The 57,671-nt window shown below is 35.8% G+C and carries 60 protein-coding genes, 2 tRNA genes and 1 pseudogene (1 of these 63 running past the window's edge); 50 read left to right on the forward strand and 13 right to left on the reverse strand.

Annotated features, from left to right (window positions below; all coding sequences use genetic code 11):
• From brnQ6 to srtB, 8 genes are all read left to right on the forward strand, one after another.
• Positions 1-354, forward strand: the 3' portion of a protein-coding gene (brnQ6, locus tag ABH959_RS14795) for a branched-chain amino acid transport system II carrier protein BrnQ6 (RefSeq protein ID WP_002192417.1). Its footprint begins 972 nt before the window's first position; 354 of the gene's 1,326 nt are visible here — the last part of the coding sequence; the start codon falls outside the window, past its left edge; the stop codon is at positions 352-354.
• 461 nt (positions 355-815) lie between these two features.
• Entirely contained in the window at positions 816-1,526 is a 711-nt protein-coding gene (gene isdC / locus ABH959_RS14800; RefSeq protein ID WP_016092398.1) for a heme uptake protein IsdC, read from the forward strand.
• 23 nt (positions 1,527-1,549) lie between these two features.
• A complete protein-coding gene (locus ABH959_RS14805; RefSeq protein ID WP_002138554.1) occupies positions 1,550-2,008 on the forward strand; it encodes an NEAT domain-containing protein in 459 nt (152 codons plus the stop codon).
• A 32-nt stretch (positions 2,009-2,040) separates the two neighbouring features.
• Entirely contained in the window at positions 2,041-5,358 is a 3,318-nt protein-coding gene (locus ABH959_RS14810; RefSeq protein ID WP_404492776.1) for an NEAT domain-containing protein, read from the forward strand.
• Positions 5,359-5,427: 69 nt separating this feature from the next.
• Entirely contained in the window at positions 5,428-6,309 is an 882-nt protein-coding gene (isdE, locus tag ABH959_RS14815; RefSeq protein ID WP_113935699.1) for a heme ABC transporter substrate-binding protein IsdE, read from the forward strand.
• Positions 6,310-6,336: 27 nt separating this feature from the next.
• Complete coding sequence (locus ABH959_RS14820; protein ID WP_113935698.1) at positions 6,337-7,320, forward strand: FecCD family ABC transporter permease; 984 nt, start codon at positions 6,337-6,339, stop codon at positions 7,318-7,320.
• Complete coding sequence (locus ABH959_RS14825; protein WP_002088890.1) at positions 7,310-8,080, forward strand: ABC transporter ATP-binding protein; 771 nt, start codon at positions 7,310-7,312, stop codon at positions 8,078-8,080. The genes ABH959_RS14820 and ABH959_RS14825 overlap by 11 nt, the downstream gene beginning before the upstream one ends.
• Before the next feature lie 31 nt (positions 8,081-8,111).
• Positions 8,112-8,876, forward strand: a complete 765-nt coding sequence (gene srtB, locus ABH959_RS14830; protein ID WP_002129321.1) for a class B sortase — start codon at positions 8,112-8,114, stop codon at positions 8,874-8,876.
• A 69-nt stretch (positions 8,877-8,945) separates the two neighbouring features.
• Here srtB and isdG read toward each other — a convergent pair whose 3' ends face one another.
• Positions 8,946-9,269, reverse strand: a complete 324-nt coding sequence (gene isdG / locus ABH959_RS14835) for a heme oxygenase (protein ID WP_002015426.1) — start codon at positions 9,267-9,269, stop codon at positions 8,946-8,948.
• Positions 9,270-9,523: 254 nt separating this feature from the next.
• Between isdG and ABH959_RS14840 the strand changes: the two genes are divergently transcribed.
• Positions 9,524-11,314, forward strand: coding sequence for a cation:proton antiporter (locus ABH959_RS14840; RefSeq protein WP_016096041.1), 1,791 nt, complete (start codon positions 9,524-9,526; stop codon positions 11,312-11,314).
• 92 nt (positions 11,315-11,406) lie between these two features.
• A complete protein-coding gene (locus tag ABH959_RS14845; RefSeq protein ID WP_113935697.1) occupies positions 11,407-12,606 on the forward strand; it encodes a class I SAM-dependent rRNA methyltransferase in 1,200 nt (399 codons plus the stop codon).
• Positions 12,607-12,649: 43 nt separating this feature from the next.
• Here ABH959_RS14845 and ABH959_RS14850 read toward each other — a convergent pair whose 3' ends face one another.
• Together ABH959_RS14850 and ABH959_RS14855 are read right to left on the reverse strand one after the other, a co-directional pair.
• On the reverse strand, positions 12,650-12,844 hold the full coding sequence (locus ABH959_RS14850) for a YwbE family protein (RefSeq protein WP_001014315.1): 195 nt from the start codon (positions 12,842-12,844) through the stop codon (positions 12,650-12,652).
• Positions 12,845-13,018, reverse strand: a complete 174-nt coding sequence (locus tag ABH959_RS14855; protein WP_002015431.1) for a hypothetical protein — start codon at positions 13,016-13,018, stop codon at positions 12,845-12,847.
• 170 nt (positions 13,019-13,188) lie between these two features.
• Here ABH959_RS14855 and ABH959_RS14860 point away from each other — a divergent pair, with 170 nt between their 5' ends.
• The 7 genes from ABH959_RS14860 to ABH959_RS14890 all read left to right on the forward strand — a co-directional run bounded on the left by ABH959_RS14860 (position 13,189) and on the right by ABH959_RS14890 (position 18,379).
• The gene (locus ABH959_RS14860) at positions 13,189-13,881 is read left to right on the forward strand and encodes a response regulator transcription factor (protein ID WP_002088884.1); all 693 of its coding nucleotides are present in this window, start codon (positions 13,189-13,191) and stop codon (positions 13,879-13,881) included.
• 1 nt (position 13,882) lies between these two features.
• The gene (locus ABH959_RS14865) at positions 13,883-14,818 is read left to right on the forward strand and encodes a HAMP domain-containing histidine kinase (RefSeq protein WP_063218398.1); all 936 of its coding nucleotides are present in this window, start codon (positions 13,883-13,885) and stop codon (positions 14,816-14,818) included.
• 126 nt (positions 14,819-14,944) lie between these two features.
• On the forward strand, positions 14,945-15,868 hold the full coding sequence (locus ABH959_RS14870; protein WP_012261778.1) for an ABC transporter ATP-binding protein: 924 nt from the start codon (positions 14,945-14,947) through the stop codon (positions 15,866-15,868).
• Positions 15,861-16,022: a hypothetical protein gene (locus tag ABH959_RS14875; protein ID WP_012261777.1), complete on the forward strand. Its 162-nt coding sequence runs from the start codon at positions 15,861-15,863 to the stop codon at positions 16,020-16,022. The genes ABH959_RS14870 and ABH959_RS14875 overlap by 8 nt, the downstream gene beginning before the upstream one ends.
• Before the next feature lie 34 nt (positions 16,023-16,056).
• Entirely contained in the window at positions 16,057-16,752 is a 696-nt protein-coding gene (locus tag ABH959_RS14880; RefSeq protein WP_113935696.1) for an ABC transporter permease, read from the forward strand.
• 34 nt (positions 16,753-16,786) lie between these two features.
• Positions 16,787-17,659, forward strand: coding sequence for a DUF4097 family beta strand repeat-containing protein (locus tag ABH959_RS14885; RefSeq protein ID WP_113935695.1), 873 nt, complete (start codon positions 16,787-16,789; stop codon positions 17,657-17,659).
• A gap of 24 nt (positions 17,660-17,683) precedes the next feature.
• Entirely contained in the window at positions 17,684-18,379 is a 696-nt protein-coding gene (locus ABH959_RS14890; protein ID WP_113935694.1) for an ABC transporter permease, read from the forward strand.
• A gap of 64 nt (positions 18,380-18,443) precedes the next feature.
• On the opposite strand, the gene ABH959_RS14895 is transcribed toward ABH959_RS14890, so the two are convergent.
• Together ABH959_RS14895 and ABH959_RS14900 are read right to left on the reverse strand one after the other, a co-directional pair.
• Positions 18,444-18,776 carry a YfjL-like protein gene (locus ABH959_RS14895; RefSeq protein ID WP_088293456.1) on the reverse strand — a complete coding sequence of 111 codons (333 nt, stop codon included), beginning with the start codon at positions 18,774-18,776 and terminating at the stop codon, positions 18,444-18,446.
• A 134-nt stretch (positions 18,777-18,910) separates the two neighbouring features.
• Complete coding sequence (locus tag ABH959_RS14900; RefSeq protein WP_113935693.1) at positions 18,911-19,414, reverse strand: DinB family protein; 504 nt, start codon at positions 19,412-19,414, stop codon at positions 18,911-18,913.
• 962 nt (positions 19,415-20,376) lie between these two features.
• Here ABH959_RS14900 and ABH959_RS14905 point away from each other — a divergent pair.
• The 8 genes and pseudogenes from ABH959_RS14905 to uvrC form a co-directional block, all read left to right on the forward strand.
• Positions 20,377-21,522, forward strand: a pseudogene (locus ABH959_RS14905) (BclA C-terminal domain-containing protein); the annotation flags it as partial.
• Positions 21,523-21,714: 192 nt separating this feature from the next.
• Entirely contained in the window at positions 21,715-23,400 is a 1,686-nt protein-coding gene (locus ABH959_RS14910; RefSeq protein ID WP_113935691.1) for a long-chain-fatty-acid--CoA ligase, read from the forward strand.
• Positions 23,401-23,506: 106 nt separating this feature from the next.
• A complete protein-coding gene (locus ABH959_RS14915; RefSeq protein WP_087945806.1) occupies positions 23,507-24,094 on the forward strand; it encodes a fatty acid metabolism transcriptional regulator FadR in 588 nt (195 codons plus the stop codon).
• Positions 24,095-24,105: 11 nt separating this feature from the next.
• On the forward strand, positions 24,106-24,882 hold the full coding sequence (locus tag ABH959_RS14920) for an enoyl-CoA hydratase (protein ID WP_002088868.1): 777 nt from the start codon (positions 24,106-24,108) through the stop codon (positions 24,880-24,882).
• A gap of 78 nt (positions 24,883-24,960) precedes the next feature.
• Positions 24,961-25,734 (forward strand): electron transfer flavoprotein subunit beta, encoded by a 774-nt coding sequence (etfB, locus tag ABH959_RS14925; RefSeq protein ID WP_002088867.1) that lies wholly within the window; start codon positions 24,961-24,963, stop codon positions 25,732-25,734.
• Positions 25,735-25,770: 36 nt separating this feature from the next.
• A complete protein-coding gene (etfA, locus tag ABH959_RS14930) occupies positions 25,771-26,748 on the forward strand; it encodes an electron transfer flavoprotein subunit alpha (protein WP_113935690.1) in 978 nt (325 codons plus the stop codon).
• A 211-nt stretch (positions 26,749-26,959) separates the two neighbouring features.
• Complete coding sequence (trxA, locus tag ABH959_RS14935; RefSeq protein WP_000974757.1) at positions 26,960-27,274, forward strand: thioredoxin; 315 nt, start codon at positions 26,960-26,962, stop codon at positions 27,272-27,274.
• 148 nt (positions 27,275-27,422) lie between these two features.
• Positions 27,423-29,207 carry an excinuclease ABC subunit C gene (gene uvrC, locus ABH959_RS14940; protein ID WP_113935689.1) on the forward strand — a complete coding sequence of 595 codons (1,785 nt, stop codon included), beginning with the start codon at positions 27,423-27,425 and terminating at the stop codon, positions 29,205-29,207.
• A gap of 115 nt (positions 29,208-29,322) precedes the next feature.
• Here the strand turns inward: uvrC and ABH959_RS14945 are convergent, their stop codons facing one another.
• A complete protein-coding gene (locus tag ABH959_RS14945) occupies positions 29,323-29,772 on the reverse strand; it encodes a YslB family protein (protein ID WP_113935688.1) in 450 nt (149 codons plus the stop codon).
• A 298-nt stretch (positions 29,773-30,070) separates the two neighbouring features.
• Between ABH959_RS14945 and sdhC the strand changes: the two genes are divergently transcribed.
• From sdhC to ABH959_RS14965, 4 genes are all read left to right on the forward strand, one after another.
• The gene (gene sdhC, locus ABH959_RS14950) at positions 30,071-30,697 is read left to right on the forward strand and encodes a succinate dehydrogenase cytochrome B558 (protein WP_002015407.1); all 627 of its coding nucleotides are present in this window, start codon (positions 30,071-30,073) and stop codon (positions 30,695-30,697) included.
• A gap of 13 nt (positions 30,698-30,710) precedes the next feature.
• Positions 30,711-32,504 carry a succinate dehydrogenase flavoprotein subunit gene (gene sdhA, locus ABH959_RS14955; RefSeq protein WP_002034228.1) on the forward strand — a complete coding sequence of 598 codons (1,794 nt, stop codon included), beginning with the start codon at positions 30,711-30,713 and terminating at the stop codon, positions 32,502-32,504.
• The gene (gene sdhB / locus ABH959_RS14960) at positions 32,497-33,258 is read left to right on the forward strand and encodes a succinate dehydrogenase iron-sulfur subunit (RefSeq protein WP_002088861.1); all 762 of its coding nucleotides are present in this window, start codon (positions 32,497-32,499) and stop codon (positions 33,256-33,258) included. The genes sdhA and sdhB overlap by 8 nt, the downstream gene beginning before the upstream one ends.
• Before the next feature lie 246 nt (positions 33,259-33,504).
• Positions 33,505-33,948, forward strand: a complete 444-nt coding sequence (locus ABH959_RS14965; RefSeq protein WP_113935687.1) for an acyl-CoA thioesterase — start codon at positions 33,505-33,507, stop codon at positions 33,946-33,948.
• Between the two features lie 36 nt (positions 33,949-33,984).
• Here the strand turns inward: ABH959_RS14965 and ABH959_RS14970 are convergent, their stop codons facing one another.
• On the reverse strand, positions 33,985-34,764 hold the full coding sequence (locus tag ABH959_RS14970) for a M15 family metallopeptidase (protein ID WP_113935686.1): 780 nt from the start codon (positions 34,762-34,764) through the stop codon (positions 33,985-33,987).
• A gap of 254 nt (positions 34,765-35,018) precedes the next feature.
• On the opposite strand from ABH959_RS14970, the gene motA reads away from it, so the two are divergent.
• Entirely contained in the window at positions 35,019-35,813 is a 795-nt protein-coding gene (gene motA / locus ABH959_RS14975) for a flagellar motor stator protein MotA (RefSeq protein ID WP_002129301.1), read from the forward strand.
• Positions 35,803-36,591 (forward strand): flagellar motor protein MotB, encoded by a 789-nt coding sequence (motB, locus tag ABH959_RS14980; protein WP_002184884.1) that lies wholly within the window; start codon positions 35,803-35,805, stop codon positions 36,589-36,591. Before motA ends, motB begins: the two co-directional genes overlap by 11 nt.
• Before the next feature lie 28 nt (positions 36,592-36,619).
• Here the strand turns inward: motB and ABH959_RS14985 are convergent, their stop codons facing one another.
• Positions 36,620-37,447: a 5'-nucleotidase, lipoprotein e(P4) family gene (locus tag ABH959_RS14985; protein WP_404492777.1), complete on the reverse strand. Its 828-nt coding sequence runs from the start codon at positions 37,445-37,447 to the stop codon at positions 36,620-36,622.
• 353 nt (positions 37,448-37,800) lie between these two features.
• On the opposite strand from ABH959_RS14985, the gene ABH959_RS14990 reads away from it, so the two are divergent.
• The 3 genes from ABH959_RS14990 (at position 37,801) to ABH959_RS15000 (ending at position 40,464) form a co-directional block, all read left to right on the forward strand.
• Positions 37,801-38,685 (forward strand): ABC transporter ATP-binding protein, encoded by an 885-nt coding sequence (locus tag ABH959_RS14990; protein WP_113935684.1) that lies wholly within the window; start codon positions 37,801-37,803, stop codon positions 38,683-38,685.
• A 2-nt stretch (positions 38,686-38,687) separates the two neighbouring features.
• Entirely contained in the window at positions 38,688-39,914 is a 1,227-nt protein-coding gene (locus ABH959_RS14995) for an ABC transporter permease (protein ID WP_002015418.1), read from the forward strand.
• Positions 39,915-40,032: 118 nt separating this feature from the next.
• A complete protein-coding gene (locus tag ABH959_RS15000; protein ID WP_002112095.1) occupies positions 40,033-40,464 on the forward strand; it encodes an Rrf2 family transcriptional regulator in 432 nt (143 codons plus the stop codon).
• Between the two features lie 60 nt (positions 40,465-40,524).
• Here ABH959_RS15000 and ABH959_RS15005 read toward each other — a convergent pair whose 3' ends face one another.
• Both ABH959_RS15005 and ABH959_RS15010 read right to left on the reverse strand, forming a co-directional pair.
• Complete coding sequence (locus ABH959_RS15005; protein ID WP_002067333.1) at positions 40,525-41,190, reverse strand: aquaporin; 666 nt, start codon at positions 41,188-41,190, stop codon at positions 40,525-40,527.
• Between the two features lie 142 nt (positions 41,191-41,332).
• Positions 41,333-42,298 carry a DMT family transporter gene (locus ABH959_RS15010; RefSeq protein WP_113935683.1) on the reverse strand — a complete coding sequence of 322 codons (966 nt, stop codon included), beginning with the start codon at positions 42,296-42,298 and terminating at the stop codon, positions 41,333-41,335.
• 100 nt (positions 42,299-42,398) lie between these two features.
• On the opposite strand from ABH959_RS15010, the gene ABH959_RS15015 reads away from it, so the two are divergent.
• Positions 42,399-42,971 (forward strand): helix-turn-helix domain-containing protein, encoded by a 573-nt coding sequence (locus ABH959_RS15015; RefSeq protein WP_002138507.1) that lies wholly within the window; start codon positions 42,399-42,401, stop codon positions 42,969-42,971.
• Positions 42,972-43,041: 70 nt separating this feature from the next.
• Here ABH959_RS15015 and ABH959_RS15020 read toward each other — a convergent pair whose 3' ends face one another.
• Positions 43,042-43,227 carry a PspC domain-containing protein gene (locus tag ABH959_RS15020; RefSeq protein ID WP_002129290.1) on the reverse strand — a complete coding sequence of 62 codons (186 nt, stop codon included), beginning with the start codon at positions 43,225-43,227 and terminating at the stop codon, positions 43,042-43,044.
• Positions 43,228-43,440: 213 nt separating this feature from the next.
• Here ABH959_RS15020 and ABH959_RS15025 point away from each other — a divergent pair, with 213 nt between their 5' ends.
• From ABH959_RS15025 to ABH959_RS15045, 5 genes are all read left to right on the forward strand, one after another.
• Complete coding sequence (locus tag ABH959_RS15025) at positions 43,441-44,682, forward strand: amidohydrolase family protein (RefSeq protein ID WP_404492778.1); 1,242 nt, start codon at positions 43,441-43,443, stop codon at positions 44,680-44,682.
• Positions 44,683-44,794: 112 nt separating this feature from the next.
• Positions 44,795-46,090, forward strand: coding sequence for a purine/pyrimidine permease (locus tag ABH959_RS15030; RefSeq protein WP_404492779.1), 1,296 nt, complete (start codon positions 44,795-44,797; stop codon positions 46,088-46,090).
• 166 nt (positions 46,091-46,256) lie between these two features.
• Positions 46,257-46,481, forward strand: coding sequence for a spore germination transcription factor GerE (gene gerE, locus ABH959_RS15035; protein WP_000659484.1), 225 nt, complete (start codon positions 46,257-46,259; stop codon positions 46,479-46,481).
• A 107-nt stretch (positions 46,482-46,588) separates the two neighbouring features.
• Positions 46,589-47,251, forward strand: coding sequence for a type 1 glutamine amidotransferase domain-containing protein (locus tag ABH959_RS15040; protein ID WP_404492780.1), 663 nt, complete (start codon positions 46,589-46,591; stop codon positions 47,249-47,251).
• A gap of 163 nt (positions 47,252-47,414) precedes the next feature.
• Entirely contained in the window at positions 47,415-48,053 is a 639-nt protein-coding gene (locus ABH959_RS15045; protein ID WP_404492781.1) for a TetR/AcrR family transcriptional regulator, read from the forward strand.
• A gap of 49 nt (positions 48,054-48,102) precedes the next feature.
• Here ABH959_RS15045 and ABH959_RS15050 read toward each other — a convergent pair whose 3' ends face one another.
• Positions 48,103-48,786: a type 1 glutamine amidotransferase domain-containing protein gene (locus ABH959_RS15050; protein ID WP_219303605.1), complete on the reverse strand. Its 684-nt coding sequence runs from the start codon at positions 48,784-48,786 to the stop codon at positions 48,103-48,105.
• Positions 48,787-49,155: 369 nt separating this feature from the next.
• Here ABH959_RS15050 and ABH959_RS15055 point away from each other — a divergent pair, with 369 nt between their 5' ends.
• The 8 genes from ABH959_RS15055 to ABH959_RS15090 all read left to right on the forward strand — a co-directional run bounded on the left by ABH959_RS15055 (position 49,156) and on the right by ABH959_RS15090 (position 54,969).
• Positions 49,156-50,481: an MFS transporter gene (locus ABH959_RS15055; protein ID WP_404492807.1), complete on the forward strand. Its 1,326-nt coding sequence runs from the start codon at positions 49,156-49,158 to the stop codon at positions 50,479-50,481.
• A gap of 235 nt (positions 50,482-50,716) precedes the next feature.
• Complete coding sequence (gene racE / locus ABH959_RS15060; RefSeq protein WP_404492782.1) at positions 50,717-51,529, forward strand: glutamate racemase; 813 nt, start codon at positions 50,717-50,719, stop codon at positions 51,527-51,529.
• Positions 51,530-51,659: 130 nt separating this feature from the next.
• A complete protein-coding gene (locus ABH959_RS15065) occupies positions 51,660-52,706 on the forward strand; it encodes a GerMN domain-containing protein (protein WP_113935655.1) in 1,047 nt (348 codons plus the stop codon).
• 131 nt (positions 52,707-52,837) lie between these two features.
• Complete coding sequence (gene rph / locus ABH959_RS15070; RefSeq protein WP_404492783.1) at positions 52,838-53,575, forward strand: ribonuclease PH; 738 nt, start codon at positions 52,838-52,840, stop codon at positions 53,573-53,575.
• Positions 53,576-53,586: 11 nt separating this feature from the next.
• On the forward strand, positions 53,587-54,195 hold the full coding sequence (locus ABH959_RS15075) for an XTP/dITP diphosphatase (RefSeq protein WP_113935654.1): 609 nt from the start codon (positions 53,587-53,589) through the stop codon (positions 54,193-54,195).
• A 13-nt stretch (positions 54,196-54,208) separates the two neighbouring features.
• Positions 54,209-54,712: a metallophosphoesterase gene (locus tag ABH959_RS15080; protein WP_404492784.1), complete on the forward strand. Its 504-nt coding sequence runs from the start codon at positions 54,209-54,211 to the stop codon at positions 54,710-54,712.
• A 108-nt stretch (positions 54,713-54,820) separates the two neighbouring features.
• Positions 54,821-54,894: transfer RNA gene (locus ABH959_RS15085), tRNA-Gly, on the forward strand.
• 1 nt (position 54,895) lies between these two features.
• A tRNA-Arg gene (locus ABH959_RS15090) sits at positions 54,896-54,969 on the forward strand.
• 51 nt (positions 54,970-55,020) lie between these two features.
• On the opposite strand, the gene ABH959_RS15095 is transcribed toward ABH959_RS15090, so the two are convergent.
• The gene (locus ABH959_RS15095) at positions 55,021-55,635 is read right to left on the reverse strand and encodes a PH domain-containing protein (protein WP_000473870.1); all 615 of its coding nucleotides are present in this window, start codon (positions 55,633-55,635) and stop codon (positions 55,021-55,023) included.
• A gap of 315 nt (positions 55,636-55,950) precedes the next feature.
• Between ABH959_RS15095 and ABH959_RS15100 the strand changes: the two genes are divergently transcribed.
• Together ABH959_RS15100 and ABH959_RS15105 are read left to right on the forward strand one after the other, a co-directional pair.
• Entirely contained in the window at positions 55,951-56,199 is a 249-nt protein-coding gene (locus tag ABH959_RS15100; protein ID WP_001983650.1) for a hypothetical protein, read from the forward strand.
• Between the two features lie 198 nt (positions 56,200-56,397).
• Entirely contained in the window at positions 56,398-57,396 is a 999-nt protein-coding gene (locus tag ABH959_RS15105) for a hypothetical protein (RefSeq protein ID WP_002067360.1), read from the forward strand.
• Positions 57,397-57,671 lie beyond the last annotated feature (275 nt).

Genomic DNA, 57,671 nt, shown 5'->3' on the forward strand with positions numbered 1-57,671 from the left:
GTATTAGCATTTATGGTAGCAAATCTTGGTTTAACTCAGTTAAACGCATTAGCATTACCAATCTTAATTGCAATTTACCCAATTGGTATCGTACTGATCGTATTATCACTTGTTGAAAACTATATTCGTCTTCCATTAGCTATGTATGTAGGCGGTATTGTAGGCGCATTTGCAATTAGCTTCTTTGATGGATTGCATAATGCCAATCTTCAAGTAGCGGCCCTTGCTCCTATTTTAGATAAAATTCCATTATATAGTGTAGGGATTGGTTGGCTAGTTCCGGGTATCATTGGAATTGCAATTGGATATGTAGTTTCTTTATTTCAAAAGCAAGAAATTGCTGTAGAAAAATAAGGGAAAGAGGCTTTCTTTAAAAGAAAGCCTCTTTTTTTGTAGAAAAATTATATATAGAAGAATTCAGATATTGAAAATTTTATACGTAATATAGTTGACAAAAAAATTACCAGTAGGCTAAGATTGACTTAGTTGTGGAAATATTGGAAGGGAAGAGGTTTTCTATGACTATATCATTTTTGTAAGAAGAGGTGATAAAACGATAGAATTAGGCGATTTATTTTTTTTGAAATTCGTTGAGAATGATAATCAATAAAATGTTGAAAGAGTTTTATGTTTATTCTTATAGGAAAAATTGGTGGGATTATTTTTTTGTCTATCAATGAGAATGATAATCAATATATTTCTAACTACATAGTGTTACTCGTTATAAAATAGAGATAGAAAGATTATTTTTTTTCTTATATATTGAGAATAATTATCATTTTCAAAAAAAGAAAAACAAGGAGGCAGTAAGGTAAATGAGAAAGTTTTCAGTATTACCCGCTTTTATTATGACATTCGTATGTATGCTAGCTTTTCTCGTAGTGCCATTCGGACAAGCTTCGGCAAATGTAGCTGACGGTACTTACGATATTAACTATGTCATACAAAAAGCAGAAAATGATTCAGCTTCAATGGCAAATGATTATTTTGAAAAACCAGCTAAGTTAATTGTAAAAAATGGTGAGATGAGAGTACAAATTCCTATGAATCATAGTGCTTGGATTACAGAATTTAAAGCACCAGAGAATGGAAACTTTGTTGATGCAAAAGTTGTTAGTAAAGATGAATCTGCAGATAAAAGAACTGTAGAGTTTAAAATAGACGACTTATCTAAACCAGCAGCTGCAAAAATTCATGTTGTTGTACCGAATGTGAATTATGACCATAATTACACAATTCGCTTTGCGTTTGATGCAAATGTAAAAGCAGTAGGTGGAGAGAATAAGGCAACTGCTGCAACAAAAAATGAAGATCAAACTCAAAAAAATACACAAGTAAAAGAAGAAGTGAAGAAAGAAGAGAGCAAAGAAACAAACAAAGATGTAAATAAAGGAACAAATGAAAGTGGGAAAGCTGAAAAAACAGATAACCCAAAAACAAGTGATGAAGCACGTATCGGATTATTTGCAGCATTACTTCTTATTTCAGGTGTTTTCTTAATTCGTAAAGTGAAGTTAGGTAAATAAATCTTTGGAAGGGCGATGAATATATGTTTAAACAATTTAAAATGATTATTGCCGTATTTGCTGTCTTATTTACGTTTATAGCAACACTAGGGTTACAAGATGCAAAAGCTGCTACACAACTAGCTGATGGAAAATATAATATTGCTTTTACTGTATGGAAAGGCGATAAAGATGAATCATCTAGAATGAATAGTTATTTTGAAAGTCCAGCAACATTAACAGTTAAAAATGGAAAACAATACGTTTCATTTAAAGTGAAAGATAGTGTTTCTATTAAAAGTTTCCAAGTAGAAAAAGATGATCAATTCTTAGAAACAACAGTCTTAAGTGAAAACAAAAAAGAGAATACTAGAGTAGTAGAATTTGAAGTTGCTGACTTGTCAGAAAAACTAAAAGGAAAGGTGAAAATTAACATCCCAATTATTAATTATAACGCTTCATATGATATTCGTTTTGTATTTGATGGGAACAGCATTAAATAATTAGAAATTTTTAAAAAAGGAGAGTCATTCTATTGAACAGGTATTTTAAAATTGTTGTTGCAATGTTTCTAACGATTTTCACATTCGTATCAACGCTACAACCACTTGCAGTTCAAGCAGCTACAACTTTAGCGGACGGTGAATATTCAATCGGTTTCAAAGTTCTTAAAGACACATCAGATGAAGAATCCATGATGAATCAATACTCTGTAAGTCCAGGAACTTTAAAAGTGAAGAATGGGAAAAAGAAAGTATCCTTTACGTTAGAACATAGTTCATGGATTACAAAGTTTGAAACGGAAAAAAGTGGTCAGTTTGTTGCGACAAATGTAATTAGTGAAGATCAAGAAAAAGATACAAGAGTCGTAGAATTTGATGTGGACGATGTAGAGAAGGTATTAAATGCGAAAGTAAAAGTAGACATTGATTTTTTAAATTATCATCATGACTATGATGTGCGTATTGCATTTGATCAAAATAGTATTACACCGATTCATGTAGAACAACCAAATGAAAAAGAGGACCCAGCTAATAAGCCAGATCCAAATGAAAATCCGGATCCGAGTCAGAAGCCCGACCAAAAGCCTGACCCAGATCAACAACCAAATTCTAACACAATTAAAGATGGAGAGTACAGCATTCCATTTAAAGTGTTAAAAGATCAAACAGATGAAGAATCTAAGATGAATACTTACATGGTAAATCCAGGGGTATTAAAAGTAGAAAACGGTAAGAAAAAAGCAATTGTAACGTTAAAAAATAGCTCATTAATTAAAAATTTCCAAACGGAAAAAGATGGCGCATTTGCTGATGCAAAAGTAGTGAGTGAAGATAAAGAAAAAGATACAAGAGTAGTAGAATTTGAAGTAGACGATTTATCTAAAAAACTAAATACAAAAGTATTTATTGAAGTGGCATCACAAGGTTACAAGCAAACACATAATGTACAACTTTTATTTGAACAAGATAAACTTGAACAAATTAAAAATGAAGAGAAACAACCGGATGGAGATAAAAAGCCGGAAGTAGAAAAACCAGATACTGAATTAATTAAAGATGGAGAGTACAGCATTCCATTTAAAGTGTTAAAAGATCAAACAGATGAAGAATCTAAGATGAATACTTACATGGTAAATCCAGGGGTATTAAAAGTAGAAAATGGTAAGAAAAAAGCAATTGTAACATTAAAAAGTAGCTCATTAATTAAAAATTTTCAAACGGAAAAAGATGGTGCGTTTGTTGATGCAAAAGTAGTGAGTGAAGATAAAGAAAAAGATACAAGAGTAGTAGAGTTTGAAGTAAACGATTTATCTAAAAAACTAAATACAAAAGTATTTATCGAAATGGCATCAAGAAACTATAAGCAAACACATGATGTGCAACTTTTATTTGAACAAGATAAGCTTGAACAAATTAAAAATGAAGAGAAACCAGAAGTAGAGAAACCAGAAGTAGAGAAACCAGAAGTAGAGAAACCAGAAGTAGAGAAGCCAGAAGTAGAGAAGCCAGAAGTAGAGAAGCCAGAAGTAGAAAAACCAGATGCTGAAACAATTAAAGATGGCGAATACAGCATCAATTTTAAAACATTAAAAGATCAAACAGATGAAATATCAATGATGAACACATATACAAAAAGTCCAGGTGTGTTAAAAGTAAAAGATGGTAAGAAGTATGTATCATTTACGCTAACGAATAGCGCTTGGATTACAAAGTTTGAATTTGATAAAAATGGTTCGTTTGTTGATGCGAATGTATTAAGTGAAGATACGAAAGCTGATACACGTGTAGTGGAAGTGGAAGTAGCAGATTTATCGAAAAAATTAAACGCAAAAGTAAAAGTCGACATCGATTCAATGAATTATCATCATTTCTATGATATTCAATTTGCATTTGATAAAGATAGCATTAAACCGTTAGATAACCAAGGCGGAAATGATAACCAAGGCGGAAACAACAACCAAGGCGGAAACAACAACCAAGGCGGAAACAACAACCAAGGCGGAAACAACAACCAAGGCGGAAACGACAACCAAGGTGGAAACAACAACCAAGGTGGAAACGACAACCAAGGTGGAAACGACAACCAAGGTGGAAACAACAACCAAGGCGGAAACGACAACCAAGGCAATAATACAACAATTGATCCAAACGATCTTAAAGACGGTGAATACAGCATTGGCTTTAAAGTATTAAAAGATCAAACAGATGAAATATCAATGATGAATACATACACAAAAAGCCCAGGTGTATTGAAAGTAAAAGATGGTAAGAAATATGTATCGTTTACATTAACAAATAGTACATGGATTACAAAGTTTGATTTTGAGAAGAATGGCTCGTTCGTTAATGCAAAAGTATTAAGTGAAAATAAAGAGCAAAATACAAGAGTAGTAGAAGTAGAAGTAAATGATTTGTCTAAAAAATTAAATGCAAAAGTAAAAGTAGATATTGATTCAATGAATTATCACCATTTCTACGATGTTCAATTTGTATTTGATCAAGATAGTATCAAAGCTTTAGGGAACCAAGGTGGAAACGACAACCAAGGTGGAAACGACAACCAAGGTGGAAACGACAACCAAGGTGGAAACGACAACCAAGGTGGAAACGACAACCAAGGTGGAAACGATAACCAAGGTGGAAACGATAACCAAGGTGGAAACGATAACCAAGGTGGAAATGACAATCAAGGTGGAAATAATACACCAAAAGTAAAAGTAGATCCGAAAAATTTAGTAGATGGTCAATATGATATTACATTTAAAGTGTTAAAAGACAAAACAGAAGAACTTTCAAAGATGCATGACTATACTGTAAATCCAGCAAAATTAATTGTTAAAGATGGTAAAAAGTACATTGAGATGACGCTGAAAAATAGTGCGTGGATTACGAAATTCCAAACAGAAAACAATAGTCTTTTTGCTGATGCAAAAGTAGTAAGTGAAGATAAAAATGCAAATACGCGAGTAGTACAATTTGAAGTAGAAGATTTATTTGAAAAATTAAATGCAAAAGTGAAAGTAGACATTGATGAGATGAACTACCACCACTTCTACGATGTCCAAATTCAATTTGATACAAATAATATTGGTGCGTTAGGGACGATTAAAGAGGATCCAAAAAAAGATCCGAAAAATGATCCGAACAATCCAGTGATTACACCGAAAGTAGATAATCCTGATTTTAACCGAAATGCAGATGATAAGAAGAAAAAAGAAGATCAAAAAAATGATCCGAAAAAAGAGAAAAACTCAAAAACGGCAGATACAGCACAACTAGGTTTATACATGGTGCTATTGCTTGGGTCACTTGCTTTACTAGTTCGTAAATATAGAGCAGGAAGATTGTAATTTTTGGAGTCTTGATGCATGTTCGCATGCATCAAGACTTGTTTCATATTGTTTGGAAAGGAGTGGTGATTGAGAGTGAAGAAAATTGCTAGTGTACTAATGGCTATCATTCTATTAGTGAGTGTAGCTGGATGCTCGGCGCCCAAAAAAGAAGCAGCAAAACAGGTAAAGAGTGAGAGTAAAGAGAGAATTGTTGCAACGACAGTTGCTGTTACTGAAATTATGGATGCGTTAGAAGTAGATTTAGTTGGTGTTCCAACAAGTACGAAAGATTTACCAAAGAGATATAAAGGTTTACCTGAAGTCGGGAATCCGATGAGTCCTGATATGGAAAAGGTAAAATCATTAAAGCCGTCAGAAGTATTATCCGTGACAACACTTGAATATGAATTAAAGCCAGTTTTTGATGGTGTAGGTATGAAAGCAAACTTTTTAGATCTAACAAGTTTAAAAAATATGCAAAATTCCATTAGTAATTTAGGTAAGCAATATGGACGTGAAAAGCAGGCTGAAGCAGTTGTAACTAAGTTAGATAACAAGGTTGCAGAGATTCAAAAAGCAGTAAAGGGAAAGAAAGAACCGACAGTGCTTATTTTATTAGGTGTACCGGGGAGTTATTTAGTAGCAACAGAGCATTCTTATATTGGAGATTTAGTGAAACAATTAGGTGGTAAAAACATTGTACAAGGTGAACAAGTAGAGTATTTAGCTTCTAATACAGAGTATTTAAAAAAAGCTGATCCAGACATTATTTTACGAGCGGCACATGGTATGCCGGATGAAGTTGTAAAAATGTTTGATAAAGAATTTAAAACAAATGATATTTGGAAACACTTCGCTGCAGTTAAAAATAATCGTGTTTACGATTTAGAAGAGCGTTTATTTGGAACGACAGGAAATTTAGCAGCGACTGAAGCGCTAGATGAATTGAAAAAAATGATGTATCCGTGATGCATTTTAATATAAAGGAAGATTAGCATGAATAAAAAATTTTGGAGTTTCTTTATTGTTACTGTATTACTCATCATTATGACTTTGTTGTCAGCGACGAAAGGTAGTTTAGAAGTAGGTATTATTGACCTTGTACAAGGAATATTTACAGGGGGAAATGAAGATGTTGAAGTGATTAAAGATTTACGTTTCCCACGTATTATTATTGCACTATTTACTGGAGCAGCTCTTGCTGTTTCGGGCGTGCTTTTTCAAGCTGTTATGAAAAATCCACTTGCTGATGCTGGGGTAATCGGGATATCTTCAGGAGCAAGTTTTATGACACTTGTTATTATTACGTTATTCCCGCAATTCTTTTTCTGGACACCAGTATTCGCCTTTTTAGGTGGTGCTTTTGCATGTTATCTCGTTTATGCATTTTCATGGAAGTCAGGGTTAAGTCCGCTTCGCATTATTTTAGTTGGTATAGCTATTAATGCAATGTTCACTGGATTAAATGAATCGTTCATTACGATTTGCGGATACTTCATTAAGAGTATTAAGCAAACGACGACTTCTAACATAACGATGAAGACGTGGGGCGATGTAGAAATAATGGTTACTTATGGAACAATTGGTCTTATTCTTGCACTGTTTGTCGGAGCTTGGTGTAACTTATTATCTCTACAAGATAAGACTGCAAAAAACTTAGGCTTGCACGTGACGAGAGTTCGTCTTATTATTTCTGCCATTGCAGTACTCTTAGCGGCAGTATCAACAGCAATTGCAGGTGTTATCGCTTTCGTAGGATTACTCGTTCCGCACATTTCAAGACAACTAGTTGGTTCAGACCATAAAGCATTAATCCCATTTTCTGCTCTTGCAGGGGCGTTATTAATTTTGACGGCGGATACGATTGGAAGGTTAATTGTGCCACCTAACGAAATTCCAGCAGCGACGATTATGGCAGTTATTGGTGGCCCATTCTTAATATTCTTGCTTAGAAAGAGTGATAAAGTTCATGGAAATTAAAAATGTAACCTTTTCGTACGATAATGTAACGGATCGATTAAAGTCGGTTAGTAGTGAAATAGAGATTGGTAAAATTACAACAATTATTGGACCAAACGGTTGTGGGAAATCAACATTACTTGGTGTGATGTCAAGAAATCACGATCCTCGTAGTGGAGAGGTAATACTTGATGGGAAGGCAATTAGCCAATATAAACCGAAAGAGTTTGCTAGAAAGTTAGCCGTTGTCCATCAACAAAATGAAGCACCGGCAGATATGACGGTAGAGAAATTAACAAGCTTTGGCCGTATGCCTCATAAAAATATATTCTCTTCGCAAACTGATGAAGATAGAGAAGCAATAGAAAGGGCTTTAGCATGTACGAATTTGTTAAGTAAACGTGATAAGGAAATTCATGCTTTATCTGGTGGAGAAAGACAGCGTGTTTGGATTGCCATGACGTTAGCCCAGAAGACGCCAATGCTCTTTTTAGATGAACCGACAACATATTTAGATATTTATTATCAACTTGAAATATTAGAGTTAGTAAAAGAATTAAATGAAGCACAAGGATTGACAATCGTTATGGTATTACACGATATTAATCAGGCGATTCGCTATAGTGATCATATCATTGTTATGAAAGACGGCGAAATTGTTACAAAAGGCAAGCCGAATGATGTTGTGACAGAAAGTATGATAAAGACGATATACGGTGTAGATGTCGTTGTAAAGCAAGATGAAGATACAGGATTGTATATGGTCCCAATGGGCATTTAAACATGCGAACAATCCGTTTTGAGGTGATAATTTGAGTAGCAAAAAAGAAAGGAAGAAGAATTCTTTTTTTCAACGAATACTTACAGTTGTTTTTTTAGGTACCTTTTTCTATTCAGTATATGAATTAGGTGATATTTTCATGGATTACTATGAAAATCGTAAAGTAATGGCCGAAGCACAAAACATTTATGAAAAAAGTCCGATGGAAGAGCAATCACAAGACGGGGAAGTACGTAAACAGTTCAAAGTTCTGCAGCAAATTAACCAAGAAATAGTTGGATGGATTACGATGGATGATACACAAATTAATTATCCAATCGTTCAAGCAAAAGACAATGATTACTATTTATTTCGAAATTATAAAGGTGAAGATATGAGAGCAGGAAGCATTTTTATGGACTATCGTAATGATGTGAAATCTCAAAATCGAAATACTATTTTATATGGTCACCGTATGAAAGATGGTTCTATGTTTGGAAGTTTAAAGAAAATGTTGGATGAAGATTTCTTCATGTCGCATCGTAAATTATATTACGATACATTATTTGAAGGATATGATCTTGAAGTGTTTTCAGTGTATACAACAACAACTGATTTTTATTACATTGAAACGGATTTTAGTAGTGATACGGAATACACATCATTTTTGGAGAAAATTCAAGAAAAATCGCTGTACAAAACGGATACAAAAGTGACAGAAAGTGATCAAATCGTAACACTTTCGACGTGTGACTATGCACTTGATCCAGAAGCGGGAAGATTAGTAGTACATGCGAAACTAGTAAAAAGACATTAAATAAAAAAAGTATAGAATATGAGAAGTGGTAACACTCTTCATATTCTATACTTTAAAAAATAAATATGCTTACTGTGCTGCAGCCATTGGCATACGTACAACTTTTACATCATAGTAAGCAATTTTATTATCAAGAATATAGTCTGGCATCCCGCCTTGATGTGAGTGAGCATCTTTAAATGCTGAGCTCTTTGTCCAACCTTGGAAATCTTCTTTTGCATTCCAGCGAGTGCTAATTGTTACTTCATCATAATCAACTGTATTTTGCGTTAAAAGAACTTCTAATCCTAAAAATCCTGACATTGTTTCAACTTTACCTACTTTATTAAAACGCTCAATTAATTTATGGCCATTTCCCTTTGTAATTTTAGTTGTATTTGTAACAATAATCATGTTTATTCCTCCTATAAATGTAGCCTTTATTTTCAAGAACTCATATACATTAAATGATAATGAAAATCATTATCATTGTCAATAGTAATTTTCATATAAATGTAGAATTAAGGATGAATTTACTATTATATAAATAATTTGACCATATAGTTAATGAAGTTATATATTATTAAAATAAAACAAAATAAGAAATATACACAAGCAAAGTATGGTTTATACCTTGCTTTCGCAATACTATGAACAAGGAGGGTATTATGGTCGAATCACTGTTACTTAGTATCGTTATTATTATTACACTAGGCATTGCCTCACAATGGACTGCATGGCGCTTCCAGCTCCCTGCTATTGTTGTTATGGCAGTTGCCGGATTATTAATTGGTCCAGTTTTCGGTATTATTAATCCAAAAGAGGTGCTTGGAGATGTTTTTAGTCCACTCGTATCACTTTCTGTTGCTATTATATTGTTTGAGGGTAGTTTAAGTTTAGATGTACGTGAACTGAGGGGACTATCAAAACCAGTATTTCGTATTGTTACGTTTGGTGCGTTTATTGCTTGGATTGCTGGCTCACTTGCAGCTCATTACGTCGCTGGATTAGATTGGGCGGTTGCATTTATTATTGGAGGACTTTTTATTGTGACAGGTCCAACTGTAATTATTCCGTTGTTACGCCAAGCACGATTAAAGCCAAGGACAGCTGCAATTTTAAAGTGGGAAGGGATTATCGTTGATCCGTTTGGAGCATTACTTGCTGTATTCGCCTTTCAAATTGTAAATTTCTTAACGAAAGAAAATGTACACTTACATACGTTACTATATTTCTTTGCAGGTTCGTTATTTGCAATGGTGCTTGGGTATGCGTTTAGTATTTTTATGAGTTATATGATTTTAAAAGGGAAAGTACCAGAATATTTAAAGGCACCGATTTTGCTCGTTACGGTATTACTATGCTTCGGCATTGCAGATGAAGTCATGCATGAAACAGGTATGCTAGCCGTAACAGTAATGGGGATTACACTTGCACGGATGAAGAAATATATTTCTTCTATCGGTGATATTCGTCATTTTAACGAAAATATTTCCGTACTATTAACATCGACTGTTTTCATCATCTTAACAGCATCACTTCCAAGAACGACGATTATGGAGATTTTTAGCTGGCCTATTATTAGCTTCGTACTTATGATGCTATTTGTTGTTCGTCCTTTATCAATTTGGGTATCGACAATCGGAACAGAGTTAACAAGATCAGAAAGGGCGCTAGTTGGTTGGATTGCGCCGCGAGGTATTGTTGCGTTAACGGTTTCAAGTTACTTTGCGACGGAGTTATTACAAGAAGGGTATAAAGATGCTTCTATATTAACAGCACTTACATTTGCACTCGTAATTACGACCGTTTGTGCTCATGGATTTTCAATTGGATTTTTAGCAAAAAAATTAGGATTAGCCAATACACAGCCACCAGGTATTTTAATTTCAGGAGCTAGTACATTCTCAACTGCATTCGCTATGCATTGTAAAGAGATGGGGATTCCGAGCTTAATCGTAGATGTATCGGAAGAACATTTGCAATGCGCAAAGGTGAAAGGGCTTAATACATATAACGGCCAAGTACTCTCAGAGCAGTTGCAATTTGAAGTAGATATGAATCAGTATGAATACTTAATTTCAGTTACAGATACGGATTCTTACAATGTATTAGTCGCAAACACATATGTACCGCAGTTTGGACATCATAATACATTTTTACTTCCGATTCATGATGTGGAAAAGATTGAGCAAGAACGCATCTCTCTTTCGAAAAAAGCTCATTTACTGTTTGGTCAAAATGAAATTTATGAAGAGTTAGATAGAAAAATTGAAGAGGGTTATACATTTAAAACGATACAAGTTGAGGAAGAACAAAAAATTAATAAAGAAGAGAGCGATTCAGAGGATGTAATATTATTTATTCGTCACGATGATGGTAGTCTTACTTTTTCAACATTGTATAAATATATAGCGGTTATACCAGGAGATGAGCTAGTTGTACTAGCAAAGCAATAATATGGTATAGTGAAACGAGGCTTTTTTCAGCCTCGTTTTTTACATTGCTTCCTACTAATTAGAAAGCATTCAAATGGAAAGGAAGACATTACATGCGATCTGAAGTAACTATAAAAATAAAACCGAAGTTTATAAAAGAAATTAAAGGTGGATATCCACTTATTTTAAAAGATGCAATTCAAAATTTAAATGATGTACGTGAAGAAGGGACAATCATCAAAGTAGTAGATGAGAAGAACCAATTCATCGGAAAAGGCTATTATGGAAAACAAAATAAAGGGTATGGTTGGATTTTAACGAGAAAAGAGAAGGAGGAAGTGAACCAATCTTTCTTTGAAAGTAAAATCAAATCTGCTTTACATAAACGAAAACATTTTTATAAATCAAATGATACAACAGCATTTCGTGCCCTGAATGGTGAGGGCGATGGCCTTGGTGGTTTAATCATCGATTATTATGACGGCTATTACGTAATTAGTTGGTATAGTGAAGGGATTTATACTTTCCGTGATGAGATTGTAGCAGCGCTTCAAAAAGTAGCAAACTTCAAAGGGATTTATGAGAAAAAACGTTTTGATACGAAAGGGAAATACATTGAAGGTGATGATTTCGTCGCAGGAGAGCGCGGTGAGTTCCCACTTATCGTAAAAGAAAACGGTGTAAACTTTGCTGTATATTTAAATGACGGGGCGATGGTTGGTGTATTTTTAGATCAACGTAACGTTCGAAAACAAATTCGTGATAAATATGCAAAAGGAAGAACGGTTCTAAATATGTTCTCTTATACTGGGGCTTTCTCTGTATTTGCAGCGCTTGGCGGAGCGAGTAAAACAACGAGTGTGGACCTTGCAAATCGTAGTTTAAGTAAAACGATTGAGCAGTTTAGTGTAAATGAAATTGATTATGAAGCACAAGATATTATTGTAGAAGATGTATTTCTATATTTCAAATATGCAGCTAAGAAAAAGATGAAATTTGATATGGTTGTACTTGATCCCCCAAGCTTTGCACGCTCGAAAAAATATACGTTCAGTGCGGCGAAAGATTATAAAAACCTATTAAAAGAAACAATTGCGATTACAGAAAATAACGGTATTATCGTTGCTTCTACAAATTGTAGCGCATTCGATATGAAAAAGTTTAATGGCTTTATCGATACAGCATTTAAAGAAATGAACGGTAAATATAAAATATTAGAAGAACATTCTTTACCGGAAGATTTCCGTACAATTGATCAATTTAAAGAGGGAGACTATTTAAAAGTAGTTTTCATCGAAAAAATTAAAGGTTAATGAAAATAAGAAAAGGAGCTCAAGTTTAAATGAGCTCCTTTTCTTATTGAATAATATTTTGTACTCTGCCAACCTGTCCGTCTTGCAATCTTACTTTAATGCCGTGCGGATGTGAAGGTGAGTTCGTTAAAATATCTTTTACAATTCCTCTTGTTAGCTTACCTGTACGTTGATCTTGTTTTAATACAATATCAACTTCAAGACCTGATGAAATGTTAGATCGTTTTTGCCCGTTCATTTATACACCTGTACGTCTACGTTGGTTGTTTGTTTTCTTCGTTTGTTGGTTTTGTAATTTTTTCGTTTCTTGACTTTGACTTCCATTATTTGAGCCGTTTCCATTTCCTTGCTTTTTCTTCGCAAGTTGTTCGCGCATTAAATCAGCTAAGCTTACTTTTTTGTTTTCTGACATGATAAGTCTCCTTTATATAAAGTTAATTATGAACAATCGTAGTGAATTTCATCATATCATTGTTAAGGAAGGAAGGGAAGTTGGTTTGAAAATTCATATAATTCTTTCCAGCATTCATTCGTTACGATACAATTAAATTGTTAATGTTTGTTAAAAAAGGGGATAGAAATATGTCACATCATATTTTATTAGTTGAAGATGACATCTCAATTCAAGAGATGGTTGAAACATATTTAGTAAAAGAAGGTTTTCAAGTTACAATCGCATCTGATGGAGAAGAAGGAGTTAACGCATTTTTAAAAGGTTCATTTGATTTGATTATCCTCGATATTATGATGCCGAAGTTAGATGGGTTAGAGGTCGTTAGAATCATTCGAGAAAAAAGTGCAGTTCCGATTTTAATGATGTCAGCGAAAGATACAGATGTTGATAAAGCCGTTGGATTAGGCCTTGGAGCAGATGATTACATTTGTAAGCCGTTTTCTATGATTGAACTAGCTGCACGTGTAAAAGCGGGTATTCGGAGGTCTACAAAGTATTCAGCTGTGGAATCAAAAGATGAGGCGATTCAGATTGGTGATTTAATAATTGACCCAATTAATTTTACTGTGGAGAAAAAGGGAAGACAGCTTAAACTTACTTTAAAAGAATTTGAGATTTTAAAGCTATTCGTGAAGAATCAAAATCGTGTTTTTACGAAAGCACAAATATATACGCTTGTTTGGAATGAAGAATATTATGGTGATGATAATGTTATTAATGTTCATATGAGAAGATTACGTGAGAAAATTGAAAGTGATCCATCTAATCCAGAATATATTAAAACATTATGGGGCATCGGCTATAAGTTGGAAGTGATGTAGTATGGTTGTATTTTTAACAGTGGTGATTATTATATTGCTTATCGTTATTTACGTGCAATATAAAATTAGGAAAAATAGTAGTAGGAATTTACGCTACACGTATGAGAAGTTAAATCGAATTGTAAAAGAACAAACTGGTGAGAAGCTATTAATTATGACAGATGATCTAGAATTGCGAAATTTATTAGTGGCGATTAATCATTTATTAGATGCAAAACAGAAAACGAATGCAGATCATGCGAAAGTGGAAATTTCGATGAGAAAAATGCTTTCAAATATTTCACATGATTTGAAAACACCACTAACAGTTATTCTTGGATATACCGAAATGTTAAATAAGGATAAAACGATAAATGAGGAAGAGAAGCAAATATTACTCGAAAAGGTGCATGTAAAAACACTAGAAGTGATGGAACTGATTCATAAGTTTTTTGATTTAGCAAAATTAGAATCCGGTGATAAAGCAATTGAGATGACAAAAGTAAATATGAATGAAGTTTGTCGCGAGAAGATTTTATCTTTTTATGATTTAGTGACGACGAAAGGGTTTCAAGTTCATATTGATATACCAGAAAGAAATATATATGCACTTGGAAATGTAGAAGTATTAGGTAGAGTATTGAATAATTTAATATCAAATGCGATTACATATGGTGACGATGGAAAGACACTTGGTATGACGTTAAGAGATGATGAAACGAGTGTGTATATAGATGTATGGGATACAGGAAAAGGAATTGATGAATCTCACATTGATAAAGTGTTTGAGCGTATGTACACACTTGAAGATTCCAGAAATAGATTGTACCAAGGAAGCGGTTTAGGGTTAACGATTACGAAAAGGCTTGTGGAAGCGATGGACGGAGAAATACATCTTTCTAGTAAGCCGTATGAAAAAACAATTTTTACAGTTGTATTAACAAAGATGCTGTTTTAGCTTGTAGAGAAGTAAATTCTACAAGCTTTTTTTTCAGCGTAAGGAATTTGTAAGGAACGGGTAAGGAAAAAGAGAATTCCGTTGTCTATTATAGAAGTATAAGGTAGTGCGAAAGGAGATAGTGACATGACATATATATTAAAAACGAATCAGTTAACGAAAGTGTTTAAAGGGAAAGAAGTAATTTCTAGCGTTAACATGCATGTGAAAAAAGGTGAGATTTACGGTTTCTTAGGACCGAATGGTGCAGGTAAAACAACGATTATGAAAATGATCACAAACTTAATAAAACCGACGAGCGGTGATATTGAAATTTTTGGTGAGAAGTTAACGGATACATCTTATGAATTGTTAAAGCGCATGGGGACGATTATCGAATATCCAATTTTTTATGATAAATTAACGGCGAAGGAAAACCTAGAATTACATTGTGAATATATGGGGTATTACGACAAAAACGCAATTGATCATGCTTTACATTTAGTGAAGCTGCACGGTATAGATGATAAAAAAGTAAAAGATTTTTCATTAGGGATGAAGCAAAGACTTGGTATTGCAAGGGCGATCATGACGAAGCCAGAATTACTCATTTTAGATGAGCCAATTAACGGTTTAGATCCAATTGGTATTAAAGAATTAAGAGACTTATTTAAAATGCTCTGCAAAGAATATGGCATTACGTTATTAGTCTCTAGTCATATTTTAGGCGAGATGGAACTAATGGCAGATACAATCGGTATGATTCAAAATGGAAAGCTAATAAAAGAGGTTTCAATGAAGAGTATTAACGGAAAACAAACAGAGTACATTGAAATTACTGTTCCTGATGTGAAGCGTGCAGCTTATATTTTAGAAGATAAACTCGGTATAAAAAATTACAAAATAATGAGTGGAAATATGATTCGTGTGTATGATACGGCAGCGTCTCAGCAAGCTATTTCAAAAGCACTTATTATGAACGATGTAGAAATTGAAAGTATTAATAAGAAACATAGTTCCTTAGAAGAATATTTCTTAAATGTAATGGATGGAGAGGGCATTCATGCTTAATGGATTGTTAGTGAATCTAGTAAGTGGATTGATCGTAATGTTCATAAGTGGGATTTTATATTATAGAAAACCTGAGCGGAAATGGCCGTTAATTTTACTAGTGATAGGAATAGTAAGCGTAGTTATGGCTGGAATTAGAATGTTAGTAGCATAGAGATCGTTATGTCAGTAATGGAGGTGTGGTTTATATGTTTAAATTAATGAAACTTGAATGGAAGAAACATAAATTATCTAGTTACTGTAAAGGGGTAGCTATTTGTATTATAGCAATTTTTGCTGCGGTAAGTCTTATGGGGATGGGAGCAAAAGGTGAGGGAGATGCGGCGCTCACTGATTTCACAAAGTATATGACGTTAGCAAATATCTTTATTAGGATGACATTTCTTATTTTTAGTGCGGTCATTTTATCACGTTTAGTAATTGATGAGTATAAGAATAAAACAATGCAACTACTATTTATGTACCCATTACAAAGGAAATTGCTAATGAGGGCGAAATTAACAATTGTTTTTAGTTTTTGTTTTATTAGCATGATTATTGCTACTTTCAGTATTAGTTTGCTCATATTTTTTATGAACCCAATGATGGGGCTGTTTGAAACACCTATGACGATGGGGGAAATAATAGCTACCGTTCCAGCTACTTTTATAAGTGCATTTATGATATCTGGTATAAGTTTAATTCCTTTATTTTTTGGGATGAGAAAGAAATCGACACCGACAACGATTACTTCTGCAGTAATAATTGGGATGTTAGTGAACAGTAACTATGGAAATGGTGTAAGCTTTTATGATTATATTGTTATTCCAATTACACTCTGTTTATTAGGAATTTTTATTAGTTATCTATCGTATCGTAAAATCGACAAGATTGATGTGGCGTAAAATAAGCTTAAAACAACAATGAACTGGGGTATGAATGGTGAAAAAAATAATAGTAATAGCAATTTTATTTCTGACAATTGCTAGTGCGATTTTTGGTTTTAAGACATTTCAGGGGAAAGATTTTACGAAAGAAAAGTCTTTTGAGATAAATCATATAAAAGAAATAGAAGTGGACAATGAAAACTGGGATGTTGAATTTAAAAGTACAGATGCTAACAAAATAGTAATTTCGGCTCAAGGTAAACGAGTAGATAAAGAGATAGATCCCGTCGAAATAGAACATGAAGGGAATAAAGTTATAGTTAAGCAAAAACAAAAGGCGGCCAGATTTTTTAATGGTTTTACGTTTAGGAAGAAAAATAGTATATCTATAGCTATCCCGAAGAAAGAAATAGATAAAATTGTATTAAATAATAAATCGGGTGATGTGAAAATAAGCGATATAGTAGTAAAAAGTATCGTGACAAAAGGCAAGTCTGGAGATGAAATGATTGTAGGACTATCAGCCGAGAAAGGTGAATTCATATCGCAAAGTGGAGAGTTAGCTGTAAAAGATAGTTCAGTACAAGAATTAAATATAAAGTCTACGACTGGTGATAACTATATAACAAATGTAAGTAACTCAAATATAAACATCACTTCAACATCCGGTGAAGTATTACTGAAAGATATGAAAGAAGGAAAATCGTTATTTGTAGAAACAAAATCAGGAGATATTGGCGTACGGTATAAAGGTGTTCCGACATCTTTAAAACTTACGGCTAAAAGTAATTCGTCTGACGTAATGGTGAATGTAAATGGACTTAAGAAAAATAAAAATACAGAAAAAATAAAAGCGGGAACCATTGGTGATGCAAAAAACGAAGTGAAGATTTTAAGTAAAACAGGAGCGATTTATATCGATTAAAATGTAAATGAAAGGAGGACTATTATGCTACATCTTATGAAGCTAGAAATGAAGAAGTTTAAGCTTGGATGGTATGTAAGGGGAGCGATTATTGCAAATATCGCTATACTGGCATTAATGATCTTTACGAGCATCGTTGCTCAAGTAGAAGGTGATCCGGAAATAAGGGATCCGCAGATGATGTTATTAACGGCTAGTACATTAGTAAGAGCAACATTTATTATTTTTGGTAGTGTATTAATCGCAAGGTTAATAATTAGTGAATATAAAAACAAAACAATCCTACTTATGTTTTCTTATCCTATTAATCGGAGGAAAATGATGAGTAGTAAGTTGGCCATTATAGCGATAGTAACATTTATAACAGTTATTTTATCTAACATTTTAGTGGTGGGAGTTTTCTTTGGGATAGATAGCTATTTTTCAATTCTTCCTAATTCATTCACAATAGATCAATTGAAGCAAGAAGGGATAAACCTTGTTCCTTTAGCCATTGCAACTGCGGGAATAAGTTTAATCCCTCTATATTTCGGAATGCGTAAACGTTCGGTGCCAACTACAATTGTTTCATCTCTGATTGTTGTATCAATTGCAATTAATAACACTCCTATGCTTTCTACAGCAACTTTTCTTCCCCTTCAACTAGCACTTGCTGCGATTGGAGCTGCGATTGCATATTACGGAATTAAAAATATAGAGAAGGAAGATATAACAGTATGACAAGAATACGTAAAAAAAGAGTTGGCGTTATACCAACTCTTTTTTGTATATGTATGCTTCGTTACTACTCTGTAAATTTATAGTGTTTGCTTAAATACTCTTGCACTCCTGGAGAAATGTTAAAGTTATTAGGACCTTTATATTCGATAGTAAATTCTCCATCTTCAATTGTTTCAAAGGCGATTGCATAGCTATTCATTTTAGAATCGTAAGAAGTATTTTTGACTTTTGCATCTAGATTAAAGTATTTTGTAATATAATTTTTTGATTCTGCAATTGCTGTTTGTTTTCCCCAAGGGGTACCATAACTTGTGAAGTAAAGAGATACACTGATAACTCCAATGATAGAAGTTAGTAAGAGAGTTCTTATTGTTATTTTTTTGTTTTTTGTATTCAATTTAGTTCCCTCCAATTAATATGAATTTATCTTAACGTATTTTCTCATAAAATACCATTTAGTAGAAAATAGTTTCACATGAAACAAGTTACAGAAAAAGACAAGGTGCATAAACACCTTGTCTTTTTCTGTCGTTACATTTGGGGAGCTTCCATTCCAGTAGCAGCCCATTCTTCTTTTGCAGGACCATATACACCAGGGACTGTTAAGCCAGCTTGACGCATTAAAACAGTCATCTGTCCGCGGTGGTGATTTTGATGATTGATGAGTGTCATTAAAAATATAGAATTCGGCATAGGACGACCAAAGAAGTTATTAATAGTAGTTAAGTCTTCATCAGTCCACTCACTTTGAAGTGCTTCAATAAAAGCCGTATTCACTTTGCGATACCCATCTGCAATTGTTTTTGCTGAAGTTGGTACAGGATAATCTTTCGTTTCTCCTTCAAACTTAAGCCCTGTCCCTGATAGCATAACAGGAAGTGCTGTAACGATATGCCAAGCGACTCTCCCTAAAGTCCAGTGCCCAGGTGCAATTTCTTGTGATAAAGATTCATCGGTTAATGCATCGAGCATCTTCTGAGTAGACTCAGCTTCATATTTCCATGATTGTAAAAAGTTTTCAATTGTTTGGTACATTTTTATCCCCCTCATTTATATTCATAAGTTAAATTCGTGAAGAAAAACGAGGTTCCTTGTAAATAATACAAAAAATAATTAAGGAGGCTTCTAACACGAAGCCTCCTTAATTAACTAACTTTTTTCCCACTCTTCCTCATCAACCACAAGAAATAAGGCGCTCCAAGTACAGCAACGTTTAAATTTGCCCTAACGATAAAGATTTGAATAATCGCTGAACCGAGCGCTGAAATTTCGATTCCAATTAAGGCAAGAGCTGTTGGGCTAAATCCTGATTTCCATGAGAAGAAGAGGAAATTCGTTTAATGAGGAAGGCGAAAGTACAAGCGAAAGGAGAGAGAATTGCATGTAATAATTATTAGAATGTTAGGAACGAACCTTTGTCTATAAAAGGTTTGTTTTAGAACGGGTAGTTGATAGTGAAAATAAAACCAAGTTTTTATTAGAATGATGTTTCTTAATTGTTGGCTGTACTTAAAAGATTGAACACGAAGGAAGGGATCAGCATGTCTTTATGGAGCAATAATTGTGGGTGTAATAATCAAAACGGTGTACATGTTGATTCATGCTGTTTTAGTTGCGATGGGACAGTTCCTAAGTTGGGGCCAACAGGGCCAACAGGAGCAACGGGTCCAACAGGATCGACAGGAATAACAGGAGCAACAGGAATAACGGGAGCAACAGGTCCAACAGGAGCAACGGGAGTAACAGGCCCAACAGGTCCAACGGGAGCGACGGGAATAACGGGAGCAACAGGCCCAACAGGTCCAACAGGAGTAACGGGAGTAACGGGCCCAACAGGTCCAACAGGAGTAACGGGCCCAACAGGCCCAACAGGTCCAACGGGAGCAACCGGAATAACAGGAGCAACAGGAGCAACGGGTCCAACGGGAGTAACGGGCCCAACAGGTCCAACAGGAGTAACGGGAGCAACAGGCCCAACAGGTCCAACGGGAGCGACGGGAGTAACGGGTCCAACAGGTCCAACGGGAGCGACGGGAATAACAGGTCCAACAGGTCCAACAGGTCCAACAGGAGCAACAGGTCCAACAGGCCCAACAGGAGTAATAGGAGTAACAGGTCCAACAGGTCCAACAGGAGTAACAGGATCAACAGGTTCAACGGGAGTAACGGGAGCAACAGGTTCAACGGGAGTAACAGGAGCAACAGGAGAAACGGGAGTAACAGGAGCAACAGGAGCAACAGGTCCAACAGGTCCAACAGGTCCAACAGGAGCGACAGGAGCGACAGGAGCAACGGGAGTAACAGGAGAAACGGGAGTAACAGGAGCAACGGGAGTAACAGGAGCAACGGGAGTAACAGGAGCAACGGGAGCAACAGGTCCAACAGGCCCAACCGGAGTAACAGGAGCAACAGGTCCAACGGGAGCAACAGGAGTAACGGGAGCAACAGGCCCAACAGGCCCAACAGGAGTAACGGGAGCAACAGGTCCAACAGGAGCAACAGGAGCAACAGGAGCAACAGGAGCAACAGGAGCAACAGGAGCAACAGGAGCAACAGGAGCAACAGGAGCGACAGGTTCAACGGGAGCAACAGGCCCAACGGGAGCGACAGGTTCAACGGGAGTAACGGGAGCAACAGGAGCAACAGGAGTAACGGGAGCAACAGGCCCAACAGGCCCAACAGGAGTAACGGGAGCAACAGGTCCAACAGGAGCAACAGGAGATACAGGTACAAGTATAACTGCTACGTATGCATTTGCGAATAATACATCGGGTACGGCAATATCAGTATTACTTGGTGGGACAAATGTCACACTTCCAAATAATCAAAATATCGGTCCGGGAATTACTGTGTCTGGGGGGAATACAGTATTTACGGCCGCAAATGCCGGGAATTATTATATTTCATATACAATTAATATAACGGCCTCATTATTAGTCAGTTCGCGGATTACAATTAATGGAGCAGCGCTTGCTGGAACTATCAATTCCCCTGCATTAGCAACGACATCATTTAGTGCAACAATTATTACGACTCTTGCAGCGGGGAGTGCAATTAGTTTGCAGTTATTTGGATTGTTAGCTGTTGCCACGTTATCAACGACTACACCTGGTGCAGTTTTAACGATTATAAGATTAAGCTAAGTAACGTGAACTCTCTTATTCTTTTAAAATTAGGAGAGTTTCTACATATAATAAGAAGTTAAGGAAGTAAAGCATAGTTATAAAAATTCAGAATATTATGATTGTAACGCTGTTATGACTATAATATAATGAAAACAACTATCATGAATGAACATTCATTTATTTTCACAAGTATTGGAAGGGGGAATGAGAGTGGAAAAACCTTGGCTGCAGAGTTATCCAGATGAAATTCCAGGGACAATTTCTTATGATATTCAGCCACTTCATGGATATTTAGAGAAAATGGCTGCTCGTTATCCAGAAAAGAAAGCGCTTCACTTTTTAGGTAAAGATGTTACATTTTCAGATTTCCATGACAAGGTAAAGAAATTTGCGAATTACCTTCAAAGGCTTGGTATTGAAAAAGGCGATAGAGTTGCGATTATGTTACCGAATTGTCCGCAATCTGTAATTGGTTATTATGGTACTTTGCTTGTGGGAGGGATTGTCGTACAAACGAATCCTCTTTATACAGAAAGAGAGCTGGAGTACCAACTTCATGACTCAGGGGCAAAAGTTATTCTGTGCCTTGATTTAGTGTTTCCGAGAGTTACTAACGTTCAAACTGCAACAAAGCTTGAGCACATTATCGTGACCCGTATTGCAGATTTTTTACCATTTCCTAAAAATTTACTTTATCCATTTGTACAAAAAAAGCAGGCAAATCTTGTTGTGAATGTGTCGGAAAGCGAAACGATTCATCTTTGGAAATCGGTAGAAAGAGAAAGTAATGTTGATGTTGAAGTTCCATGTGATCCTGAAAATGATCTAGCCCTTTTGCAGTATACAGGGGGAACGACAGGGTTTCCAAAAGGGGTTATGTTAACGCATAAAAACCTCGTTTCGAACACTTTAATGGGAGCGCATTGGTTATATAATTGTAAAGAAGGAGAAGAGGTAATTCTTGGTGTTCTTCCGTTTTTTCATGTGTACGGGATGACAGCTGTAATGAATCTAAGTATTATGCAAGGATATAAAATGGTGCTTATTCCGAAGTTTGATATGAAAATGGTTTTTGAAGCAATTAAGAAACATAAAGTTACACTATTTCCAGGAGCACCAACCATTTATATTGCTCTATTAAATAGTCCTCTTTTAAAAGAATATGATATTTCTTCAATTCAGGCTTGTATTAGTGGTTCTGCACCGCTTCCTGTAGAAGTGCAGGAGGAGTTTGAGAGAGTTACAGGTGGTAAATTAGTAGAGGGTTATGGATTAACGGAGTCATCACCAGTTACACATGGGAATTTTTTGTGGGAAAAGCGTGTGCCGGGAAGTATTGGGGTACCGTGGCCGGATACAGAGGCAATCATCATGTCACTTGAAACAGGAGAGTCATTACCTCCAGGTGAAATTGGTGAAATTGTTGTAAAGGGCCCACAAATTATGAAAGGGTATTGGAATAAGCCAGAAGAAACGGCAGCTGTACTGCAAGATGGCTGGCTCCATACAGGTGATGTAGGATACATGGATGAGGATGGCTTTTTCTATGTGAAAGATCGTAAGAAAGATATGATCGTTGCTAGTGGCTTTAACGTATATCCTCGTGAAGTAGAAGAAGTGTTATATGAACACGAAAAGGTGCAAGAAGTGGTAACAATCGGTGTTCCTGATCCGTATCGAGGGGAAACTGTAAAAGCGTTTGTTGTTTTGAAAGAAGGTGCTGAGTGTTCTGAAGAAGAATTAGATCAGTTTGCACGTAAATATTTAGCAGCTTACAAAGTTCCGAAGGTATATGAGTTTAGAAGTGAGTTGCCGAAGACGACAGTCGGAAAAATTTTACGTCGTGTCCTAATAGATGAAGAGAAGAGAAAGAATGAGGATGAGCAAACGGGCTAAGGCCCTTTCTTTTTGAAAAAATAGGATTGACACTTTTCTAAATAGTCAGTATTATAAGAATATGAATGACTATTCATTCAGTCATCTTCTTGAAGGGGACAGTAAAGTGAAGAAAAATAGACCGAAATACAATCAGATTATTGATGCTGCAGTCATTGTGATTGCGGAGAATGGATACCATCAAGCGCAAGTTTCTAAAATTGCAAAGCAAGCTGGGGTAGCTGATGGCACGATTTATTTATATTTTAAAAATAAAGAAGATATATTAATATCCTTATTCCAAGAGAAGATGGGAGAATTTGTTGAAACAATTCGTCAAAAAATAGCAGGAATTGAAAGCGCTGTAGCGAAGTTATTCATGTTGGTAGAAACGCACTTCTTGCTGTTGTCACAAAATGATCCTCTTGCTATCGTTACGCAATTAGAGCTAAGGCAGTCCAATCAAGACTTGCGCCTTAAAATAAATGAAGTATTAAAAGGCTACTTACAAGTTATGGATGAGATTTTAGAGACAGGTATAAAGCAAGGTGAATTTCAGGCGGATTTAAACGTTCGCGTGGCAAGACAAATGATCTTTGGAACAGTAGATGAAGTTGTGACCAATTGGGTAATGAGCGATCATAAGTATGATCTGGTCGCACTTTCAAAAACGGTACATGGGCTACTTATTGCAGCTTGTGGTTATCGTAAATAATGGGAGGGATCATGTTGAAATTCCTATCTGTAAAAGTTGAAGATCATATCGCGGTGGCGACGTTAAACCATGCTCCAGCTAATGCGATGTCTTCACAAGTTATGCATGACGTTACTGAATTAATCGATCAAGTGGAAAAGGATGATAACATTCGTGTTGTTGTTCTACATGGTGAAGGACGCTTCTTCTCAGCAGGGGCAGATATTAAAGAATTTACATCTGTTACTGAAGCGAAGCAAGCAACAGAGTTAGCACAGCTTGGACAAGTTACGTTTGAGCGTGTTGAAAAATGTTCAAAACCAGTTATTGCGGCAATTCATGGAGCGGCACTTGGCGGCGGCCTGGAGTTTGCTATGTCTTGCCACATGCGCTTTGTAACTGAAAGTACAAAGCTTGGTTTACCTGAATTAACACTTGGATTAATTCCTGGTTTTGCAGGTACACAGCGCTTACCACGTTATGTTGGTAAAGCGAAAGCTTGTGAAATGATGTTAACAAGTACACCAATTACTGGCGCAGAAGCATTACAATGGGGACTTGTTAACGGAGTGTTTTCTGAAGAATCCATTTTAGAAGATACGCTTAAAATTGCAAAACAGATTGCTGGAAAAAGCCCAGCAACAACCCGTGCTGTGCTAGAGTTATTACAAACGACAAAATCGTCTCATTATTATGAAGGTGTACAGCGTGAATCACAGATTTTTGGTGAAGTATTTACGAGTGAAGATGGAAGAGAAGGCGTAGCAGCGTTTTTAGAAAAACGTAAGCCTTCATTTAGTGGTAGGTAATCCAATTATTTTTTTAATACAAATTAACAGAATTTTAAAATTGATAGAATCTTTCTGAAAAATAAGGGGGTAAATGAAATGAACATCTACGTACTCATGAAACGAACATTTGATACAGAAGAAAAAATCGTAATTAAAAACGGTGCAATTTACGATGGCGAAGCGGAATTCATCATCAACCCTTACGATGAATATGCGATTGAAGAAGCAATTCAAGTAAGAGATGCACAAGGTGGAGAAGTTACTGTTATAACAGTTGGTGGCGAGGATAGTGAAAAAGAACTTCGCACAGCATTGGCGATGGGCTGCGATAAAGCGGTACTAATTAACATTGAAGATGATGTTGAGAATGGTGACCAATTTACAACAGCAAAAGTACTTGCTGAATATTTAAAAGATAAAGAAATAGATTTAATTTTAGGCGGGAACGTTGCGATTGACGGTGCATCTGGACAAGTTGGTCCACGAGTAGCTGAAGCGTTAAATATCCCATACGTAACGACGATTACGAAGCTTGAAATTGATGGTACAAATGTGAAGATTGAGCGTGATGTTGAAGGGGATACAGAAGTAATTGAATCATCATTACCTCTTCTAGTAACAGCGCAACAAGGTTTAAATGAACCGCGTTATCCATCACTTCCAGGTATTATGAAAGCGAAGAAGAAGCCACTAGAAGAAGTAGAATTAGATGATTTAGATTTAGAAGAAGATGATGTGGAAGCAAAAACAAAAACAATTGAAATCTATTTGCCTCCTAAGAAAGATGCAGGAAAAGTGTTACAAGGCGAGCTGCAAGATCAAGTAAAAGAACTTGTATCGTTGCTCCATACAGAAGCGAAAGTAATCTAATAAAATACGAAATTATATATGCAGGAGGGAAAATCTATGGCTCGTAAAGTATTAGTAATGGGTGAAGTTCGTGATGGATCGCTACGCAACGTTTCGTTTGAAGCGGTAGCAGCAGCAAAAACAATTGCAGAAGGCGGTGAAGTGGTAGGTCTTCTAGTTGGAGACAGCGTTGCCTCTTTTGCAAATGAATTGATTCATTACGGTGCAGATCGCGTTGTGACAGTTGAAAATGATAAATTAAAATCATATACATCTGATGGATATGCACAAGCGTTTTTAGCTGTATATGCTGAAGAGAAGCCAGAAGGCATTGTATTTGGACATACGGCACTTGGTAAAGATTTATCACCAAAATTAGCAGCGAAATTAGAAGCTGGTTTAATTTCTGACGTAACGGCTTTAGAAGTTGAAGGTGGAAATGTTATCTTCACTCGCCCGATTTACTCTGGTAAAGCATTTGAGAAGAAGATTGTAACAGAGGGTATCTTATTTGCGACAGTGCGTCCAAATAACATTGCAACTCTTGAAAAAGACGAGTCTCGCAGTGGTGACGTGTCTTCTATTACAGTAGATGTGAAAGATTTACGTACAATCATTCAAGATGTTGTCCGTAAAACTGCAGAGGGTGTTGATCTTTCTGAAGCGAAAGTCATTATAGCTGGCGGACGTGGTGTGAAGAGTGAAGAAGGATTTAAACCGTTAAAAGAATTAGCTGACGTACTAGGCGGCGCTGTTGGAGCATCTCGTGGTGCTTGTGATGCAGAGTACTGTGATTATTCATTACAAATTGGTCAAACAGGTAAAGTTGTTACACCAGACCTATACATTGCATGCGGAATTTCTGGTGCGATTCAGCATTTAGCTGGTATGTCTAATTCAAAAATAATTGTTGCGATTAATAAAGATCCAGAAGCAAGTATCTTCAAAGTAGCTGACTATGGTATTGTCGGAGATCTGTTTGAAGTATTACCTCTTTTAACAGAAGAGTTTAAAAAGTTAAAAGTACATTCATGATTTGAGTACCCTTGAGTTCCAAGTGAAGTACCCCTATATATAGAAAAAGGTGAGAGATCCCCTGTCTCTCATCTTTTTAGTATTTCATCCATATTTTTATATAGTATAAAGGAACATTTTTTTGTTACAATACATAACGATACATAATATTCGCCACGTATAAAAGTTAATGATATACTCTTGGTAGAATATACTTGAAGGAGGAAATAAAATGGCAATTATAAATGCAAATGACCAAAGCTTCGCAGCTGAAACTAGCGAAGGTGTTGTACTATTAGATTTCTGGGCGCCTTGGTGCGGACCTTGTAAAATGATCGCTCCTGTATTAGAGGAAATCGATTCAGAGTTAGGCGAGAAAGTAAAAGTAGTAAAAGTTGACGTTGATGAAAACCAAGAAACTGCTCGTCAATTCGAAGTAATGAGCATTCCAGCTCTTTTCGTATTAAAAGACGGTAAAGTGGTTGATCAAGCGTTAGGATATAAACCGAAAGAAGCGTTAGTAGAATTAGTTTCTAAACACTTCTAAAATAAAGAAGCTACCATTTGGTAGCTTTTTTTATTTTCTTTTTTACAACCTTTCCGTTACAATAAAAGAACGTATGTTGGGTGTTTTGGCATAGTATGTTTTTATGTGAAAATAAAAATGATAAGCATGTAGAAATGGAGGGAGACGAGTGCACGAGCATTTAAAAGAGAAGTTAGCAATTTTGCCCGATCAACCTGGTTGTTATTTAATGAAGGATAAGCAGGGAACGGTTATATATGTCGGAAAAGCAAAGGTACTCAAAAATCGTGTGCGCTCGTACTTTACTGGTTCGCATGATGGGAAAACACTTCGGCTTGTTGGAGAAATTGTTGATTTTGAATATATTGTGACTTCCTCAAATTTGGAGGCTCTTATTTTAGAGTTAAATTTAATAAAAAAATATGATCCAAAATATAATATTCAATTAAAAGATGATAAAACATATCCTTTCATTAAAATTACAGCCGAAAAACAGCCGCGCTTACTCATTACGCGAAATGTAAAAAAGGATAAAGGAAAGTACTTTGGGCCTTATCCAAATGCGCAATCGGCACATGAAACAAAGAAATTATTAGATCGTATGTATCCACTTCGTAAATGTTCAAATATGCCAGATAAAGTTTGCTTGTATTATCATATGGGTCAATGTTTAGCACCTTGTGTGAAAGAAGTAACGGATGAGCAAAACAAAGAAATTGTTGATGAAATTATTAAATTCTTAAACGGTGGGCATAAAGAAATTCGTTCAGAATTAGAAACGAAGATGTATGAGGCTTCAGAAAAGCTAGAATTTGAACGGGCGAAAGAGTTGCGAGATCAAATTGCTCATATTGATGCAATTATGGAAAAGCAAAAGATGATTATGAGTGATTTAGTGGATCGTGATGTGTTTGGATATGCAGTTGATAAAGGGTGGATGTGTGTTCAAGTTTTCTTCGTTCGAAAAGGAAAGCTAATTGAACGTGATGTTTCTATGTTCCCGATTTATGATGAACCAGAAGAGGGATTTTTAACTTTTATCGGTCAATTTTATGAAAACAGTAGTCATTTCAAGCCGAAGGAAATTGTTGTTCCAGGAAGTATAGATTCAGAATTAGTAGAGCGCTTTTTAGAAGTTGAAGCGACACAGCCGAAGCGTGGGAAGAAAAAAGATCTTGTGGAATTAGCAAATAAAAATGCAAAAATTGCACTAGAAGAGAAATTTCACTTAATTGAACGTGATGAAGAACGGACGATTAAAGCTGTTGATAATCTCGGGAGGCAACTAGGGATTGAAACACCATATCGTATTGAAGCGTTTGATAATTCGAATATTCAAGGAACAAATCCTGTTTCAGCAATGATTGCTTTTATCGATGGGAAACCAGCGAAGAAAGAATATCGGAAATATAAAATTAAAACGGTTCAAGGTCCTGATGATTACGAGTCTATGAGGGAAGTTGTAAGACGTCGTTATACGAGGGCGCTTAAAGAAAATTTACCTTTACCAGATTTAATCATTATTGATGGTGGAAAAGGCCATCTGGCCGCTACAAGTGATGTTCTGGAGAATGAACTCGGATTATATATTCCAATGGCAGGGCTTGTAAAAGATGACAAGCATAAAACATCACATTTAATCATTGGAGATCCGCCTGAACCTGTGATGCTTGAGAGGAATAGCCAAGAATTTTATTTATTGCAACGCATTCAAGATGAAGTGCATAGATTTGCAATTACATTCCATCGCCAGTTGCACGGGAAATCGGTCATTCAATCAGCATTGGATGATATTCCAGGAATCGGTGATAAACGAAAAAAGGTATTGTTAAAACATTTTGGCTCGTTAAAAAAGATGAAAGAAGCTTCCATAGCTGAATTTGTCGAAGCAGGTATGCCGAAAAATATTGCAGAGATGATATATACTTATTTAACAGATAAGAAGACGTTGTAGTTTACAACGTCTTCTGTTTTTTGGTATAATTTCTGAAGATTTAAAATAAACTCACCTGAATGAATATACAAAAAAGTCAACTAAACTTATATGTCTAGTTGACTGTAAGTAGATGCTACACTTCAATGAGATCTTTTATATCCCATTTAACAAGAAATGTAATAGAGTCTGAACGTTTTTTCTGTTCCTCATAGGACTCTGCAACGACGTTTCTTTGTTTTTGAATTTGCTCGGCGATAAATCCAGCTTCTAATTGATAAGATGAATGTCTTTTTTGTTTTTGACGCTCAGTAATAAGTGTACCTTTAAGTTGAAACTGCATTTCACGACGTTTATGTTCAATGATGCTTAAAGTGCCCCAACCAGCTTTTTCAAAAAACTGAATGACTTCTTCAATTGTTTCTAGCGGATATTTTCTCCCAAGGTTTCTACCGGCCCAGTATAAAATACCATCTAAATCGTTACCAATTAAATCAGGTAGTAATTCTTCACGTAGCAATTCATAAGCGAAGGCGTTCAATGAAACATCTTCTAAAGATGTTATATCGATTGTATTTTTGCTCACAATATTCCCCTCTTTCTATAGGGATTATTATATAACATTTTTCATTTATAAAAACAGATTTTTCTTTGGGTAAATCTGAATATATAAGAAAAAAAAAGAATTGGCAAATTATATGCAAATTATGTATACGTTTTCTTGACGCTTCGACAAAAATAGGGGTAAAATGAACTTGGAATCAAATTATGCTGAAATATTTTGAATAATTTTTTCAGTTTTTCTTATGCCAATAGTGAAAAAACATTATTGTTGTAAATTAATCTGAAAACAGCAGTCAAACATTCAAGGGGGTAATGGGGACATGAAAGGCCGCGAGTATACGTTTCGTAAGTGGCACTCATTAATGGGGGTCATCCCGGTTGGTGTCTTTTTGACGCAACATTTAATTGTAAACAACTTTGCAACAAGAGGAGCAGAGGCTTTTAACAAAGCTGCAGGCTTTATGGAGCTCCTTCCATTCCGGTATGCGCTAGAAATTTTCATCATCTTTTTACCTATACTGTACCATGCTATATATGGCTTATATATTGCATTTACAGCTAAGAACAATGCGGTATCTTACGGCTATTTCCGTAACTGGATGTTCGTCTTCCAACGAATTTCAGGTATCGTTACGCTGATCTTCATTTCTTGGCACGTCTGGGAAACTCGTATTCAAGCATTGTTAGGTAAAGAGGTAAACTATGATATGATGGCAGATATTTTAAACAACCCATTTATGTTTGGTTTCTATTTAGTTGGTGTTGTTTCAACAATTTTCCACTTTGCAAATGGACTATGGACATTCTGCATAAGCTGGGGAATTACAGTATCTCCACGTTCACAAAGAATCTCTACTTATGTAACATTAGCTATTTTCTTAGGTCTATCTTATGTAGGTGTGAGTGCATTATTAGCGTTCATCGATCCACAGCTAGCAAACCAGTAAGGAGTGGGAGAGCATGAAAGGGAAACTTATAGTAGTCGGCGGTGGCTTGGCCGGCTTAATGGCAACGATTAAAGCGGCAGAAGCAGGAGTAAATGTTGAACTATTTTCTTTAGTACCAGTAAAACGTTCACATTCTGTATGTGCCCAAGGTGGAATTAACGGTGCCGTAAATACAAAAGGTGAAGGGGATTCTCCATGGATCCACTTTGACGATACAATTTATGGTGGGGACTTCTTAGCGAACCAACCACCAGTTAAAGCGATGTGTGATGCAGCACCTGGTATTATTCATTTAATGGACCGCATGGGTGTTATGTTCAACCGTACGGAAGAAGGACTTCTGGATTTCCGTCGTTTCGGTGGAACACAACATCACCGTACAGCATTTGCTGGCGCAACAACTGGTCAACAATTACTATATGCATTAGATGAGCAAGTACGTCGTCATGAAGTAGCAGGACTTGTAACGAAATATGAAGGTTGGGATTTCTTACGAGCTGTTGTAGATGATGAAGGTGTGTGCCGAGGAATCGTCGCGCAAGACTTACAAACTATGGAGATAAAAAGTTTCCAAGCTGATGCCGTGATTATGGCAACAGGGGGCCCTGGTATCATCTTTGGAAAATCAACAAACTCTATTATTAATACAGGTACAGCAGCGTCTGCTGTATATCAACAAGGTGCATATTATGCGAACGGTGAGTTCATTCAAATTCATCCAACGGCAATTCCTGGAGACGATAAGTTACGTCTTATGAGTGAATCTGCACGTGGTGAAGGTGGACGTGTTTGGACGTATAAAGATGGTAAGCCATGGTACTTCTTAGAAGAAAAATATCCAGCTTACGGAAACCTTGTACCTCGTGATATTGCAACGCGTGAAATCTTTGATGTTTGCGTAGAGCAAAAACTAGGTATTAACGGTGAAAACATGGTGTACTTAGATCTTTCTCATAAAGATCCGAAAGAACTAGATATTAAACTTGGTGGAATTATTGAAATCTATGAGAAATTTACAGGTGATGATCCTCGTAAACTACCAATGAAAATCTTCCCAGCAGTTCACTATTCAATGGGCGGATTATGGGTTGATTATAAGCAAATGACAAGTATTCCAGGTTTATTTGCAGCAGGTGAGTGTGATTATTCTATGCACGGTGGTAACCGCCTTGGTGCGAACTCATTATTATCAGCAATTTACGGTGGTATGGTAGCAGGACCGAACGCAATTGAGTATATGAAAGGTCTTTCTAAATCATCTGATGCTGTTTCATCTACTGTATATGAGCAAAATGAATTAATCGAAACAGAGAAATTTAACAATATTTTAATGCTTGATGGTAACGAAAATGCATATGTTCTTCATAAAGAGCTTGGAGAATGGATGACAGATAACGTTACAGTAGTTCGTGAAAATAAAAAGTTACTAGAAACTGATGCGAAAATTGAAGAGTTAATGGCGCGTTACAAACGCATTAACATTAACGATACAGCAAGATGGAGTAACCAGGGTGCTTCATTTACACGCCAACTTGCAAATATGTTCGAGTTAGCACGTGTTATTACAATTGGCGCATATAACCGTAATGAAAGCCGCGGAGCGCATTACAAACCAGAATTCCCAAATCGTGATGATGCAAACTTCTTAAAAACTACGATGGCGAAATTTGAGGGAGAAGGAAAGGCACCAGCATTCCATTACGAAGAAGTGGATGTTTCATTAATTAAACCACGTAAACGTGACTATTCCTCAAAACATGATGTAGCTGCTAAGGGTGAAGAGAAGGGGGATAAACAACATGTCTGAGAAAACAATCCGCCTCATCATTACGAGACAAGATGGCCCAGATGCACAAGAGTTTGACCAAGAGTTTGAAATTCCATATCGTCCTAATATGAATATTATTTCGGCGCTTATGGAAATTCGCCGTAATCCTGTCGACTCAAAAGGGAACCAAACAACTCCGATCGCATGGGATATGAACTGCTTAGAGGAAGTATGTGGAGCATGTTCGATGGTGATTAACGGAAAACCACGTCAATCATGTACAGCCCTTATTGACCAGTTAGAGCAACCAATTCGCTTAAAGCCGATGAAGACATTCCCGATTGTACGTGATTTACAAGTTGACCGTAGCCGTATGTTTAACGCGTTAAAACGTGTTAAAGCTTGGATTCCAATCGACGGTACGTACGACCTAGGACCAGGTCCAAGAATGCCAGAGAAAAAGCGTCAATGGGCATATGAACTTTCGAAATGTATGACATGTGGTGTTTGCTTAGAGTCATGTCCGAACGTAAACAGTAAGTCTGACTTTATTGGACCAGCACCGCTTTCACAAGCGCGTTTATTTAACTCGCATCCAACTGGTGAAATGCATAAAGCAGATCGCTTACGTGCAATTATGGGTGATGGAGGACTTGCAAACTGTGGTAACTCTCAAAACTGTGTGCAATCATGTCCGAAAGGTATTCCATTAACAACTTCAATTGCAGCATTAAACCGTGATACAACAATTCAATCGTTCAAAGATTTCTTTGGTAGCGACAATAACTATTAATAAACATTGCCTCTTCTTGTTGAAGAGGCAATGTTTATAAGTTTATTTTTCTGTTTATTCTGTTTATCTCGCATTAACGGGCAGTAAAACTCCCACCTCAAAATTCAGGTGGAGCAAAGAAGCTAGGTGGGAGATCAACTGCCCGTAACCGCCCGATTGGTGAAGGCAAATAATCAGTGGGGGATGAACAAAACCCCCACTGATTAAAGTTTCACTTTATTTTAAGGACGAAAAGGAGAGGGAACGATGAAGAGAATTTCTTATATTGAAGACTTTGAGCAATGGGAAAGTGGTTTTTCATTTTATAATCCTGTCAAAGTTCGTTTTGGTGAAGTAGATATGTTTGGACATGTAAATAATGTGGTTGCTTTTACATATTTTGAAGAAGCGCGTATCGCATTGTTTAAAGAACTCGGATTTATGCAAGAATGGACACATGAATCATCAGAAACGATGATAGTCGTCGCAGATCTACAATGCAATTTTATTAAACAAATTTATTTTGATGAGCAGTTGAAAGTATATGTAAAGGCGGGAGCGGTTGGGAATTCCTCTTTAGATTTACACTATATGGTCAAAAATGCAGAAGGAGAAGTTTGTTTAGTTGGACGCGGTATGATGGTCCAAGCATCGAAAAAAACTGGAAGAGGCGAACCGTGGCCGGAGGAATGGAAAAAATTGCTGATATAATAGAATAAAAGAAAAATAAGAGAGCGATTCGCTCTCTTATTTTGTGTCCTCCATCGCCTCTTCTAATGTTAGATGGTGTTTATATATGTATGCGGCATATGGATTGCCGACGTAGCGTAAGTGCCACGGTTCGTATGAATACTCTGTTGTCTTTGTTTTATCCTCTAAATAACGAATGACAAATCCGAACTCATGGGCATGTTCTGCAACCCATTTTCCTTCTGCTGTCTCTCCGAAGATTGGTTCTAATTGGAATTTAGCAGATTTTGAGCTAATATCCATTGCTAGACCAGTTTGATGCTCACTTGTTCCAGGAATTGCACTTACCGAATCAGCTTCAGCTTTTCCTTGGCGTTTAATATATGTGTTATGTAATGACTGTTGGCGTTTGTAAGAACGGTAACCTGAAACTGCTGTAAGTTCTAAACCTTCTTCTTTTGCTGCTTGGAACATCTGCTCAAGAGCGTCTGCAGCATCTTTACGAAGTAATGTTTTCTCTTTATCTTTTGGACTAGTAAATGGTACGTTCGGTTTCGTCAAATCTTCTGGAATGTACCCATCTGGTAATTTACGATGTTTATTGACTAATACAAGAGCAGAATCTGGGTTTGTTACAACGGAAAATTTATCATTTAGTTTCTTTGCATTATGATCAGCTTTTGGAAAAGCAGGGATTTCTTCTTTTGGATGGTTACTATGCTTTTGACTTTCGACAGCTTTCGCCTCGTTTTGCAGTGGTGATTTAGGACCAAAGTAAGCGAAAGATGTGATACCGATTACAATAGTAGCGGCAGAAATAATTATTATCTTTTTCATGATACCTTGTAATCACTGTCCTTTCTTAATAAAATATGTATCGGTTTTATTATAAGTCTAGCTTATTGAAAAAGAAATATAAGAGTCGTAACGTAATAGAAATGCAAAGAAAATGTCAGAAAATGTAGTGTTTTTTCATATAATTCATTTCTTATCTTTCATGAAGTTCATTTTTTATGTAATATATGTATATAAGAAGATGTAGCGATTATCAAGAATAAAGGACTTCTTGTATAGACTAGGAGTGAATGGGAATGGATTTTGCAACAATTATTGGAATCATTTTAGGAGTGTTGGCAGTAGTAGTAGGGATGGTGGTCAAGGGTGCTGACATAACAGCCTTACTAAATCCTGCCGCAGCACTAATTATTTTCGTCGGTACATTTGCTGCAGTGTGTATTGCATTTCCGATGAATCAACTAAAAAGAGTTCCAAAATTATTTAAAGTTCTTTTTGGTTCAAATAAAAAAGATTTAAGTTATGAACAATTGCTAGAATTATTTGTTCATTGGACATCTGAGAGTAGAAAATACGGTATTTTGTCTTTAGAGCAACAATTAGATGAAATTGAAGATGAATTTCTTTTGCGTGGTATGAAATTTGTTATTGATGGCGTATCTGCGGAAGATTTAGAACAAATTTTAGAAGCCGAATTAGAAGCAATTGAAGAGAGGCATGCAAAAGGAGCTGCTATTTTCTCACAAGCAGGTACATATGCACCTACACTAGGGGTTTTAGGTGCTGTTATTGGTCTTGTAGCTGCACTTGGAAATTTAACTGATATTGAAAAGCTAGGGCATGCTATTTCAGGTGCGTTTATTGCAACGATTTTCGGTATTTTTTCAGGTTACGTATTATGGCATCCATTTGCAAACAAATTGAAGCAAAAGTCTGCTGCTGAATTAGAGAAGAAACGTTTAATTATTGATTGTTTATTAATGTTACAAGAAGGTACATATCCGTTTATTATGAAGAACCGTATTTTAGGTGCACTTTCTGCAACTGAGCGTAAAAAGCTAGAAAAAGGAGCAGAAAAAAATGCGGAGTAAGAAAAATAGAAGAGGTAAAAAGAAAAAACATGATGAGCATATCGATGAAACTTGGTTAATTCCATATTCTGATATGTTAACGTTGTTATTTGCATTGTTCATCGTATTATTCGCAATGAGTAGTATAGATGCTGCGAAGTTTAAACAGATGGCAGTTGCTTTTCGAAGTGAGTTAGCCGGTGGAACAGGAAATAAAGAATTTTTAAGCGATCAAAAACCAAATGAGGAAAAAGAATTATCAGCAAATAGCCTTGAGGCAGAACAAGCAAAAAAACAAGCGGAAGATAGAGCTAAAGAAAAAAAAGAAATGGATGAGTTGAAAGCATTACAAAAAAAGATTGATCAATATATTAATGAGAAACAACTATCCTCTTCTTTTCAAACTAAGTTAACTGAAAAAGGATTAATGTTAACGATATTAGAAAATGTACTATTTGATTCAGGGAAAGCAGATGTGAAGTTGGAATCGTTAGGGATTGCAAAAGAGATGTCTAACCTACTTGTTTCAGCATCACCTCGTGAAATTACAGTGTCGGGTCATACAGATACGGTTCCTATCGCAAATGCTCAGTTTGCATCAAACTGGGAGTTAAGTACACAGCGTGCAGTTAATTTCATGCAGGTATTACTCCAAAATAAAGAATTGCAACCAGAAAAATTTAGTGCAGTTGGTTATGGAGAATACCGCTCAATTGCACCAAATGATACACCAGAAGGAAAAGCAAAAAATAGACGTGTAGAAGTATTTATTTTACCTTTAACAAGAAATATGCAATAAAAGAGGATGGCGAAAGCCATCCTCTTTGTTATTTTGCATCAAATGATTTTAAATTGTCACGACGAATTTTATCTTTTTCTGCATCTGATTTTTTGAAATCATAGTCATATAAAGCGCCTTCCCAATCGCCATACATCGGATTAGGGAAAATGATGAATTTCTCACCAAATTGTGCTTTTGAATCTGCGACTGTTTGATTGCGATCTTTTACAGATTTTCCATCAAAACCAGTGAAATCAGATAAGTTGTCACCGAAGAATAGGACGATGTCATGTGTTTGAGAAACAAGTTCACGACGCTTTTCTTTCCCTTTTTCTTTCGGGTCCTGTAGTAATATATGTTCTTTCGTTGCTTGAGGAGCTCCTACGCGCTCAAGGTTTTTAATTGTTGCATCTAGTTGATTCGTTTTACGATTTGAGATGTAGTAAATATCTACACCTTTAGACTCTGTATATTTTAAGAAATCAATCGCGCCTGGAAGAGCTTCAGCTTCAGCTTTATTAATCCAATCGTCCCATTTATAAGGATAGCCTTTTCCTGTTTTTACGCTCATTGCTTGATGAGGACTGTTATCTAAAACAGTTTCATCTAAATCAAGTACGATAGCAGGTTTTTTGCCTGTCCCTTTTGCAAGAGCTGCATCAAGCTTAAATTGACCAATATTGTATCCTTGGTAGTATAGTGCTTTCGTTTCGCCAGCTGTTTGATACCATAAATCAGCCATTAATTGCTGGTCTGTTAATTTTACTTTTTCTTCTTTCGCCACTGTTTTCTCAGCTGTTCCTGAACATGCTACAAGCGATGTGGAAAGAACGGCTACAGATAATAAAGTGGTAATACCCCTCTTCATCTTCATATGTATCCTCCTTGATGTTAGTAAATCATTTAATATTATATATTAAAATATAATGCTTTTTATATTTTTTTTTATGAACATTTGCATATTGTCTTTTGTATATGTAGTAGTTTGTCCTATATTAGAAAGATGGGTTAAATAATAATAATTATTTTGACAAGTTTTATTGTCGTAATGACAATTATAATTGACAAAAACAGGATTTTTATTTACAATTTTAACTAAATGAAACAAATGATGGGTTAGATGTAGTGATACATATAAGAGAATGAAATATAGTACTATATTTCATTCTGAACAATCATAGGCTTTAACAGAGGGTACGAATGATACTAAAGGGGAGGCTTTATACATTGAGTTTACAAATTCAAAACTTAACAAAAATATTCGGAGAATCTAAAGCAGTTAATGGTTTGCAAATCTCGTTACCGAAAGGTGAAGTGTTAGGGTTACTTGGCCGAAATGGTGCAGGGAAAACAACGACAATTAAAATGTTACTAGGCTTATTAACGCCAAATGAAGGTTCTATTACGTGGGATGGAAAATCATTTGGTGATAGCGGGGTAACAATTGGATATTTACCAGAAGAAAGAGGATTATATACAAAAAGTAGAGTAATAGATCAGTTGCGATATTTTGGCAGATTAGAAGGAATGACGAAAAAAGAAGTGGATCTTGCAATTGATCACTGGTTAGAACGCTTAGCAATTCCAGAATATAAATTTAAAACAGCGGGAGAACTTTCGAAAGGGAATCAGCAAAAAATTCAATTGATTGCTGCTCTTCTTCATGATCCAGAACTTCTTATTTTAGATGAACCATTTAGTGGACTTGATCCAGTTAATGCGGGAATGTTAGCTAATATTATTGGAGAACAAGTACAGAGTGGAAAGACAATTATTTTATCAAGTCATCGTATGGAGCAAGTAGAGGCTTTTTGCCAACATGTATGTATTTTGAAAAAAGGCGAAGCGGTTGTAGAAGGACAGTTAAGTGATATTAAGAAAGAATATGGTTTTCGTAATTTAACGATTGAAGATACAGTAGAGAACGAAAAGGGATTAGAAGCTATACACGTTCCGTATGAAAAACAACAAGGCCTTCTTTATGTAAAAGTACAAGGCGATGCAGAAGCTCTAAAGATTTTGCAACAGTTGCAAGAGCAAGGTGTTAGCTTACGACAATTTAAAATGTTAGAGCCGACGTTAAACGAAATCTTTGTAGAGAGGGCGAAATAAATATGCGTAAATTTTCTCATGTATTTTCATTTTATTTTAAGGAAGCATTTTTATCTAAAAAATCATTAATTACGAGTGCGATTTTATTTTTAGTTGTGTTTGGGATTTTTGCATTTAATCATTTTACTTCAGGCGATGATAAAAATAAGGATAAAGATAAAATTGCAGTTGTAGTAGAGAGTTCCACATACAAAGTACAAAAAGAAGAGCTAAATAAGCTATTGCCATCAGCAAAAATAACGGTCGGTTCAAAAGATGATTTTGATAAACTGCATAAGCAAGTAGAAGAGGGAGATTTAGATGGTCTATTCCATGTGACGGAAAAGGATGGGACTCCAGCAGTTACATATATGTATAATGGATTTCCAAGCCAAGCAACTTCTGCAATTATGGCGGGTTATTTAAAACAACAATATACGAAGGTGACGATTGCAAAAAATAATGTTTCACCAGAAATTGCGCAGCAATTACAAGCAGAAATTCAAGTGAAGCAAGAAGCGATAAAAGATCGTACATCTTCTTTCGGAATTGCATATTTCTTTACATTTGCTTTATATATGTTTATTGTAGCTTTCGGAAATACAATCGCAATGAATATTGCATCTGAAAAGGCGTCACGTGTAATGGAAGTAATGCTTCCGAAAGTAAAGCCTCTTACGATGATGTATGCGAAAATTTTGGCGGTTGTTTCAACGGCGTTATTACAACTTGTAATATTGGCGTGTGGTTATCTTATTCCTTATTTGTTAGGTTGGGTCGATTTAGAAAGTGCCTCATTATTGGGTGTTCCAATTGACTTTACAAAATTAGATGCAAAGGTTATAAGTATGTTTCTTGTTTATTTCATTACAGGGTATTTACTTTATGCGATGATGTACGCTGCGGCTGGAGCTGTTGTGTCTAAGACAGAGGATTTACAAGCCGTATCTTTCCCGATAATGATTTTGATCATGGCTGCATTCTTCATTAGTATTAAATCATTAAGTGATCCAAATAGTACTATTGTTGTTGTAAGTTCGTATGTTCCGTTTTTCACACCGATGGTTACCTTCTCACGGATTGTAGCTGGTGAAGCAGGTATGTTAGAGATTACGATAACATTAGTAGTTTTATTGGCGACGATTGGTATATTAAATGCGATTACAAGCCGTATCTATGTAAACGGTGTAATGAATTACTCTGATAAAGTGAAGTTTAAAGATTTGGCGAAATTTATAAAGCGTCAATAATAGAGGGAAAGTATGATTTTCTAATGGAATCATGCTTTTTCTTTATGTATAAATTAAAAATAGTATATAATAATAAGAGTTGTCTTTTAATAGAATGAATAAAAAGGAGGGTGTGCAGATGGGAATTAGTAGTCGTTTTACAGTAGGTGTTCATATGTTAACGTTACTTGCAATAGATCGAAACTCTCGCTGTACCTCTGAATGGATTGCTGGTAGTGTGAATACAAATCCAGTTGTGATTCGTCGCATTACAGGAATGTTGAAGAGAGCAGGACTTGTTGATGTACAAGCCGGTAAAGGTGGTACGACACTTGCTCGTGATTTAGATGAAATTACATTACTTGATGTATATAAAGCTGTGGAAGTTGTAGAAGAAGGACATCTATTTTCTTTCCATGAAAATCCCAACATTGAATGTCCAGTAGGAGCTAATATTCAATCGGTATTAGAGATTGTTTTAATACAATCGCAAGAAGCGATGGAAAACGTACTTGCAAATGTAACGGTGCAGCAATTAGTTACAAATTTAAAGTCGAAAATTAAAGAATAAAAAAAGCGAGCTTCCTCATGATGAGGGCTCGTCTTTTTTTATTCGGAAATATTGAAAATTCTATTTTTCAGTATTTAAAATAAACTTTCCTACAACAGCTGCTACGATACCACCAAAAATTGGGGCAACGATGAACACCCATAGTTGAGAAATTGCTTCTCCGCCAGCGAATAGAGCTGGTGCGATACTACGAGCTGGGTTAACAGATGTTCCAGTTAACGGAATACCTAATAAGTGAATTAATACTAATGTGAAACCAATTACTAGTCCAGCTAAAGAAGAACTTCCTTTTTTACCTGTTACAGCAACGATAACTAAAACAAATACGAAAGTTAAAATGAATTCAACTAAAAATGCTCCAGATAAACCAAGAGTTCCAAAACTATTTTGTCCTAAATTATCTAAAGGTAATTTAGCAGATCGTAAAATTGTTACTAACGTTGCAGTTCCTAATAAACCACCTAAAATTTGAGCTAATAAATAATAGCTAAGTTCCATAGCGTTCATTCTTTTGTTGATGAACATAGCGATTGATACTGCTGGGTTAATATGACATCCAGAAATTGTTCCAATGCTATATGCCATAGCCACGATAGATAATCCGAAAGCCATAGCGATACCTAATGTTCCGATTCCTTCAATTCCGCCACCAATGACAGCTACTCCAGTTCCGAATAATACAAGTACAAATGTACCAATAAATTCAGCAATTGCTTTTTTTAACATAATTTACCTCCTATTAATGCACATGAAACGTATTATAACATAGGTTTTAGTATAAACAGCTAATGAAATACTATTCTGATAAGGCAAAATAGGGAGATAATAAAAATAGATATGGTTCTATGAAGAAGAACCATATCTATTTTTATGCTGATTTTTTTTGTTTAATGACTGGAACAGAACGGTTTAAAACACTATTTACGATCATTCCTAGCATGATAATAATCATCCCAATCAGTGACAGTCCGCTAGGGAATGAACCATTTAAGAAAATAATCTCACCAAGCACAGTGAAGACCATCGTTCCAGCTTGTGTTGCTTCAACAGCTCCAAGTAAAGCAAGATTGTCTTTTGCTAAGTCAGTAGCAAAGAAAAATGTCATCGTCGCAATAACTCCGGAACATAATGCTAACAAAAATCCTTGCATCATTTGACTTGATGATGGAATACCGGTAGTGGAAAATCCGTATATACCAAGTAGGATTGTAATAGGGAGACTTCCGATTGCCATTCCTAATACACGTTGGAATGTATCAAGACGCCCGCCAACAAGTTCCATCATTTTTCGGTTACCGAAGGGATATAAGAAAGCTGCTAAAACGACAGGCAAAAATCCCGAGATGAACTGAGTCATTGTAATATGACCCGCTGCAGTCGCTTGCATACAAAGTACACCAAGTAAAATAAATAAAGCGACGTATAAACTGCGAAGTGGAATTTTTCCACGTACAAGTTTTGTACCTGATTTTGTTTCTATTTTAACGAAAAATAATGGTGATAGTAGTAAACCTGCTAATATCGTAACTTGCCAAGTTCCAGCAACGAGCCAAGCTGGAGAAAAAACAGCTGCGAAACTTAATAAAGAATAGAAGCCGATGCCAGCGACCGAGCCCCACCCGATCCATACAAATGGATGTTTTTTTAATTCTGCCCATAAAGTTCCTAAGTTTTTGCGAAATAAAACGATAAGGAATAAAATAGGGAGAGCAAATAGAAAACGGAAGGAAGCAGTCCAAGCCCAGCTTGTTCCAGATACATTCATTGCTCTGTTAATAATAAAGGTTGCAGAAAAAAAGGCCGATGATAAAAGACCTAGTAATATTGCGCGCATGAAGTATGGCACTCCTTTCGGAATTGAGTATTTATGTATAGTATAATATACTTAAAATAAATAAAAGTAAACTATTTTATACTTCAAGGTGGTTTTATATATGAAAGAAAATGAAGATATACAAACGAAAGAAGTAATTCAGCAAGTAGGTCAGCTATTAAGACAAATTCGAAATGAACAAAAATTAAGTTTAGAAGAATTAGCCCAAAAAACAGGGGTTAGTAAATTAACATTAGGGAAAATTGAGAGAGGCGAAACGAATCCAACGTTAGCTGTCATTTGGAAAATAACGAAAGGGTTATCGATTCCTTTATCGAGATTAATGGTTGTTGGAGAACCTGTAGCTGTTGCGCGCTGCGGAGAAGGATTTGCAGTAGATGTAGGACAAGCATGGCATTTAGAAACGATGTTCCGTTACACGAAAGAAACAGGGATGGAAATGCACCGTGCTTGTTTAAGAGCGAATAGTATATATGAACCGGAAGCTCATCATGAAGGAGCAATTGAGCTTGTAACAGTAATGAAAGGGAAAGTTTCTATTCAAGTTGAGAATGACGTATATGTGCTAAATGAGTTTGACTCCATTCAGTTTGAAGCGAATAAGAAACATAGTTATAAAAATGAAGAGGATGAAGTAGCGGTATTACATTTAACGATGAAATATTCTTCATGAAAAAATCCCCTATAGATTTTTCTATAGGGGATTTTTTATACGCTATGCTCAAATATATGAAAGAATGTTATTAGTAAGAGCGTGGCATAAGTAATAAACAAATAAAATAAACTAAAAACCCCGTTCCAAAACATAAAATAGCAATGACCCAAAGTATGCGAATGAGAGTAGAGCTAATATCAAAATATTCTCCTAAACCACCGCATATACCAAATAACATTTTATCAGTTTCGGATTTATATAACCTCTTCGACATATTATGATCCCCTCCTTTTTATATCACCGCTGTTATGTATGAGTGATACAGTGTACTTTTATTCTATATGGAAATTTATGAGAAGACCATTAGGTTATATTACATTTTTTTGTGAAAGGGCAATATAGCGTATTAATTGTCTTAATTTTCAGTTGATATTAAAATGAAAATGAGGGTGTGACGTATTTTCTAATATAAGGTGGGGAAATGGTAATGACATTATATTGGTTGACTAATGTAAAGCTTGAAACAGGTTATACATATGAAGAAGCGAAAATTTCACAAACGGAAACTGAGATATGCAGTCTTCTTATTGAAGATGGGCGAATTAAAAGAATTATATCGGGAATCGCCCAAGAGGAAGGAACGTTAACTTTTGATGCTAATCGTTTATTAGTTTTACCAGCTTTTGAAGAGATGCATATTCATATTGATAAAACATATTATAGTGGGCCTTGGAAAGCTTGTATGCCAGCAGAAAATATTTTTACACGTTTTAATGAAGAAAAAACGATTTTACCAAAGCAATTAGCAACTGCTCAAGACAGGGCGGAAAATATGCTAGAGTTATTGCTTCGAAATGGCGCAACAAATATTAGAACGCATTGTAATGTGGATCCGGTTATTGGACTTCGTAATTTAGAGGCAACGTTAGCAGCTTTAGAAACATATAAAGATCGGTTGTCTGGTAGAATAGTTGCATTTCCGCAACATGGATTGTTGCGCAGTAATTCTGTGCAACTTGTAAAAGATGCGATGCGTATGGGCGCACAATTAGTTGGCGGAGTGGACCCAGCTACAGTAGATAATGATATTGAAAAATCATTACATACGATTATGGACATTGCGGTAGAATTTAACGCGGATGTTGATATTCATTTGCATGATGCAAATAACCTTGGAACGTTTACAATGAAGAGATTGGCAAGTCTAACGGAAGAAGCAGGATGGCAAGGTCGTGTAACAATTAGTCATGCGCTTGGACTTGGTGGTGTTACTAATAAAGAAGCTGAAGAAGTGGCAGAAAGACTAGCAGCATTAAAGATTGATATCACTTCAACCGTTCCAATCGGTAAACAAGTAATCCCAATGCCGTTATTAGATAAAAAAGGTGTTAAAGTTTCATTAGGAAATGATAGTATTACAGATCATTGGTCGCCGTTTGGCACAGGTGATATGCTTCAAAAGGTAAATCGATTGGCAGAACGATTTGGTTGGAGTGATGAAAGGTCTTTAGGGAAAGCTCTTCGTTTTATTACAGGAGGGAAAGCTACGCTAAACGATGAAGGCAAGAGATTATGGCCAAATGTAGGAGATGAGGCAAGTTTTGTCTTGACGAATGCAACATGCGCCGCGGAAGCAGTGGCTCGTCAAACAGAGAAGCGTGTAGTTATGTATAAAGGGAATGTTGTTATAGGGGATTTAGATCAAGTGAAATCTGATAATCTTGTATAGAGGAATCGTTTAGATGTTTTGAGAAGGGTTCTAATTGTGAAAATAGAACCCTTCTTTTTTATTTAGTAGAAACAGGGAAGTACTATACTTCCTTATAAGGAAGCAAGAAGGGATGAAAAGTTTGGACAATCAACATAATCAAAATCATATTATGGGAACTTTGCAATGGTTTATTTTTTTATTAGCAAACTCAATCGCGCTACCAATTGTTGTTGGCGGATTATTTCATCTTACGACGGAAGAAGTATTTTATTTAATGCAGCGTACGTTTTTCGTAGTTGGTATATCTTCTTTTTTACAAGGATGGCTTGGACATAAGCTTCCGATTGCGGATGGACCAGCTGGATCTTGGGTTGGTGTATTTACCGTGCTTGCTTATGCAACTGTAGGGCAGGATCAATTACATAGTACATTGCAAATTTTAGAATTAGGAATGATGGTTGCGGGAGTTGTTTTAATAGGGCTAGGAGTAACGGGAGTTATCGGGCGTATTTTATTTTTATTTACGCCGCTCGTGACAGGGACGTTCTTACTTTTATTATGTTTACAATTAAGTGGTGTATTTTTAAAAGGAATGCTAGGAATTACAGCTACTGTTTCTCAAATTGATGGATTTACAGCATTAATTGCTTTTGGCATATTTTTATTCGTAGTCATACTCTCCAACTTCGGAAAAGGGGTTGTTAAAAGTTATGCGGTTTTAATAGGGTTAATTAGTGGCTGGATTATTTTTCTCATTGCAGGAAAAGTGACGATCCCATCTCAAGTAACTCATTTTGTGCAACTTCCACATATATTCGCGTGGGGAATTCCAAAATGGAATACAGGTATGGCTGTATCAAGTTTCGTTATGGTATGTATTTTAGTTTCAAATACAGTGGCAGCTATTATAGCAATCAATCAAGCTACGATTCATAAAGCGACTATTGAACAAAAACAGTTGAGAAATGGTACGTGGGTCGGAGGGATTTCGCATATGATTTCCTCTTTGTTTTCAACTGTAGGTGTCGTTCCATTACCAGCAACGGCAGGTTTCATACGTTTAACAAATCAAAAGTACATGCGTTCATTCTTATTTGCATGCGTACTATTAGTCGGTATGTCGCTGTTTCCAAGTATTATCCGCTACTTAGCCTCTCTGCCATCCGCGGTCGCATCTGCGGTTTTAATGGCTTCGTTCGTACAGCTAATTGGAATTGGGTTTCATAATATAAAACAAGTGCCAATGAGCGAAAGGAATATAACGATTTTAGGAGTTGCTATATTATTTGGAAGTGGTGTTATGTTTTTACCGTCTGGAGCACTCCAATCCTTGCCGTCTGTGATGCAATATATATTCGGAAATGGTTTGTTCGTAGGTACAGTTGTCAGCATATTACTAGAACAAATATGGCGTACTGAAAAGTAAGTGGATAAAAAAGAGTGTACGCACTGTATAAAAGTCTAAAATAACATAAGAAATAAAGCCCATTTTCATTCACCACCTGCACATTTCGTTCATACAATATCTTGACTAAATAAACACCCAACTTACACATATACAGCTCTGGCTTAAGCAAGGAGGGTTATACCAGTTGAAGGAAAAAGCGTATCAATCTAAACCGTTACTCACAAAGAGAGAAAGAGAAGTATTTGAATTACTGGTTCAAGATAAAACGACGAAGGAAATTGCAGGTGAACTGTTTATAAGTGAAAAAACAGTACGTAATCACATCTCAAACGCAATGCAAAAGCTAGGGGTTAAAGGACGTTCACAAGCAGTTGTTGAGCTTCTTCGTATGGGAGAGCTCGAACTATAAGAAAGCAGCCGACTTTTATACAAGAGGTCGGCTATTTTTTTGTTTGTTTCATGCTCCATATGAATGATAAGAATGTTTCCTACATAAATAGGTAGTAAGGAGGGGATATGTTGAAAAGGGTATTATTAGTTTCAACAAGCGCTCATAACTTGAATGGACACCCGACTGGTTTATGGCTTGAAGAGCTCGCAGCTCCGTATAATTTATTTAGAAAGGCTAAGTTCGATGTTGATCTTGTATCTATAGAAGGTGGAAGGGTACCTATTGATAGAGTGTCAATTCCAAATGGGATACCTCGTGAATTTAAGCAGGTAGCTACGATATTGCAAAGTACGAAGCCGATTTCAAAGGTTCACTTTTCAGATTATGATGCAGTTTTATTTGGTGGTGGGCACGGGGCTATTGTAGATTTTCCTGGTAATACATATGTAGCGAATTTGATTGTAAATATGTATAACAATAACCGGGTTGTAGCGGCTGTTTGTCACGGGGTAAGTTCTTTAGTTGGTGTGAAAAATAAAGATGGCTCGTTTTTTGTTGCCGGTAAGCGTATAACAGGTTATACAAACGATGAAGAAAAAGCTGTACATTTAGAAAAACGAGTTCCTTTTTTGCTAGAAAGTAAGTTGAAAGAAGAAGGGGCATTATTTTATGTAGCACCTAATTTCACGCCGCATGTTGTAGTAGATGGGCGTTTGATTACAGGGCAGAATCCGCAGTCTAGTATGGGAATAGGTAAGGCTATAAAAAGAGCTGTAAATAAGTTATAGAAAAGGTGCCCGCTACTAACAAAGGTAGCGGGTACTTTTTATGTATAGCGTAGATTGAAATTGTAATAAACTAAAAAGACGTAATGAGTATAATAACTTCATTTATAAACATTCATGAATTTGCTATACTATTTTGTATGAACAAAAGAGGAGGCTCTTTTAAATGAGAAAAGTAGCGTGTGCAAATACTTATATTAATAAAATAAAGCCCGTTATTCGAAAGGCGAGTTTTAGCCAATTAAAAATAGATGAAATTGCGAAATATATGGATATTAGTAAAGCTACTTTATATAAACGTTTTTCTTCGAAAGATGAGATTATTGAGGCAGTAGTAGAGGATTTTATAAACTATCTTCTTGAAGGAGATGCGGATAATCAAGATGAAAGTATGTCGTTTACAGAACGTTTCCAAAAGACGTTTATCCATTCTTTAAAATGTGTGACGTATATTTCGGATGTCTTTTTACAAGATTTGAAAGAAGCGTATCCGCATTTGTCGAATCAATTAGTCGCTGCACAACAAAATCGCAATCGTAATTTGCAAATGTTTTTTGAGTCGGGTATGGAACAAGGTTACTTTAATAAAATGAATGCGCAACTATTTATGGTGCAAGATGATGTGATGTTAAGACGCATTATAGATCATACTTTTTGCATTCAGTACGATATTACGTTAAAGCAAGCGATACTTGATTTCTACAATTTGAAGAAATACCAACTGTTTAAACCGGAATTTTTAGATGTAGTTGATGATTCTGAAATTGAAAAAGAAATTATAGCTAATTTACAAATGATTTCGTAAAAAAAGCAGATTTCCCTTACTAGAGGGAAATCTGCTTTTTTAGTACATATTATTTTTGCAACTGTTTTAATACTAATTCAGCTACTGGACCACCTGAAGCAGGGTTTTGACCAGTAATTACACGATTATCTTCTACAGCGTAAGCTTCCCAAGGTTGCGCAGCTTTTTCGTAAAGTCCCCCATATTTAACGAGTTCATCTTCTGTTAAAAATGGAACGAATTGATCTAATTCAGCTAGTTTCTCTTCTTCATTTGAGAATCCTGTTACTTTTTTATCGTTAATTAAACGATCCCCGTTACTTAATGTGATATGGAATAAACCAGCAGCTCCGTGACAAACAGAGGAAACAATTCCGCCATTTTCATAAATGTTGCGGCTAATCTTTTGAAGTTCTTTGTTTTCTGGGAAGTCCCAAATAACTCCGTGACCACCCGCGTAATAAATAACAGCGTAGTCTTCTTGATTCACTTCACTCGGTTTCATTGTAGAACCGAGACGATTCATAAATTCTTTCTTTTGATACCATTCCCAATCGATGCTCTCCGCCATCGCTAAACTATGCGGATCAATCGGTGTATAACCACCTTGTGGACTGACATAATCTACTTCGTAACCAGCTTCTTCTACTTTTTTAACGAAATGAACAGCTTCACCAAGCCAAAGCCCAGTAGCTCTATTTAAATTTGGGTATTTTTCTACGCTCGTTAATACAACTAACATTTTTTTCTTCATCATAATCCTCCTGTAATGTTTCTTCTATATAAAAGTTCTTTATTTACTTGATTTTATTAAGTTAGAAATTGCAAATTTGAATAACCATGTCAGTCCCCCTTATACCGGATTCGAAATTAGTGTATAACAATTTTTGGACAAAGTAAACTAAAAACACTAAAACAGTTTACTTTGTATATCTTTCGTTGACAAACTGTAATGCTGAAACTATGATAGTTCCATGAATATCGAACAACATAATGTTACGTTTCGAATTCAATTTGTCGCGCGATAAATTTATACATTTGATGAAGTTGCTTAGTAGTGATAGAGGAGCTAAACAACTTCATGTTTCATTTACAGTTACTACAATCAGAAGAGGTGTTACGCATGGGGAAAGATATAAGTAACCATTCAAAATGGTTTGTTTTCACATTATGTTTTATCGTTTTATTAGGACCGATGAATGCGGTTTTATTTAATGTAGCGTTAGAGGATATTGCTAATGATTTATCTATTAGTCAATCGAAAGTAAGTTGGGTTGTAGTAGGTTATTCTTTAGTTGTCGGTATTGGTTCGATGATATATGGGAAGTTGGCTGATCGTTATAGCGTAAAAAAACTATTGATTATTTCAATTATCATATTTGTAGCGGGTTCTATTATTGGATTTATGAATCAATCTTATGCGATTACCATTCTTGCAAGATTAGTGCAGGCGAGTGGGGGCGCGGCGTTTATTGCGCTTAGTATGATTGCAGTGGCAAAATTAGTTGCTCCTGCTAAGAAGCCTGGTGCATTAGCGATGATTAGTTCTTCTATTGCATTAGCAATAGGCATTGGTCCTTTAGTTGGCGGGGCTATTACAAATACATTAGGGTGGCCATATTTATTTTTATTTATGGTTATTTCAGTAGTTGGGATTTTCTTGCTTATAAAATTTATGCCAGAAGAAGCGCAGCATACGGATGAAGTGTTTCATTTTGATTACATTGGAGCGGCGTTATTATTTGCATTCATTACGACTGTTTTATTAGGTGTCAATATTAATAGTTGGCTATTTGTGTTATCGGTAGCTTTCTTATTTTTATTCACGGTTCGTATGAAGAACGCGGAGCATCCATTTATTGATATTGAGTTATTTTCGAACAAACCATTTCTTCGTTTAATAGCGGTCGGGTTTATAATTAATGTGGCTTTATGTGCTAGTCTATTATTATTGCCATCACTGTTAGGAAGAGTGCACGGATTGTCGCCATTCGTTATCGGAATTGCACTGTTTGTTGCATCACTCTTTGGTATTGTATCTAGTTTTATTACGGGAAAGATTGTCCCTTCGTTTGGAAATGTGAATATGATTTATGTAGCGTCTGTCATTATGATCGTTGGCTTTTTAATTTTAGGGCTTATTCCGAACGGGAACTTAATCATTATTTTAGTGGCGGTTATTTTAACATTTATGAGTTATTCAGCTATTCAAGTATCATTAAACACATTTATACCGAAAACATTACATCCTGCTAAAGTTGGAGTCGGTCTTGGTTTATATAATTTAATTAACTTTTTCGGTATGGCATTTGGACCAGCTGTAGCGAGCAAAGTTATGGAATCTACAAATAGTTATCGTTTGAATTTTATTTTAATCATCATTTTAATTTCTGCTCATTTCTTCTTATTAATAGGAATGTCTTCTTTTCAAAAAAAGATGGAGCAATAAAGTGAAACTTTAATTAGTGGGATAAATGCGTATTTTATATAGAAGAAACCGACTTTCATATAGAAGGTCGGTTATTTTTCTGTCTTGCAAATTATGAAAAAAAGGAGCAAAATAAAAAAGGTCCTGATCTATATAGGTACAAATGAAAATTTTTATACAGGGGCACTTTAAGTTAGCGAACTTAAAGTGTGTAAAATATACTGATAAACATAAAAGATGATGAATGAGAAAACGGGTGATTAAGTTGAATAGAGCGATCGGTGTTATTGATTCAGGAGTGGGCGGTTTAACAGTAGCGAAGGAATTAATTCGTCAGTTGCCGAAAGAGCGTATTATATATTTAGGGGATACAGCACGTTGCCCTTATGGTCCGCGTTCTCGTGAAGAAGTGCGTCAATTTACGTGGGAAATGACGGAGCATTTATTAGATTTAAATATCAAAATGTTAGTTATTGCGTGTAATACAGCAACTGCGGTTGTATTAGAAGAAATGCAGAAACAATTACCAATTCCAGTAGTTGGAGTTATTCATCCAGGATCACGTACAGCTTTAAAAGTGACAAATACGTATCATGTTGGGATTATTGGAACGATTGGAACAGTAAAAAGTGGCGCCTATGAAGAGGCACTAAAGTCTATTAATAACCGTGTTATGGTAGAAAGTTTAGCGTGCCCACCTTTCGTTGAGCTTGTAGAGAGTGGGAATTTCGAAAGTGAAATGGCGTATGAAGTTGTAAGAGAAACATTGCAACCGTTGAAAAGTACTGACATTGATACGCTTATTCTAGGATGTACACATTATCCTATTTTAGGTCCTGTTATTAAAAAGGTAATGGGGGATCAAGTACAATTAATTAGTTCGGGTGATGAAACAGCGCGTGAGGTAAGCACGATTTTATACCATAGTAAGATGTTAAATGAGGGAGAAGAACAAAGTGATCATCTCTTCTTAACGACTGGTAAAGTAGGCCTGTTTAAAGAAATTGCATCAAAGTGGTTCGGTCAGCCGATTGAAAATGTGAAGCATATCAATTTAGAAACAGAATAATAGTAGATTCATATAAGAGAACTCCTGAGAAATCAGGGGTTTTTTCTGTGTAAGTAGCTATAGCTTGTTCTAAAATATGAAACAGCTCGTATACATAATAGTACAAACTTAGATTTTAGGGGGGAATGGCATGCCTAAATCCACTTTTAAATGGGTTGTTGGTGCTACTGTGAGTGCGATTTTATTATCAGGGTGTGGCTTGTTAAATCAAGAGAAAGCGACAGAACAAATTGATCCGCCAAAAAAAGTTACGTATACAGAAGGTGAAAAGAAAGAAACTGCTAAAAAAGATAAACAAGAGCAAACAGTAAATAGAGAGTTATACCTCGTTGATAAAAATGGATATGTTGTACCGCAAACTATTGCAATGCCTACTCCGAAAGCGAATGAAGTTGTACAGCAAACGTTAGAGTATCTTGTGAAAGATGGACCAGTTACAAATTTATTGCCAAATGGATTTCGAGCAGTCCTTCCAGCGAATACGACGATGACCTTGAATTTGAAAAAAGGCGGGACAGCAGTAATTGATTTCTCTAAAGAAATGAAAAATTATTCAAAAGAAGAAGAACGTCAAATTGTTGAATCAGTAGCGTGGACTTTGACTCAATTTACAGAAATAAAACAAGTGCAGTTCCAAATAAATGGTGAAAAATTAGCGAAGATGCCTGTTGCGGGTACACCGCTTGGTGAAGGTGTAAGTCGTGCGAATGGAATTAACTTTGATGATGAACAAGTAGCAGATGTGACGCATACAAAACCGGTTACACTTTACTTTATGGCGCAAAATAATAAGCAGCAATATTACGTACCGGTAACAAGGCGCGTTGCAGAAGGAAAAGAAAATGATTACTCGGCAATTGTGGATGAGCTTGTAAAAGGTCCGATTCAAGGATCGCTACTAAATGATTTTAATCCAGGAGCTAAGCTTATTACGAATCCGAAAGTGAAGGACGGAAATATTACATTAAACTTTAATGAAAATATATTTGTGAACCCAGACAAAAATATGATTTCAAATTATGTGTTGAAATCGTTAGTCTTATCTTTAACGGAAAAACAAGGTGTGAAAAATGTTTCTATTGAAGTGAATGGGAAAGCAAATCTTATGGATGAGAAAGGTGAAAAGTTAATAAAACCTGTTAATCGTCCACAAAACGTGAATACAGGTAGTTTTTAATCGCGAATAATTTGATATACTTATGTAAGAAAGGGGAATTGCTTTTTGAGTTCCCCTTCTTTTATTGTTATACATATCGTACATTTAAATTTGGCTATACTAATGAGAGTATTTATGAGGGGGTTATTTTTATGCGAGTAGATGGTAGAGGAAAAGCAGAGCTACGCCATATACATATTCATACAAATTATTTAAAACATCCAGAGGGATCAGTACTAATTGAAGTTGGGGATACAAAGGTAATTTGTTCAGCGACAATTGAAGAGCGTGTACCGCCGTTTATGCGCGGAGAAGGAAAAGGCTGGGTAACAGCAGAATATTCAATGATTCCACGTGCGACAGAGCAACGTACAATCAGGGAGTCAAGTAAAGGGAAAGTAACAGGGCGCACAATGGAGATCCAGCGTTTAATTGGACGAGCATTGCGTGCGGTTGTTGATTTAGAAGCGCTTGGCGAAAGAACGGTTTGGATTGACTGCGATGTAATTCAAGCGGATGGCGGAACGAGAACAGCTTCTATTACAGGTGCTTATGTAGCGATGGTATTAGCTTTTGAAAAATTATTGAAAGCAGACAAAGTATCTAAAATTCCGGTGAAAGATTATTTAGCGGCAACGTCAGTAGGTGTTGTTGAAGAACAAGGTGTTGTTTTAGATTTAAATTATGCTGAAGATTCTAAAGCAGACGTTGATATGAACGTTATTATGACTGGAAAAGGTCAGTTTGTTGAAGTGCAAGGAACTGGAGAAGAAGCGACGTTTAGCAGAGCTGAATTAAATGAATTACTTGATGCTGCTGAACAAGGGATTTTCCAACTTGTTGAAAAGCAAAAAGAAGCATTAGGTGACATCGTATCTCATATAGAGTAGAGGTGGAAAATATGAAGCAAGTTGTTGTAGCGACGAAAAATCTTGGGAAAGTACGTGAGTTTGCTGAGTTATTTGAGAGATTTGACTTAGAAGTGAAATCTTTACACGATTTTCCTCATATTGAAGAAGTCGAAGAAACTGGTGAAACATTTGAAGAAAATGCAATTTTAAAGGCGGACAGTCTTAGTAGACAGTTGAATTCCATCGTAATTGCGGATGACTCTGGTCTTATTGTAGATGCCTTAAACGGGAAACCAGGTGTGTATTCAGCTCGTTTTGCTGGGGAGCCGAAAGATGATCAGGCGAATATAGATAAGGTGTTACAAGGGTTAACTGACTTCGATTTAGAAAAACGTACAGCTCGTTTTTACTGTGCGCTAGCAGTTGCTTTCCCTGAAGTGGATAAAGAGCCGGTTATTGTAAACGGAACGTGCGAAGGGAAAATTCTAGAACAGCGCCGCGGGGAAAATGGTTTCGGATACGATCCGATTTTTTATGTAGAAGAATATAAAAAATCGATGGCTGAGCTAAATTCGGATGAGAAAAATGCGATTAGTCACCGCGGACGCGCTCTTCGTAAATTAGAAGAAAAAATCCCAGAATGGTTTTTAGAAGAATAAGGGAGAGAGATTGATGAAAGCTTTAATCGTAAGCGATAGTCATAGCTCTGTGAAGGAATTACAGCAGTTAAAAGAGAATTACGCAGGGAAAGTAGATATCATGATTCATTGTGGTGATTCAGAGCTAACGCCTGCTCACGAAGAGCTACAAGGTTTCCAAGTTGTAAAAGGGAATTGTGATTATGCTAACTTTCAAGATGAAATTGTAACTGATGTAGATAGAATTCGTTTCTTAGTTGTACACGGTCATCGTCATAATGTGAAAATGACGTTACAAACGTTAGCGTATCATGCAGGAGAAGTAGGAGCGCAAGTAGCATGCTTTGGACATTCTCATATATTAGGGGCAGAATTAATTGATGGGATTTTATTTATTAATCCAGGAAGTATTTTGCTCCCGCGCTCTCGTGTGGAAAAAACATTCGCTTTATTAGAAATGGATGAAAATCATATAGAAGTTCGTTTTGAAACATTAGATGGACAGCTGGTGGAACAAGCAATTTTTAAAAGAGGATAAGAAAAATTATCCTCTTTTAAAAAAGTGTTGACTTTATAAGTAGTTATGAATATAATAAATATTGTCGATAGGGCAACGGCGCTAACGAAGAAAAATAAAATAACATATGCGGGTGTAGTTTAGTGGTAAAACAAGAGCCTTCCAAGCTCTGGTCGAGAGTTCGATTCTCTTCACCCGCTCCATGTCCCAGTAGCTCAGCCGGATAGAGCATACGCCTTCTAAGCGTACGGTCGGGAGTTCGAATCTCTCCTGGGACGCTAACAAAACCTTGTTATCTTTTGATAACAAGGTTTTTTGTTTGTTTTAAATTAGTTATTAATAAATTTTTCAAAGACAAAACCGTAATCTTTCACGTTATATTGCTTTTTCGTATCAACGAGCCAGTTAAAGGCGATCTCGTTCATCTCTTTAAACTGTTCTGCTAAATTTACTTGTGCATTTGAAATACGGCTAAAAGTGTTAGATGCCATATCTAAACTTTTATGCGCATACTGCAATGTAATATCGTTGTCGTATGAAATTTCTTCGATTTTAAGAAGAGCCTTATATAAATCTTTTAATTCTTCAATATGTTTTTTATGAACATCAATTGAGTAATGCTCATCTCCCATTTGAAATTTAATTTCTACATCTAAATCAATCGTTCCTGCAGTTTCAAGTGCTACGTTTTTAATTTGATATTTACTATAGCTAAAGCGGCGTAATGTACGTTTTTTGCTTGTGGCACTTGTACCATCTAGGTGAATTAATCCTTTGTTTGTGAAACAATATTCATCTGATTTTGATTTAATAAGAAAGTAAATTTTCTCCCCATCTTCATGCATTACGTAATCATCAGCATCGACCTTATCGTAATCTTTTGGTGTGATAACGGAACCTACATCGCTTAATCCTAAAACGTCAGCTGCCATTTTTTTGAACATATATAATCCCCCTTGTAAATTAAATTCTTAATTGTACAAAAATATATTAACATGATTTTAAATCTATTTTTGAAATCTTACAACTCTGTAAGGTAAGTGTAAGGAAGTTCGATGGTAACAAATTACTAATCCTATATAATGAAGATAACAACGATAAATGAGGAGGAAGAGATGATGAAAGGATTAATCGTAACGGGTTTAACAGTAGCTTTTGGGTTTGTGGCGTATGAAAAGTTAACATATGTAATTGATGTTGTAAAACATTTAGTAGCGTAGAAAAAACTGCCATGAGAGGGAAAGGGAATGAGTGAATGAATGGAATGGTTATTTGGAATTATAGGTACTTGTAGTGTAGTTTTATTGTTCTTTGTCCCGAGTGGTATACTCAGTTCGACAACGAGTTTGTTCTTTTTAAGTTTGTTTGCTTGTACGATGCTCATTATTATGTTTTTAATGAAGCGAAGTAAACCAATCTTCTATTTTAGCATGATTGTTATGGCAATTATTGTTCTCCAAATTATTACCCTTGTTATATACCCCACAATTATAAAAGCTTTCCATTAATGATGAACCCTCTGCCGTCTGTTGCTGAGGGTTTTTGTTTGTGAAAAATGAATTTCATTTAGAAGTTTGTTGCTTTTTTGTTATGAAAATAGAATATTCCTATATTTCAAATAAATGATTTTGGAATGTTGTGTTCTTATTACGCATTTGATATATTTACTTTGAAGATCATTAAAATCTAGAAAAAGAGGCGGACGTATGGATAAAAAAGAAAATACGGTCGTATTGTTTCCGCAACTATCAGAACGCTATATTGATAAAGGTTTTTTAGCGTTGAAAGAGCGGGAATTCGAAGATGCATTGCGCTGCTTTGAAATATTACGTCAGTATAATGCAGAAACGGAACAAACAGAATTAGCTTCCGTTATTTGTTTGCTAGAATTAAAACGTATGGAAGAAGCGAAAGAAAAATGTGAGCAGTTGCTTGAAACAGGAGCTGTATTATTTGGTGATATTCTTGAAACGTATGTAACTATTTTAGTTCAAACAAATGATTATGAAGGTGTCATTGAAACTGTTGAGGAAGTTTTGCAAACGAAAGATATAATTCCTGAGCAAAAGGAAAAATTGGCGCAGCTTGCTTTGTTTGCGCAAGGGATGCTGAATGAAGAAGATAAACCGCTAGTGGATTCGAATTTTGAATTAGAAGAATTTACCGATGGGCTTTTTGGAGAAAACTTTGGTCAAAAGCTAAGAGTGATCCAGAAACTTTCGTTAAAAGACCTGGATCTCGCACTTCCTACTTTAAAGAAATTTTTAATAGACGAAGATCAGCATCCTTATTTAAAAACTTCTATTTTGTATAAAATGGTAGAAAATCAAATAGAAGAAGAGATAGAAGTAGAGAAGTTTGGAAATACGATAAAGGTGATTCCAGCATTTACAGGTCATAATGAGGAGCAATCCGATAAAATTATACATAAATTCTCAAACCGATTAGAGCAAAATTATCCAGATATATTTAGTACGATGGTTACATACTGGAAAGAATTACAAATTAGCGTTTTTCCGTTCCCTCTATTAATGGATAAAGTAGAAATTTGGGCTGCTGTCTTAGAGAGAATTGGAAGAAAGCGTTTCGGATTGGCTATTGATGAAGAAGAACTTATGACAGCATACAATATTGAGTTTGAGGAATTTCATATTGCCTATCAATGGTTACTGCGCATTGAAAGAGAAGGGTATTTGCCCGTATAATTATGAAAAAGAATCGTTCAGTTATTGAAACGAGCACATTCTATGTTATAATGTAAGGGTTGCAAAAGGCAGAAATCTGCCTGTTTGTAAGAGAAGAGGAGTATAATTCTCTTACTTAATATGTTTCATATTAGTCTCGAACAAAATATACCGTAGTTGTCTTTTAGACAATTAGTAGATTGGAACATTGTATCTGAAAGCTTTTTGCTAGAGGGTTATTTGTACATTTGTTATTTCAAGAAAGAGATAATAAAAATTTTGATCTATAAAGGTAT

Origin of the sequence: Bacillus sp. RC51 (genome assembly GCF_044908115.1) — a bacterium.
Taxonomy (GTDB): Bacteria; Bacillota; Bacilli; order Bacillales; family Bacillaceae_G; genus Bacillus_A; species Bacillus_A mycoides.

Excerpts from the sequence above, each read along its gene's own strand:
- etfB (WP_002088867.1), top strand. The coding sequence starts at position 24,961 with ATGAACATCTACGTACTCATGAAACGAACATTTGATACAGAAGAAAAA.
- ABH959_RS15005 (WP_002067333.1), bottom strand. The coding sequence starts at position 41,190 with ATGTTAAAAAAAGCAATTGCTGAATTTATTGGTACATTTGTACTTGTA.
- ABH959_RS15080 (WP_404492784.1), top strand. The coding sequence starts at position 54,209 with ATGAAAGCTTTAATCGTAAGCGATAGTCATAGCTCTGTGAAGGAATTA.
- ABH959_RS14820 (WP_113935698.1), top strand. The coding sequence starts at position 6,337 with ATGAATAAAAAATTTTGGAGTTTCTTTATTGTTACTGTATTACTCATC.
- ABH959_RS14825 (WP_002088890.1), top strand. The coding sequence starts at position 7,310 with ATGGAAATTAAAAATGTAACCTTTTCGTACGATAATGTAACGGATCGA.
- motB (WP_002184884.1), top strand. The coding sequence starts at position 35,803 with ATGCGGAGTAAGAAAAATAGAAGAGGTAAAAAGAAAAAACATGATGAG.
- isdC (WP_016092398.1), top strand. The coding sequence starts at position 816 with ATGAGAAAGTTTTCAGTATTACCCGCTTTTATTATGACATTCGTATGT.
- ABH959_RS15010 (WP_113935683.1), bottom strand. The coding sequence starts at position 42,298 with ATGCGCGCAATATTACTAGGTCTTTTATCATCGGCCTTTTTTTCTGCA.
- ABH959_RS14885 (WP_113935695.1), top strand. The coding sequence starts at position 16,787 with ATGGTGAAAAAAATAATAGTAATAGCAATTTTATTTCTGACAATTGCT.
- isdG (WP_002015426.1), bottom strand. The coding sequence starts at position 9,269 with ATGATTATTGTTACAAATACAACTAAAATTACAAAGGGAAATGGCCAT.
- ABH959_RS14855 (WP_002015431.1), bottom strand. The coding sequence starts at position 13,018 with ATGTCAGAAAACAAAAAAGTAAGCTTAGCTGATTTAATGCGCGAACAA.
- ABH959_RS15020 (WP_002129290.1), bottom strand. The coding sequence starts at position 43,227 with ATGTCGAAGAGGTTATATAAATCCGAAACTGATAAAATGTTATTTGGT.
- etfA (WP_113935690.1), top strand. The coding sequence starts at position 25,771 with ATGGCTCGTAAAGTATTAGTAATGGGTGAAGTTCGTGATGGATCGCTA.
- sdhC (WP_002015407.1), top strand. The coding sequence starts at position 30,071 with ATGAAAGGCCGCGAGTATACGTTTCGTAAGTGGCACTCATTAATGGGG.
- sdhA (WP_002034228.1), top strand. The coding sequence starts at position 30,711 with ATGAAAGGGAAACTTATAGTAGTCGGCGGTGGCTTGGCCGGCTTAATG.
- ABH959_RS15040 (WP_404492780.1), top strand. The coding sequence starts at position 46,589 with ATGTTGAAAAGGGTATTATTAGTTTCAACAAGCGCTCATAACTTGAAT.
- ABH959_RS14920 (WP_002088868.1), top strand. The coding sequence starts at position 24,106 with ATGTTGAAATTCCTATCTGTAAAAGTTGAAGATCATATCGCGGTGGCG.
- ABH959_RS15095 (WP_000473870.1), bottom strand. The coding sequence starts at position 55,635 with ATGTTCAAAAAAATGGCAGCTGACGTTTTAGGATTAAGCGATGTAGGT.
- ABH959_RS15015 (WP_002138507.1), top strand. The coding sequence starts at position 42,399 with ATGAAAGAAAATGAAGATATACAAACGAAAGAAGTAATTCAGCAAGTA.
- ABH959_RS14970 (WP_113935686.1), bottom strand. The coding sequence starts at position 34,764 with ATGAAAAAGATAATAATTATTTCTGCCGCTACTATTGTAATCGGTATC.
- ABH959_RS14985 (WP_404492777.1), bottom strand. The coding sequence starts at position 37,447 with ATGAAGATGAAGAGGGGTATTACCACTTTATTATCTGTAGCCGTTCTT.
- ABH959_RS15030 (WP_404492779.1), top strand. The coding sequence starts at position 44,795 with ATGAAAAGTTTGGACAATCAACATAATCAAAATCATATTATGGGAACT.
- ABH959_RS14805 (WP_002138554.1), top strand. The coding sequence starts at position 1,550 with ATGTTTAAACAATTTAAAATGATTATTGCCGTATTTGCTGTCTTATTT.
- ABH959_RS15055 (WP_404492807.1), top strand. The coding sequence starts at position 49,156 with ATGGGGAAAGATATAAGTAACCATTCAAAATGGTTTGTTTTCACATTA.
- ABH959_RS15025 (WP_404492778.1), top strand. The coding sequence starts at position 43,441 with ATGACATTATATTGGTTGACTAATGTAAAGCTTGAAACAGGTTATACA.
- ABH959_RS15065 (WP_113935655.1), top strand. The coding sequence starts at position 51,660 with ATGCCTAAATCCACTTTTAAATGGGTTGTTGGTGCTACTGTGAGTGCG.
- ABH959_RS14850 (WP_001014315.1), bottom strand. The coding sequence starts at position 12,844 with ATGAACGGGCAAAAACGATCTAACATTTCATCAGGTCTTGAAGTTGAT.
- ABH959_RS14890 (WP_113935694.1), top strand. The coding sequence starts at position 17,684 with ATGCTACATCTTATGAAGCTAGAAATGAAGAAGTTTAAGCTTGGATGG.
- trxA (WP_000974757.1), top strand. The coding sequence starts at position 26,960 with ATGGCAATTATAAATGCAAATGACCAAAGCTTCGCAGCTGAAACTAGC.
- ABH959_RS14900 (WP_113935693.1), bottom strand. The coding sequence starts at position 19,414 with ATGTACCAAACAATTGAAAACTTTTTACAATCATGGAAATATGAAGCT.
- ABH959_RS14875 (WP_012261777.1), top strand. The coding sequence starts at position 15,861 with ATGCTTAATGGATTGTTAGTGAATCTAGTAAGTGGATTGATCGTAATG.
- motA (WP_002129301.1), top strand. The coding sequence starts at position 35,019 with ATGGATTTTGCAACAATTATTGGAATCATTTTAGGAGTGTTGGCAGTA.
- ABH959_RS14865 (WP_063218398.1), top strand. The coding sequence starts at position 13,883 with ATGGTTGTATTTTTAACAGTGGTGATTATTATATTGCTTATCGTTATT.
- ABH959_RS14965 (WP_113935687.1), top strand. The coding sequence starts at position 33,505 with ATGAAGAGAATTTCTTATATTGAAGACTTTGAGCAATGGGAAAGTGGT.
- ABH959_RS15100 (WP_001983650.1), top strand. The coding sequence starts at position 55,951 with ATGGAATGGTTATTTGGAATTATAGGTACTTGTAGTGTAGTTTTATTG.
- sdhB (WP_002088861.1), top strand. The coding sequence starts at position 32,497 with ATGTCTGAGAAAACAATCCGCCTCATCATTACGAGACAAGATGGCCCA.
- ABH959_RS14995 (WP_002015418.1), top strand. The coding sequence starts at position 38,688 with ATGCGTAAATTTTCTCATGTATTTTCATTTTATTTTAAGGAAGCATTT.
- rph (WP_404492783.1), top strand. The coding sequence starts at position 52,838 with ATGCGAGTAGATGGTAGAGGAAAAGCAGAGCTACGCCATATACATATT.
- ABH959_RS14840 (WP_016096041.1), top strand. The coding sequence starts at position 9,524 with ATGGTCGAATCACTGTTACTTAGTATCGTTATTATTATTACACTAGGC.
- ABH959_RS14870 (WP_012261778.1), top strand. The coding sequence starts at position 14,945 with ATGACATATATATTAAAAACGAATCAGTTAACGAAAGTGTTTAAAGGG.
- ABH959_RS15000 (WP_002112095.1), top strand. The coding sequence starts at position 40,033 with ATGGGAATTAGTAGTCGTTTTACAGTAGGTGTTCATATGTTAACGTTA.
- ABH959_RS15050 (WP_219303605.1), bottom strand. The coding sequence starts at position 48,786 with ATGAAGAAAAAAATGTTAGTTGTATTAACGAGCGTAGAAAAATACCCA.
- ABH959_RS14860 (WP_002088884.1), top strand. The coding sequence starts at position 13,189 with ATGTCACATCATATTTTATTAGTTGAAGATGACATCTCAATTCAAGAG.
- ABH959_RS15105 (WP_002067360.1), top strand. The coding sequence starts at position 56,398 with ATGGATAAAAAAGAAAATACGGTCGTATTGTTTCCGCAACTATCAGAA.
- ABH959_RS14845 (WP_113935697.1), top strand. The coding sequence starts at position 11,407 with ATGCGATCTGAAGTAACTATAAAAATAAAACCGAAGTTTATAAAAGAA.
- ABH959_RS14880 (WP_113935696.1), top strand. The coding sequence starts at position 16,057 with ATGTTTAAATTAATGAAACTTGAATGGAAGAAACATAAATTATCTAGT.
- ABH959_RS15045 (WP_404492781.1), top strand. The coding sequence starts at position 47,415 with ATGAGAAAAGTAGCGTGTGCAAATACTTATATTAATAAAATAAAGCCC.
- ABH959_RS15075 (WP_113935654.1), top strand. The coding sequence starts at position 53,587 with ATGAAGCAAGTTGTTGTAGCGACGAAAAATCTTGGGAAAGTACGTGAG.